This window comes from Flavivirga spongiicola (genome assembly GCF_030540825.1).
Taxonomy (GTDB): domain Bacteria; phylum Bacteroidota; class Bacteroidia; order Flavobacteriales; family Flavobacteriaceae; genus Flavivirga; species Flavivirga spongiicola.
In genome coordinates this window covers 438,700-496,370 of the sequence record NZ_JAUOEO010000001.1, presented here as the reverse complement: position 1 = coordinate 496,370, position 57,671 = coordinate 438,700, and the positions used below count along the sequence as shown (strand labels likewise).

The window sequence follows — 57,671 nt, the reverse complement described above, 5'->3', positions numbered from 1 at the left end:
GAAAATGTTTTTGAAAATGAGATTCGTTATCCAGAGATAGCACTTAATGAATCGACTGTAAATAAAGATGTAAATATTGTGCTTTTATCTAGCGAGCCTTATCCGTTTAAAGAAAAGCATAAAAAGGGTATACAGGCGTTTTATCCCAACGCAGATATTGTACTAGCAGATGGAGAAATGTTTTCCTGGTATGGCTCCAGGCTAACTAAAGCTTTTAAATATTTTAAAAACTTGCGCCTAAATCTTGAGAATAATCAATCCTAGTAGTATCTTCTACAAAGTTTGCAATTTTATTTTCTAATTCTTTTAAGCTAATTAGCTTATTTAAGTTTGGCTTTATTTTTCCAACTCTACAAAAATGTGTACTCATAACTTGTTTTTATATAAAGTACGGAAAATAGTATGTTTTGGATGTAATATGAAAGTTAAAGAATTGCTAAATCTTATGTAGAAGTTGATGAGAAGGTTCTCTGTATAAGTATGTTAACTTGTTAAGTTCGTCAAGTAGTTTGATAGCCCGATATTCAGAAATATCGCTTAGAGCAGAATCTGTTTGACGAAAATTATAAGCCTGCTCAATAAGTTCTTTATACCGCTGATTGAGTTTTCTTTTATGAATTTGTATGTTGTCCATTTTTTCCATGTATCCCCCACGAAATAGAAAGTAACTAAATATACATTATTTATTCAGAAATTAAAAGAAATATCAAAACTATTTTGTTAAAACAGGTTCATTTTTAGATAGTTGTAAACTTTTGTTAATTTAGATATCTGTTATCAAAAGAATCAATAATTTTAAGAAACTAACCAAAACTGTTCATTATGAAGTTATTTTTAAGCGCTTTTCTTGTCTTATTTTTTTCATTTTCGAATTATGCGCAAGATGCTAATTGTAAATGTTGTAATGAAAAGCATAATGAATTTGACTTTTGGATAGGTACTTGGACCGTTACTAATACAGATGGAAAGGTTGCAGGGAAAAATGTGATTGATAAAATTCAAGATAATTGTATTTTAAGAGAAAATTGGACAAGTGCCAGAGGGAAATTCACTGGAACAAGTAATAATTTTTATAATGGTGTTACAAAGCAATGGGAGCAAATTTGGATCGATAACCAAGGAGGAAGCTTACACTTAAAGGGGAAAAGAGTCGGTAACCAGATGATTTTAAAAACAGATGTTGCTACTAATAAAGAAGGAAACCCTTTTTACCATCGTGTGACCTGGACTTTAAATGATGATGGTTCCGTAAGGCAATATTGGGAAACCATTACCAATGATAAAGATATTACTGTAGCCTTTGATGGATTATATAAAAAAACCGAATGATTAAACATTCGGTTTTTTTAAAACTTAATATTTTATCTACCTAATCTTGCAAAGCAAAAACTTTTTTCAATAAATCTGTTGTTCTTGAAGATAGCTTAGTTCGAATTTCTGTTTCTTCTATAGCAATCATCTTAAATACACCTTTTAAAGCTTCACCAGTAACATAGTCGGTTAAATCTGGATTTACATTATTAGTAAAAGGAAGGTTGTTGTATTTATTAATTAAGTTACTCCAAATTTTATCTGCTCCGACTTTACTAAAGGAGTTATTTATAACAGGGCTAAATTTACTATATAAAGCTGTTTGAGTTTTGCTGTTTAAATAGCGAGTTGCAGCATCATTATTACCAAGTAGAATATTTTTAGCATCTGCGAAAGTAATACCTTTAACAGCATCAACAAAAATCGGTGTTGCTTCTTTTACAGCATCTTCAGCAGCTCTGTTAAGTACTTTTAAACCTTCGTCTGCTAGTTTGCTTAAACCAACATCTCTAAGAGCTTTATCAACTTTATGTAATTCTTGTGGTAATAGTATTTTTACTAATTCATTTTTAAAAAAACCATCGGTTTGTGTCAGTTTTGTGACTTGTTTGTCTATTCCAAAGTCTAATGCTTGTCTCAAGCCGGAAGCAATTTCTGCATTACCAATAATACCACCACCTTGTGGTAATTGATTAACAACTTGTTGTAATTCTGCACATGCAGTAAGGTTAAAAATTAAGACAAAAGCTAAAAATTTACGAATCATAGTTTTGGGTTTTATATGTTTAACAAATATATGTTTTAGATATTAAAATCATTTCAAATTTATGTCTAATATGTTTTTTTGGATTTAATCGAAAAAAAATCATCGAAGCTTTGTCTCAAGGTTTCCGTTGAAATTGTCATCTAAAAAAAGACACCCTGAGAGTAAGGTGTCTTTCGTATAAACCAATAAACCAAATATTCCCACTAATGTTTCGTTTAAATTTTACAATCGTGGGCTTTTTTATCTTAAACTGTATTTATTAGACACAAGAGAAAAAGTAAAGTCACAACTTTATTAAAAAAAGAAGAAGATCTGATTATTTTAATATACCTAAGAAAAAATGACCGTTTTATTATTGTAAACCATTACTTTTCTGTCGGCGTGTAATTTAACTGCATTTGCCAACACAATTTTTTCTAAATCTCTCCCTTTAGCTATCAAGTCCTGAATAGAATGTGTGTGTGATACATGCGCTACGTCTTGTTCAATTATTGGTCCGGCGTCAAGCTCTTCGGTTACATAATGACTTGTAGCTCCAATAATTTTAACACCGCGTTTATATGCCGAATGATATGGTTTTGCGCCTACAAATGCAGGAAGGAAAGAGTGATGAATATTAATTATTTTGTTTGGGTATCTACTAATTAGTTTTCCAGAAACAATTTGCATATACCTTGCTAAAACTATAAAGTCTATATCATGTTTTTCTAATAATTCCAGTTGTTTGTCTTCAGCTTCATTTTTAGTGTCTTTAGTAACAGGGATATGATGAAACGGAATTTTGAAGTTGTCAGCAATAGATTTTAAATCTAAGTGGTTACTTACTATAAATGGAATACTCAAGTTAAGCTCCCCAGAATTATAGCGTCCTAATAAATCATATAAACAATGGTCGTATTTAGAAATAAACAAGGCCATTTTTGGCTTGATTTCAGAAGAATAAATACGCCATTTCATTTCAAACCCATTAACTAATGTATTCTTAAATGATTCTTTAAAATCGCTTGTAGAAAAGGAATCATCATTGAATTCACTTTCTAATCGCATGAAAAAAATGTCCTGTTCTCTATCTACATGTTGGTCTATATAGACAATATTACCACCTTCTTCAGCAATAAAGCGTGTTACAGATGCAATAATATTGGAACGATCTTTACAGTGGATTAAAAGCGTAATTTTATTCATATGATCCAAAATCAATTTATTTTCAAAACTAATCTAAAAAATAGATAAGAAGTAGTTGATATTATAATTTTAGATAATCTTACGCGAATAGCTTATTTTTTTGAATATTTCGTAAATTGCGACACTTAAAACTAAGATTCTTTACGAATGAAACAACAAGCACCATACAAGCCCAAACATAAAGTACGTATAGTAACTGCAGCATCATTATTTGATGGTCATGATGCATCCATAAATATTATGCGTCGAATCATCCAAGCCACGGGGGTTGAGGTGATCCACCTAGGGCATGATAGAAGTGTGGAAGAAGTCGTAAATACTGCTATTCAGGAAGATGTAAATGCTATTTGTTTAACCTCTTACCAAGGTGGGCACAATGAGTATTTTAAGTATATGTATGATTTATTAAAGGAAAAAAAAGCTAGTCATATTAAGATTTTTGGTGGCGGAGGCGGTGTTATCTTGCCTTCTGAGATTAAAGATTTGATGGATCATGGCATTACGCGCATTTATTCTCCTGATGATGGGCGTGAAATGGGATTGCAAGGCATGATTAATGATTTGGTTAAACAATCAGATTTTGCAATAGGAGATACATTAAATGGAGAAGTCGATAATTTAGAAAAAAAACACTCAAAATCGATTGCTCGTATTATTTCATCTGCTGAAAATTTCCCGGAAATAGCTAAAGATACATTAGATAAAATTCACTCTAAAAATAAGAATTCTAAAACACCCGTTTTAGGGATTACAGGTACTGGAGGTGCTGGGAAATCTAGCTTAGTTGACGAATTGGTGAGACGCTTTTTAATTGACTTTCCAAAAAAAACGGTCGGTATTGTTTCGGTTGATCCTTCAAAAAGAAAAACCGGAGGCGCTTTGTTAGGAGATAGAATTCGTATGAATGCTATTAACTCTCCTCGTGTTTATATGCGTAGCTTGGCAACACGTCAGTCAAATTTGGCATTGTCCAAATATGTAAATGAAGCCGTTGAAGTTTTAAAAGCTGCTGAATATGATTTAATTATTTTAGAAACGTCTGGTATTGGGCAATCTGATACTGAAATTATAGAACATTCTGATGTGTCGTTGTACGTTATGACTCCTGAATTTGGAGCGGCAACGCAGTTAGAAAAGATTGACATGCTTGATTTTGCGGATTTAGTAGCCATCAATAAATTTGATAAACGCGGCGCTTTAGATGCTTTACGGGATGTTAAAAAACAGTACATGCGTAATAATAACCTTTGGGAAGTTCCACAAGATGAATTGCCAGTTTTTGGAACCATTGCATCTCAATTCAATGACCCGGGAATGAATACGCTTTACAAGGCCATTATTGATATGTTGGTCGAAAAGGCAGAAGCTGATTTAAAATCGACTTTTACTATTTCTGATGAAATGAGTGAGAAGATTTTTGTTATTCCGCCATCTAGAACACGTTATTTATCTGAAATAGCTGAAACGAATCGTGCTTATGACCAAAAGGCAAGTAACCAAGTTGAAGTTGCACAAAAGCTTTATGGTATATATAAGACAATTTGTTCAGTTATGAATGTCACTTCGAGTACTTCGACTGCGCTCAATATAGACTCCATCGAAAGGTCTTTCATTGGAAAATTAGGTTTAAATCAAGAAGAGATTCTTCGCGTTGCTCAGAATAACAATGACAGAAGCTTTTTAGAACTATTATTGAAAGAATTCGATAGAGTAAAACTAAATCTAGACCCTTATAATTGGGAAGTTATTTTAGGCTGGGACGAAAAAGTGAATACATATAAAAACCCGATCTATTCATTTAAAGTTAGAGATAAAGAAATTAAGATTGAAACACATACAGCGTCTCTATCACATACTCAAATTCCAAAAGTAGCATTACCTAAATATCAGGCATGGGGAGATATTTTGCATTGGTGTTTACAAGAAAATGTTCCAGGGGAGTTTCCTTTTACATCAGGATTGTATCCATTTAAAAGAACCGGAGAAGACCCAGCACGTATGTTTGCTGGAGAGGGTGGGCCAGAACGAACTAACCGCCGTTTTCATTATGTGAGTATGGGATTGCCGGCAAAACGTTTGTCAACCGCATTTGATAGTGTGACACTTTATGGAAACGATCCAGATCATCGTCCTGATATTTACGGGAAAATAGGAAATGCCGGTGTCTCTGTTTGTTGTTTAGATGATGCTAAAAAACTGTATTCTGGTTTTAATTTGGCTGATGTTATGACCTCTGTGAGTATGACCATTAACGGTCCGGCACCTATGTTATTAGGCTTTTTTATGAACGCAGCTATAGATCAGCAATGTGAAATTTATATTAAAGAAAATGGTTTAAAAAAAGAAATTGAAGCTAAAATTGCTGCCATCTATAAAGGTAAGGAACGACCAAAATATTATGGTGAACTACCAGAAGGTAATAATGGTTTAGGATTGATGTTGCTCGGAGTTACTGGAGATCAAGTATTACCACCAGATATTTATAATGATATAAAAACAAAAACCATTGCACAAGTTCGGGGAACGGTACAAGCTGATATTTTAAAGGAAGACCAAGCTCAAAATACTTGTATTTTCTCAACCGAATTCGCGTTACGATTAATGGGTGATGTTCAAGAATATTTTATTGAAAATAATGTTCGTAATTTTTATTCGGTATCTATTTCTGGTTATCATATTGCTGAGGCAGGAGCTAACCCCATAACACAGCTGGCTCTAACACTTTCTAATGGTTTTACTTATGTAGAATATTATTTAAGTCGGGGTATGGATATCAATAAATTTGGCCCGAACCTATCGTTCTTTTTTTCAAATGGTATCGATCCGGAATATGCAGTCATTGGTCGTGTCGCTCGAAAAATTTGGGCAAAAGCCATGAAGCATAAATACGGTGCGAATGCGAGAGCGCAAATGCTTAAATATCATATTCAAACTTCAGGGCGTAGTTTGCATGCACAGGAAATAGACTTTAATGACATTCGTACTACCTTACAAGCGTTATATGCTATTTATGATAATTGTAACTCGCTACACACGAATGCTTATGATGAAGCAATTACAACGCCAACGGAAGAATCGGTGCGTCGTGCTATGGCCATTCAACTCATTATAAATAAAGAATTAGGCTTAGCTAAGAATGAAAACCCAATTCAGGGGTCTTTTATTATTGAAGAACTGACCGATTTAGTAGAAGAAGCTGTATTGCTTGAGTTTGATAGGATTACTGAGAGAGGTGGTGTTTTAGGAGCCATGGAAACGATGTATCAGCGTAGTAAAATTCAAGAAGAAAGTTTGTACTATGAAACCTTAAAACATAATGGTGATTTTCCTATTATAGGAGTGAATACATTTTTAAGCTCTAAAGGTTCTCCTACAATTCTTCCTAAAGAGGTGATTCGTGCTACAGAAGAAGAGAAGCAATTTCAAATAAAAACTTTAGAAAATCTTCATAAAGCAAACGATACAAAAGCATTATTAAAAGAACTACAAACTAAAGCTATTCAAAATGAAAATATTTTTGAAGTATTAATGGAAGTTTGTAAAATATGTTCTTTAGGAGAAATAACGAGTGCGTTATTTGAAGTAGGCGGGCAGTATAGACGAAATATGTAAGCAGAGAACCACTTTTTGCCTAAGCAAAAAGTGTGTGAGTCGCTTATCCTGAGCGAAGACGAGGGATCTTGTTAAATAGAACAGAGAACCACTTTTTTGCCTAAGCAAAAAGCGTGTGAACTGCTTATCCCGAGCCTTTCAGCTTGAGTTTATACTGAGCGTAGTCGAAGTACTCAAGACAGACTTCGTCGAAGGGTCTTTTAATTTTAAATGATGAATACAATTAAGTTTTCGAGGTATTTCCAATTTGATCTATCAGTGACATAGAAGTATCTGTCTCCATTAAAGTTAATTCTAACTTTGATATTTTTTGTACAAGATGAATAGCCAGTCCAACAGCAAATAAATCAATTAATTCTGAAAAAATATAAGCATTATTTGCGTCTATAAATGCATCTATGGTATCAGCTCTATTCATTTGTTTTGTGGCAAAATTTGCTACAAATCCATTAATTAAGTAAATAACCCACCATAATACGATAAACCCAGTATTTTGATCAACAGTAATATTTGTGTTGTAATCTTTTATTAATTGTTGTGTTTTTAGATATATTTCTTTCATAGTCTTTACGGGTTTTACCCAATTCACAAAAGGAATAAAATAGCCCCAAACAGCACTATTTTCGGTATAATCCATGTTAACACCTAATCTGATTAAATTACCATATGCTTTTCTAAACCATTTTATAAATAAAACAATAGCTGTTATAAAAGTTAAAAACTGTATTATTCCCAATATCATAACAGCATAATCGATAAGCTCTAGATCCTCATCACTATATTTATTAATTTCATAACCTTTAAGAATCTCACTTTGATAAAGGTTTAAAACTATTGAAGTAATATCTATAAAAGCAATAATTCCAAATATTATTATTGTGTATTTACTTCTTAGTGAGTTATCATTTATTAATGTCATAATTAAGTTTTTCCAAATATAGAACTTTGAGAGAAAAAAGCGCCTTAATTCCATTTTGAGTATCATTAATTTATAATAGCAGTGATACGCAACCATTTATTGTTTAGAGCATCTTAAGGATGTATCCTTAACAATCTATGTAATGAAAAACAGTCTCTTAATCCTTATGTCGTTATTTTTAATAAACTGCACTTCAGATGACAGCAAACCAAAAGAGGAAAATTCAAAACTACTGGGTAAATGGAAAATAATAGAACAACTTATGGATCCTGGAGATGGCAGTGGTACATTTACTTCAATAGACAGTAATAGAATTATTGAGTTTTTTAGTAATGGTACAATAACAGTAAATGGAATTCTATGTTATGCGAGTATAGAAGAAGGAACATCAAACTCAGGTACTTACTCAGCTACTACAGGAAATGATATTGATGGGGAAATTATACCGAGTGATTGCTCTTCTGGTGGTACAAAGGTTTTTTATAAAATTGAAGGTTCTAATCTAATACTATGGTATCAATGTATAGAACCTTGTGGGCAAAAATTTGAAAAACTAACTAATTAAATTAAAGAGTTAACAACCAAGTACGTTGTAGTTTTTTAAACTTTTTTAATTCACTACGTAAAATTGGTAAGAAATCTTTACCGTTGCTATTTGAACGTTCTAAGCGATATGAGTTTTTATAAAGCATATTGGTAAGACGTTTAAGTGAAGCAATGTGCTTATACTTTCTTTCTGAACAACGCTCTAATTCTGCATTTAAAATTTCAGGAGCTAATGATATGGATTGCTGGACAATATCGCCTGAGAAATAAATGTTAGAATCTTCAGTACCATCATTTTTTAAAACAGATAAATCGTGATTTAAATACATGGAAATATTTTGAGAAAGCGTAAAAATCTCAACAGCTTTTTTATAAATCGGTAATTCCGATAGATTTAATGGGGTATTAGATGACATATTCTTTTTCTCTTAGCGTTTTTACCAAAATTACTCACAAGAAACCATATTCAACTTTAGGTTTTAAAGTAAAAATGTATATTTGCTTTAAATTTTAATTATTTATAGTTAAATTTCATTAAATGGATATTGATAGTCTTAATTGGAAGATTTTAAGGTGTTTACAAGAGAGCGCGCGTCTTTCTAATGCTGAAATTGGGAGACGTGTTGGCGTGAGTTCTCCAGCAGTTTCAGAGCGTATTAAAAAGATGGAAGACTTGGGTATTATAGAAGGATATAAAACGATTGTTTCTCCGTTAGAAGTTGGTTATCAACTTAAAGCCATCATAACATTACGTGCCTTTATGGGAAAGTTAAAACCTTTTTTAGAAAAAGTAAAGACCTATGATGAGGTGGTTAATTGTTATCGTATTACTGGTGACGAAAACATTGTTATGGAGGTGGTTTTAAAAAATCAAAAACATATGGAATCATTTATAGACCAACTTATCATATACGGTGAGAGTAAAACACAAATAGTGCTATCTCAAGTCGTAAAAAATGGATCCATAGTAAAACGGGGTTAGTATTTATATAAAAAATTAATGTTAAAAATATAGAACGATGTAGTATGTAATCTTAGTTTGCTTAATTTTAGTATATAATTAAAACCTTATGCCTAAGTTTTTTGTTCTTATTTTTATCTTCAGTTTTGGCTCTTTAATTGGACAAAATAATGATTTTGAAACTCAAAAAATTATTGATTCTATAAAGGTTAAAAATACAGGAGACACTTTTGCCTTATATCTACCAACCGAGTTTAATAAACTAGAATCATCTGCAATTGTTTTTATTTTTGAACCAGCTGCAAGAGGAAAGGTAGGAATTCAACCTTTTATTGAAGCAGCAGAAAAACATAATTATATATTAATCTGTTCTAATAATTGTCGAAATGGTCCTTTTGATGAAAATTTAAAAAGAATAGATGATTTGTTTGTAACGGTATTTGGCATTTTTAATATTAACCAAGATCAAATATACACCGCGGGTTTTTCTGGAGGCTCTAGATTAGCCACAGCAGTAGCTGTACTTACAAAGCAAATTCAAGGTATTATTGGTTGTGGTGCTGGATTTCCATCTAACAGGTCTCGTGTTCCGACCATAGATACTTTTTCGTATGCTGGGTTGGTTGGTGACGAAGATATGAATTACCAAGAAATGTTTACTGTAAAAGACTGGTACTCTAAATTTAATATTGATAATGAACTCTTTACATACAGCGGAAATCATAGTTGGCCTCCTTCTAATCAAATTCTAAAGGCTTTTGATTGGTTAGAGCTTCAAGCGTATAAAAAAGGTATTAAATCTACTGATAATCTTTTTGTTAAGGAAGCTTTTGATAGTAACTATATCTCTGCCAAATTGTTAGAAAATAATAATCAAATTGAACTGGCGGTATGGGAATATGAAAGGATAATAAGAAACTATTCAAGACATTTTAAATTGGATAGTTTAGTTTTAAAAACAAAGACCTTAAAAAAAAGTAAGAAATATAAAAGTGACACTAAAAAACGCGAAGCTATTAAGCGTTTAGAAATTAAGATTAGGAATACTTTTAAAAGTAAATTTGATTTTGAGTTTGGAAATACCAAAAGCAACTATAGATGGTGGAAAAAAGAGTTTGATAATTTCAGAAATAAATATCTTTTATCTGAAGATGATGATCTAAAAAAAATGGGTGAGCGTATTAACTATGCTATATTTGCATTAGCTTATGAAACCGGACAGAATCAATTACGAATAAACAATATTGAAAAAGCCCTGTATTGTCATAAACTAAACACTGTTTTATTTCCTGATAGATCTTTTGTTTTTTTGAGATTGGCCTTAGATTATGCCTTGTTAGATAATGAAGAAGAAGTGCTTGTTAATTTAAAAAAAGCTATTGATAAGGGTTTTAATAATAAGGACTATATATTAAATGCACCGGAATTGTCAAAATACATCGGAAAAGAAGCATTTAAAAAAGTGTTAGATTCCATTTAATGAGATATAACTAATGGGGAGCTTTACTTAAACCCCAGTCAATCACTAGACCTCCAGCTATAGATTGTGCTATTTTTTTCCATAAAGTAATTCACATTAGTATAAAGCAGCTTCAAAACTTTTGGCACCACCAGCCGAGGCGATATATTTCCCATCATAAACAAATAGCACTTCTTTTCTAATAAAATTACGGCGTACCTACAAACTATTAATGAATGGTTCATAATAGCTTTAAAAAACTTGCCTAAAATATACAAACCTCACTAATTTTCCTTTCTATCGATTAGTTAGCATTTCAATGAAAGACTTTCCTTTTTGCTGTAAAGAAAATGGGCGAACTTGCAAGAAAAAAGCAGACAAATTAGTAGTGAGATTTAAGAGGTTGGTTGCAGGGTACTTATTCCAAAACTATAAAACGATGTATTATTCATATATGGGGATAAATACAGAATATGCCTCATTATGGTCTAAAACAGCAAGACTGATAACTTTTGGCTTTTTGTTTTCAATATAAATAAATGGTCTTTCAATAGAGTAGGGATTTAAAGATGATCCGTTACTCATTTTTAACGATTGAAGCATTAAAATATAGTCATCTGCTTTAGACCAATTTATTCCGTCTATAGAATTAATAAGTCCAATAAAAGTGTGAGCATGAAATACACCGTAAAAACGTTTACGTGTTTCGTCATACCAAATGGACATGTCTTCTGCTCCTATATAGTCTATAACAGGTTTGTTATGAATGGTGAAAGGACCGGTAGGCGAGTCTGAAATGGCAATGGCCTGGTTTCTAATAAACTTCTTTTCGTTGGGTTTATCTCCTTTAACAATTAAATAGAATTTATCGTCTTTTCCTTTGGATATGGCTGGGTTTATAGCAAGTGTACTAATGGGGCCGGAAGGTTCTATTAAAGGGTTTTTCATTCGTTTCCAAGAACCACAAATGGAATTAGATACAGCCACACCAGTTCGTTGATTTGGACGTAAGGCTTTATACCATAACGGATGGTTAGGCCCTTTGGTTGCTATATTAAGTAATTCTTTGTCAGAGATATTTTTATCTTCTAAATTTGTAGATGTGTAGTAAAGATAATATTTGCCATTAAAGAATTTAATTTTGGGACTATGTGCAGCAATAGCATCCCAGGTATTTTTTCGCTTACCTTTTAAAACTGTGGAAACATACGTCCAGGGACCAGAAGCATTATCAGATGTTGCATGAGCAATTTCTGAATGAGTCAACCACCCTGAAAAGGTGTATTTTTTTTCCCATCTAGAATAAAATAGATGATATTTCCCGTCAGGACTTTTCAATATGGACCCGCCCCAATTATAATAACCTTCTGTTTTAAATATATTGTTAGGAGATAAAGGTGCGAGATTATTAGATATAGTTAAATCATCGGTTGATACTTGGGAAAGCCCTATAGTAAAATTAAAGAATAATAAACTATAAATTATAAATTTAATTGGTTTCATTGATAGTTACTCGCTTTATTTTTGTTGATTTTTAACTTAGCTGAATCTTTTATTTGTAATAATTCATTTTTAATTGTTTCTATAAAGGGAGAATTGAATAAGCTTTAATTTTTGGGCATACTAACCGTTAAGAAAATTAACCTGGGATAGTATTGTATTACTACCCCAAGTCAATAAAATTAAACTAACTCAAATGTGAAGATTATTGCCATAGAGGGTTTTGAATTAACCCTTCTGTATTATCTATATCGTATTGTGGTATTGGCCATTCTAACAGTTTTGGAGAATATGTTCGAGGGTGGGTAACTAAACCATCGTATCTTTCTACATCTCTTTCCATTTCTACGTCGGCAATTCCCCATCTTCTAATATCAAACATATATAAACCTTCGCCAACAAATTCAATTTTTCTTTCTTGCCTAACAGCAGCTCTCAGTTCTTCTTGAGTTGTTGCCGTTGTTGGCTGTAGCCCTCCACGAGCTCTAATGCTATTAATTGAATTAATAGCAGAGTTCGGTCCTGAATTTGCAATATCATTGGTTTCAATTTTTGCTTCTGCATTCATTAATAAAATGTCTGCATATCTAATTAAGGTATAATTAATAGGGGAATCGAATACACCTGCTATACTCGCATCATCAGTTTCCCAAACGTATTTTGTTATTAATAAGTTTGTTTTTGCCCTTGCATAAATGGGATAGCCAGGGCCCCATATTTGTCCATTATACAACAGTTTTCCTGGGTAGGTTATTGTAGCTCCAAACCTATAATCGCGACCTTGAAATCTTGCATCATCAAAAGCGTATGGTGCAGTATCTACAGGTGTTCCGTCAATATTTTCATATTGATCTACAAGAAATTTAGTAGCCCAAAACCATTCGTATCCTACACGCGCTGTTCTCATACTCCCATAAGTTTCGTAAGCTTGTCCTTCATTTAGGTTGGGACCTTCAAACTGAATATCAAAAACAGCCTCTTCACTTCCCTCATTCTCAAATTTCCATAAATCTTTATACGCATTTGGAGCAAATACACCTGGCGATGTTTCTCCGAATAGCCCATAAATTCCCATATCTATAATTTGATTTGTAGCTGCTAATACTCCTGGATAATCATTTTCTCTAAGTAATACACGTGCTTTTAATCCTAAGGCAGCACCTTTTGAAATACGACCTTTTTCTACGTTAACCGGTAAGTTAGGAATAGCTTCGTCTAAGTCTTTTAATACTTGTTCAATAACTTCTGCTTTGCTATTTTTTACAACTTCTCTCAGTTCAGATACTGGTGTTTTTGAAGTTAATTGTAGTGGGATATCACCAAAGAACACTGCTAATTGACTATAAGCAAAAGCTCTAATAAATTTAGCTTGAGCAATAAAATTGTCAATCTCATTTTGATCGAAATCTTCCGTTGGTTTTGCATTATCTAAGAAAAAATTAGCTTTAAAAATTAATTCATAATTCCCTTGCCAAAATCTTTGAAACCCTCTAGTAGAAGGATCTAATCCAACACCAGATTCTATATTGCCGTTAAATCTTTGATCGGCATCATATCTGTTTGATGCCAATGGAGAATATCCCATTTGCCACATCCAGGAAAGGCCCGTGAAATTATGTTGTAACCCGTCATAAACGGCAGTTAATGCCAAATTTGGAATAAAGTTTTCAGTAGACAGTTTATTATTCGGGACTTGTTCTAATAAATCATCAGAGCAAGAGATAAATAAAAATGCCATTAATACAATATTTAAAAATATTTTTTTCATTATATCTGTATTTTTTTTAAAAGGTTAATTGAACTCCTAATGTTACTGTTTTAGTTAAAGGATAAACCCGTCCAACACTCTCAGGATCAAAGTGAGGTACATTTTCGAATGTGAATAAATTTTGGCCATTGACGTATAAACGTGCTTTTGACAGCGTTAATTTATTAGCAATATTTTCTGGAATTGTATAGCCAAACTGTAAGGTTCTAACTCTAAGGAAACTAAAGTCATGCATCCAATAATCACTTGCTCTAAAGTTTCCTGAACCTTCATCCAATCTCGGAACATTTGTATTAGAATCTGGATTTCTAGTTTCATGATAAGCATGTATCCATTCTTTTCCTGTAATACCACGACCTGGATAAATAAAAGGTCTGGCTGGAGACGTTCTAACAAAATCTTTACTACCTAAAGCACCTACAAGTAATACGTTTAAGTCAAATCCATTATATTCTACATTTGTGTTTAAACCAAAGTTTATTTTTGGTGCAGAAGGATCTTTAATTACACGGTCATCAGAGTCAATAACTCCATCGGCTTCATCAAAAACACCATCCCCATTAGTATCTACTGTTAACTGATCTTTATATATAAGATCTCCTATTTGAGGCGTTTGAGGTTGTGTGGCATGGTTGTTAATCTGTTCTTGTGTTCTAAATATGCCTTCATGCTCATAAGTATATATAGAATTAATAGGGTGCCCTACTTTATTTATATAGTTACCAGAAACTTCCTGAAACTGACCATCATTAAATGAAACAATTTTGTTTTCAGAATGTGATAAGGTGAGTCCTGCCGAATATTTAATTTTATGCTCACTATTTCTATAGTTAAGAGATAGTTCATAACCTTTACCATCTACTATTGCTAGATTCTCAAAAGGCGATTGAGGTATTCCTCCAAAATAAGGTGCCTGTACTCTTCTTAAAATCCCATCGGTTCTATTTTTATAGATATCAAATTCTCCAGTGATTTTATTATTGAATAACCCGAAATCTATTCCTATGCCATAAGTCGTAGTGGTTTCCCAAATTAATTCAGGGTTTGCCAGTTCGTTAAGGTAAATACCAGGCTCAATAGAATTGTTAAAAGAATAGTTATTTCCAAACTCTAAAGTGGAAATTGCAGAGTAGTTTCCTAAACTAGTATTATTTCCTACCTGTCCTACAGAGCCTCTAAGCTTTAGTGATGTAATAAAATCTACATGACTTAAAAAATCTGTTTTATGTATATTCCAGCCAAGGGATAAAGAAGGGAAGAATCCCCAACGTAAATCTTTTACAAATTTTGAAGATCCATCGTATCTAAAGCTTGCTTCTAAAAGGTATTTGCCATCAAAATCATAGTTTAGCCTTCCAAAATAAGAACGCAAATTATTAAAGGTTTTGTTACCTCCTATTTGAAAAGACGTTTGATCTTGTGGGCCATCTAATACAAAAATACTTTCGTCTACTAGACCTTTTCCAGAAGCTGAAGATGTATTCCATAAATTTTCTTCTTGAGAGTATCCAGCCAGCAAAGAAATATTATGCTTTTCCTTAATAGTGGTATCATACTCTAAAATAGCATTTAATGTAATAACTCTATTTCTTGAATTTGATTCTTCTAATTCATTATTAGTTCTAGCAATCTCCTCTGAATCATCCTCAAAGTGATGCAGCGTTAATTTTTTAACTAAATCTATAGCGTTGCTTTGAGCATTATATACCGTAGCTGAAGCTGTTAATTTTAAATTAGGCAAGAACTTGTAAGTTCCAAATATTTTTCCCGTAAACTTATTGGTTTCCCTCTCATGGTATCTAGAATTTACTTGTGCCAAAGGATTATGTCCTCCAGAACCAGTCCACCCGTCGTAGCCATATAAGCCATTATTAATGGGAACTGTATAAGGTACGGTTGAATGAATGTTAGGAATTAGATTTTGTATGCTACCTCCTGGGCTTTTTCTTAGTGAGTTGTTTCCAAACAAATCCATACCTCCGTCTAATTTGTCCGAAAGCTTAAAATTAGTATTTAAACGAAACCCTATTCTCTTGTATCCAGTATTAGCCACTAATCCATCTTGATCTAAGACATTAACAGATGCCGCAACTCGTGCAGCTTCGCTACCTCCGCTTACACTAAAGTTATGAAACTGTAATGCCGCTTGTCCTCCCATAATAGTTTCAAACCAATCTACATTTGGGTATTTTAAAGGATTGGCTCCTCCATCGTTTCGGAATTCTGCAATAAGGGCATCTGAAGGGAATGCAGGATCATTGGTCCATTCTCTAAGCAATTCCATGTAAGTTGCCGAATCGGAAATAACATCTGGTAGTTCTGTAGCCTCGTCAAATCCAACATAACCATCATATTTAAAAGTCATTTTTCCCGACTTCCCTCTTTTAGTAGTTATTAAAATAACACCGGCTGCTGCCCTGGCACCGTACATGGCTGTGGAAGAAGCATCTTTTAAAATAGAGATGGATGCGACATCGCCCGGAGCAACATCATTTAAAGACCCTCCAACCGAACCATCTATAACGATTAGCGGCGTATTATTTGTTGTGCCTAATGTATTAAGACCTCTAATTCTAATGCTAGATCCACTGGATCCTGGTTGAGAGCTGGATTGAATTGAAGTAACTCCTGCCGACATACCTTGCAATGCCTGTCCTAAGTTAGTGATTGGTTTGGCATCTACTTTATCTAAGTTAACACTAGAAACAGCAGCTGTAAGATTTTCTCTTTTCTGTGTACCATAACCAACTATAACAACTTCATCTAAAATACTTGTATCTTCCTGTAAAACAATATCTATTGTATTATTATTAGAAACAAGAACTTCTTGGGTTAAATAACCTATAAAAGAAAAAATAAGAGTGTCACTAGTGTTTGTTTTAATACTATATTTCCCATCAAAATTTGAAGAAACGCCATTGTTTGTTCCTTTTACTACAACTGAAGCTCCTGGTAAGGGTTGTCCTGTAGCATCAGTAATAATTCCATTGACTGATATTTCCTGTGCATGCACTGAAAATGTTAATACCAATGAAAGTATAAGTAATCCTTTATTCATTAATTTTTTCATACAGTAAAGTTTTAATTAGAATTCATTATTTAGTTATTAAGTTGCCTTTTTACTTGATTTCCTTGTAATCCTATAAATGTTCTTCTATAAAGTAGAATACCATGATTAATGGTTTTTTAAACAAATATTTATTTGATTCTAATAGCTCATTGATAGTGCGGTTATTGGAATACATTAAAATTCCTTATATTTAAAAGAAAGAGGTTTCAATTGAATTTTTTCAGCACAATTATTTTTTGAACTCGAAGACGAATTTGGTTAATAATTCCGAGAGACAGGAAGAGGATTCGAACAAATGGGTGTGTGAAATTGACAATTTGATTTATTTGTTCATTTTAACCACCATAAAGTCGAAAACGTACACTTTTTATAAAGCTTCTAGTGGTTATTTTATTAATTTATTAAATAGTTTTCCAAATCCCCGAATTTTATTACTGATTAATAATTCCTATTGATTTTAAGTTTTAAGTATGAATTTCATTAAACTGTTTTTTTTGATAATTTTCTTGGGAGTATTTAGTCTTAATCTAAGTGGACAATCAAAATCTAACTTTGAAAAGTTATCTGTAACTGTAAATGGAAAATATTATCGTATTGGCCAAGTTTTAGAAGATGACTTTAATAATTTCTGGTTGGTAAGTGACAATAAGCTTATTAAATACAATGGCTACTCTTATACTTTAATCGATTATAAATTAACACTTGATGATGCATTTAAAAATGAGTCCATAAGAAAAATAATTAAAGACTATCAAGGGAAAATCTGGATACAATTAAAAAACGGGTTATTAGCAAGACAAAATAAGCAAGGATTATTTGAGGCTGTTAATAGCGGTTCTGAGCCATTAATCTCCTTTAAGGTCAAAGCCATTGTTTCATTTGCTAAAGAATTAATGATTGCAGATTATAATGGATGGATCTATAGCTATACTATTGAAAATGAATCCTTAAAAAAGGTGATTAATACGTTTAATCCGGATATTGAAGATATCTTAAAAGACAGTTTAAACACCATATATTTTAAAACAAATAAAAATGAGCTTTTTGTTTTTTCATTGCAAGATAAGGTATTACATGAATTAAAGACTAAGTTTAATTCTTCATCAGAAAAAATGGTTATTACCATTGATAAAGATGATAACTTATGGATAGGAGTATGGGGCTTAGGCGTTTTTAGTTATAAGTTCAAAAATGGCATATTTAGGAAGAACACCAGTTATAAGGAGCTTACAGATACCTTTGAGAGTAAAGCTTTTATTTCAATTTTTTGTGATAGCTACAATAACTTATACTTTGGAACAGATGGCGGAGGTTTGTATAAACTAGATCTAAATCACGTAAAATTAGATCATTTTAAATACAATCCGATAGATAAATATTCTTTGAGCACAAATACCATATTGTCTTTAAATGAAGATTCAAGTAATAACTTGTGGGTTTTAACACATTATGGGAATATTAATGTTTTACCATATACAGATAACACGATCGAATACTATACCGGAACAGAATCAGATTTATCAATTAGAGCCATTTCAGTTTATAAAAGTAGTTTAAACGAACTGTGGATAGGTACCAGTGGTGAAGGCATAACTAAAATTGATTTATTAAGTGAAAAAGCTACAAATTATTCAATTGATAAAAATCGCAATAAAGGTATTTATGTACTTACTATAGGGGAAGATTCTAATAATGATATTTGGGTGGGAACTTACCAAAATGGACTATGGGTATATCATTCTGAAAACAAACATTTCTCCAAACTTAATACGAAAAAGGATAAAAGTCAGGGAATTTCTGAGGTGAGATATCTTTTTAAAGATTCTAGAAACAGAATGTGGATTTCAACAAATACTTCAATAGATATTTACAGTCATAATAAAAAAATCTTGGCTAGTTTTCCTGTTAATTCCCACGGTTTAAAAGGCGCAATTTCTCAAAGTATTCTAGAAGATAAATATGGAACCATTTGGGTGGCATTTAATGAAGGAGGACTATTTAAATTTAATGAAAATATATCTGATCTGAGATTATCTAATTTTAGTAAATCCTCTTTTTTAGGAGATACTGTTAATGAAAATTTTTCTATTGAATCTATGGCGACTTTTGAAGAAGACCTATGGATTGTTACAAATGGGAAACTTTATGATTACAATATTAAATCTGAGGAAATAAAGGGGTTTATTGATTATAAACCGTTTGATGGAATCAACTTAAAATGTGTTAAGATTGAAGATGAAAATAATATTTGGTTAAGTTCAGATCAAGGTGTTTGGCACTTTAATAACAAAAGCCTTCTTTCTAAGAATTATAAGTTAATTGATGGGTTTCATAGTAATGTTTTTATGAGTAGAAGCTCATTTATAGATAATCTTGGGAAAATTTATTTTGGTGGCAAAAATGGTCTTGATGCATTTTATCCGAGAGATTTAGAAAAAAGAGAGGTAAAAGCGAAGTTGAATATAAGTGCTATAGAGATATTAAATAAATCTGCAAGTACGGTTATTCCAAAACAAATTTCGAATGGTATTGAAAATGTAAAGCAACTTAAATTATCTTATAATCAATCATCAATTTCTTTTAGGTTTGCTGCTATTGGCAGTGTATTAAATCCCAATTACTTTTATTCCTATAAATTGGAAGGGTTTGATGAAGAGTGGATACATTCAGATAACGAACTAAAAGCAGTTTATACGAATATTCCTCCTGGAGATTATAGATTTAGACTAAGAGCAGGCACAAAACAAGGAACTTGGAATTTAAAACCAAAAGAAATAGCGATACAAGTTATAAATCCTTGGTGGTTAAGTTTTTGGGCTTACGTATTTTATGTTTTAATAGGCCTTTTAACAGTTTATGCTTTTAGTAAATGGGTATCTTTAAAAGATAAGTTATACAAGGAAGAAATTAGAAATAATAATGAAAAAAAACTGCATAGAATACAAATGGACTTTTTTACAAAAATGTCTCATGAAATTCAAACACCACTTACATTAATTCTAGGTCCGATCGAGAGGTTAATTAGTTCTGGGTTTAATAATGATTCACTAATAATTAATCAAAGGTTTAAAACTATTTACAATAATGCTAAAAGATTATCACATATTGCTTCTAAATTAACAATTGCCAGAAACAGAGAACTTGGGAAATTAAAGTTGCGGGTTGCTAAAAATGACTTTGTGGAGCTTTTGAAAGAGATCGTTTTTTCTTTTGAAGATCATGCAAACTCAAAAAATATAGACTTTAGAGTAAATATGCCTTCAGAAGGTTTAGATTTATGGTACGATAGAGATAAAATAGAACATGTGTTATATAATGTTCTTTCTAATGCATTTAAGTTCACCCCTAAATTTGGCGAAATTTGTTTTGATGTTAGGTTATATAATGAAAGGGTTGAAATTAAAATTTCAAATTCAGGGGCTCCTCTTTCTGAAGAAGATCTTAGCAAAATTTTCGAGATGTTCTATCAATCTAAAGCCGGAAGTAAAATTAAAGGGAGTGGTATTGGGTTGGCACTAACTAAGGAACTCGTTGAGTTACACTATGGATCAATTACAGCGTTTTCAAATTCAAATACGACTTTGTTTAAAATTTGTTTACCCCTAAAAGATGTATATTCAGAAGAGGAAAAATTAGTTATTCAAGATTCTAAATTAAGTTCTTTTGATAATATTATAAAAGATTCTGCTAATTTGAATGATACTTATCTATCAGAAACAAACAAGCGGCATACAATTTTAATTGTTGAAGATAATTATGAACTTCAAATGTTTTTATTTGATGTATTTAAAGCTAATTACGAAATTATTTTGGCAGAAGATGGGCTTGAAGGATTAAAATTAGCTATAAAACATACCCCAAATTTAATTATTAGTGATATTATAATGCCAAAGATAAACGGCTTAGAGATGTGTAAAAAAATACTAAATAATAAGGTTTTGTCTCATGTCCCCATTATTTTAATGACTTCAGATAATGATCTAAACACAAAAGTAGAAGGGTTAAAAGCTGGTGCTATAGAACACATTAATAAGCCATTTAGTGTTAATGAACTGGTATTAAAAGTTGAGAATATAATTTTTACAGGTGAACAAATTAGAGATAAATATAAAAGAGAATTTATTAGTGTTCCTAAAGTGGAAATTGCGAAATCTACAGACGAAATACTATTGCATAAGATTGTTCTTGAGATAGAAAGTGAAATTCAAAATCCTGAATTTAATTTGTCTTGTCTGGCAAACAAATTAAAAATGAGTCAGACAACTTTATACAGAAAATGTGTTGCCTTAACCGGTAGAACATTGGTGGAATTTGTAAGGTTGATTAGGCTAAAAAAAGCAGCCATAATTATTTGCAAACATGATTATTCTATTTCGGAAGTCGCTTATAAAGTTGGATTTAACGATTCTAAATATTTTTCTAAATGTTTTAAAAAAGAATTTAATGTATCTCCAAAATTATTTAGAAAACTGTCTAAAGATACCGATATGGTCGAATTCTTGAATGATTATAACCTTAATGAAAGCATAAGTAATAAGGGATAATATGTCTTAGTTTAGCATGAGTTCAACGTAAATAATTTCTAAGTTATCAATCAGTTTTTTTCAACTTTCATTCCAACAGAAAAATAGCACTGGTGTTCCGTCAATTACCCACACGCTTGCAGGAGATTGAGCTATATTTCTAACGGCATGCATGTCTATAATTTGCATTAACTTATGAAACTGGACAGAATCAATTACGAATAAACAATATTGAAAAAGCTTTTTATTGTTATAAACTAAATGCCGTTTTATTTCCTGATAGATCTTTTGTTTTTTAAGATTGGCCTTAGATTATACCTTGTTAAATAACGAAGAAGAAGTGCTTATTAATTTAAAAAAAGCTATGGATAAGGGTTTAGATAATAAGGGCTATACTTAAATGCACCGGAACTGTCAAAATACATCAAAAAAAGAAGCATTTAAAAAAGTGTTAGACACTATTTAATGGGGTATAACAGTATGGGGCACTTTGTTTAAATCCCAGTCAATCACTAAACCTCCAGCTATAGATTGTGCTATTTTTTTTCCATAGAGTAATTCACATAAATATAAAGCGGCTTCAAAACTTTTGGCACCACCAGCTGAGGTGATATATTTCCCATCATGAACAAATAGCACTTCTTTTCTAATATCTAATTTGGGAAACATATGTCTCATTTCGTCAATATCGCTTGGGAATGTTGTAGAAACAGCGTTGTTAAGTAACCCTGCTTTAGCTAAAACAAAAGCACCATCACAATGAGACGTCATAAATTGCGCATTTTTATCAACTTGTTTAACAAAATCAATCATGATTTTATCTTTCAAATCAGAATCTAAATGATGTTCTGCACTTGGAACAACAAGAATATCAATGCTTGGTAATGAGTCTTTTGTATAGTTAAAATCAGGAAGTATTCTAATACCTTCAAAGCTAGTAATGGCTTCATCTGTATTGGCGACGGAAAACACATTCATGGCTTTAATACTATCTCTAAAAATGGTGTGCTGAAAAATATCGAAAGGAGCCGTGAATTCGGTGTTATAAACACCATCCATAATTAGGAAAGCGACATTGTAACGATTCGGTTCCAATTTAGGAAATACTTTGTCATTCTGAATAACGTGAAGTACCTCATTAGTTGTCTTTTTTTCTGAAGAATTACAACCAACAATCAAAATTGAAATAAAAAGTAATATAATCTGTTTCATCTTGAATCTGTATAAGTTATTGATAATCAATTTATACGCCATGGCGGATTTTTTCTGTTTTTTCCAGCATGAAATAAAATGATGTTATTACCATCTGGATCCCGTAAACGTGCCTCACGCCATAAATACGATTTATCTTCAGGTAATTGTGTAAAACTAATACCTTTTTCTCTGACATTAGAAACTAAATTATCGAGATTATCATCTTCAAAATAAAGAGTAATACCGTCACCTTGTGGTAAAGCATCTACTTTATGAATTGAAAAGGTACTGTCTCCATCAGGGCATTCAAATCGTACATATCTTGGGATCGCATCAACAATAAGATGCAATCCCAAGGTTTTATAAAATGCCATTGCTTTTTCGACATCTAATGATGGAATAGTGACTTGGTTTAAATCCATAAAATTTCTCTTTCTTCGTTTTTCGCTTTTTCTTTACGTCTCTTTTTTGCGTTCAAATACTGTCTTAGTATAAATAGTAATAATACACATAGTGCAGCAAGTAATGTAATAATATACCAGGTGTTATCAAAACCAAGTGCATCAACCATTCGCATACCTGCATTATGACCAAAAATATGGGCTATTGAAAACGCAATACTATAGAGAGCCATATATTCACCTTGGTTTCCTTTTTTAGCTCTATCCATAGCAAATGCGTTTGAAAATGGGAAGGCTATCATTTCTCCAAATGTCATTAACAACATGCCAATTATTAAAACACCAGTCCAATTTGTAAAGTTTAAGATAATAAAACTTAAACCAGTTAAAATGCCTCCGAAAAGCATTAATCCAGATTTAGTGAAATTGGTGTTTTCTAACCATTTTATTAATGGCATTTCAAAAGCAAAAATTAAAAACCCATTCATTCCTAAAAGAATTCCAATCTCCAACTCTGTTAATTGATGCGCATCTTTATAGTATAAAGGCATCGTTGAGAAGTATTGTAAGAATACAATCCCAAATAATATCATGGCAGCAAGAAATATTAAAAATGCTTTATCTCCATAAGCAGATTTTGGATTTTCTGTTTTTACATCATCCAGTGTTTTTGCCTTTTTGGGGTTTAAAACATTTATTAAAACTAAAGTAGCCATCATACATGTAATACCATCTACCCAAAATAAGCCACCATAACTAAGTGATGTGATAATAATACCACCAATAGCAGGACCAGCAGAAAATCCAAGGTTTATTGCCAGACGAATTAAAGTAACAGACCGTGTTTTATTTTTCGGCTTACTATAAGCACTTAGTGCTACAAACATAGCAGGACGAAACATATCTGCTACGAGCATCACTGAAAATATACCTAAACAAAATGTTACAAATGTGCTTAGAAATTGCAATGCTATAAATAGAATACCAGTAGTAAGTAAACTAAAAACCATGACTTTATAATACCCAATTTTATCGGTTAATTTTCCACCTAACCAAGAACCAATGACCGAACCTAACCCAAAAGCACTCATAATCCATCCAACATCACTTAAAGTAAAATTAAGGCTCTTTGTTAGATATAATGATAAGAACGGAATCACCATGGTACCCGCTCTATTAATAAGAGTTATTAATGCCAACCACCATACTTCTTGTGATAGGCCTTTAAAAGTGTTTAAGTAATTGTTGAATAAAGTTTTCATTAGTTCTAATTGTTCAAGTTTCTGTTTTTACATATTTTGGTTTTGTTTTTGTCTGGATTAGTTCAACTTATTAAGTTTCCAAGTTTCACTAAAAATAAAAAGTCCGACTTAGAAGTCGGACTTTTTAATATTGTAATATTTTATATTCATATCACCACAATATATCATAAGCCCTACTCCTTGTCTTTAAACAAGAGGTCCATTGCTTTCTATAAATTGTGACGTTACTACGCATTTTTATTTATTTTGAAGTCACAAAGCTATATAAAATATTCTTAAGTTGTATTTTTGAAATGAGAATTTTTTTCAATATTTAAGAAAAGATAATATTCTAAACCCAATTAGATTTAAAGTGTAACGTGTATATGGTTGATAGTCAGATTAATGAAATTAATGATTTAAAATCCCCAAAAGGAACATTCTTATTAGGGCATTTGCCTCAATTTAACACCTATAATAAACATCAGGTTTTAGAACGCTGGGTTGAAGAGTGCGGCGAGCTATTTAAAATACATTTTGTTGGGAAAGAATTTGTGGTTTCTGCAAATCCAGATTTTAATAATAAAATGTTGAGATTAAGACCAGAAGGTTTTAAACGTTTTTCTAAGATTGATGAAATTTTAAAAGAAATGGGAGTCGATGGTGTTTTTAATGCAGAAGGAACTGCGTGGAAAAGACATAGAAAACCAACAGCTGAAGCTCTAAATGTAAAAAACGTAAAAGCGTATTATCCAATTATTTTGGATAAGACTAAGACTATTCTTGAAAAATTCAAAAACTATTCCCAGCAAAAGGCCATAGTAAATGTGCAAAAAGAATTTATGGCGTTTACAATCGATATTACTACGGAGATTGCTTTCGGACATAAGCTGGATACCATAAATGATAAGTCCAACAGTTTTCAAAATCATTTAGAAGTCATTTTCCCAATGATTAATGCGCGTGTTACAGCACCAATACCTATTTGGAGGTATTTCAAAAGAAAAAAAGATAAAACACTTGACGATTCATTAAAATCTATAGAAAAAGTCATCTATGAGTTTATTGATGAGGCTAAAAAGAGATTAGCAGAGAATCCGAAATTAAAAGAAGCACCCTCAAATTTTTTAGAAGCTTTATTAATAGAAAATGAGGATGTAAATTTTACGGATGAAGAGATTTATGGCAATGTGTTTACCATGTTACTGGCAGGAGAAGATACAACGTCGAACTCGTTATCTTGGGGGCTATTTTATTTAGCACAACACCCAGAAGTTGTACATAAGGTTAGAGAGGAAGCTAAGGAAGTATACACTGAAGATGCACCAAATATTTATGAACATATAGAGGACTTAAAATATGCAAGCGCAGTGGCTCAGGAAGCGATGCGATTAAAGCCAACAACACCTCAATTGTATTTGGAATCTAATAAAGACGTCATTATAGATAAGGTATCTATACCAAAAGGAACTAGTATTATTTTACAGAATAAGGTAGCGCAAACGCATAGCGATTATTTTTCTAATCCTAATGATTTTGTTCCTGAAAGATGGATGGCTAGTGAGTGTCCGATGCATAAAAATCATGCTCCCAATGTTATGAGGGCCTTTGGAGCAGGCCCAAGATATTGCCCAGGCATGCATTTAGCAAAAACAGAAATGGTTGCTTTAATTTCCACCTTATGTAAGCATTTTGATTTTAAATTAGAAGTAAAACCAGAAACCATTAGAGAACGATTTGAGTTTACCATGTATCCTGAAAACTTAAAAATAACTTTTATACCAGTAGTACCAGACTAAAAAAAGAACATGCATAATAGTATAACCTCTTTTAAAAAGATAAAAACAATGGCTTCAAGAAACATTCTAATGGTGTTATTTTTAGCATCTATATTTAGTTGCGCTCAGGAAAAGAGAGCTCTTTTAGGAGACACCGAGTTTCAAAGAAAAATAAACGCAGAATACAAAGATGCCACAACATCACCATTAAAAGATAAAGACAGAAAGCAATTTGAAGGTTTGGACTTCTTCAACTTTGATTCAACTTATGTAGTAAAAGCGCAGTTTAAAAGAACGCCAAATGAAAAGTCTTTTAAAATGAAAACAACAACTACCAGACTTCCTGAATATGTAAAATATGGAGAATTATCGTTTGACTTAAAAGGAAAAAGCTTCTCCTTAAATATTTATCAAAATCTGGGCTTGATAGAAAAAGAAGGTTATGAAGATTATTTATTTCTTCCTTTTTTAGATGAAACTAACGGATTAGAAAGTTATGGAGGCGGACGTTATATTGATGCTAGAATTCCAGAAGGAAATACTTTTATAATTGATTTTAATAAAGCATATAACCCGTATTGTGCTTATAATGATAAGTATTCTTGTCCTATAGTGCCTAGAAAAAACTATTTAAAAACAAGGATTGAGGCAGGGGTTAAGGTTTTTGATAAGCATTGAATAAATCTTGAATCGTTTAACGACTTGATATGAAATCGTTTTAATGTTTTGTATCTAATGTTAAACGAAGTTAGCGTATTTTTCTGACAAAGTCAAAACCTCATTTCACCAAATACATTCCAAAAAACACAGCTAAAAAACCAATAATAAAACTAGCAATAGTATAGATAGCAAAACTTGTAAAATCCCCCGATTTTAAAAATACATGGTTTTCGTAAGCAAAGGTTGAAAAGGTGGTGAAGCCACCACAAAAACCAGTGGCTAAAAGTAAGGTTTGGTTTTGCGTTAAAGAATCATTTTTTGCTGCTAAGCCAAGAATGATACCAATAAGTAAACTTCCTAAAATATTGGCTGCAAAAGTGCCATAAGGAATACCAGTTTCTGCACTATTTAGATATTTACCAATAACAAATCGTAGTACACTACCAAAGCCACCACCTAAAAAAACCAGTAAAAGATGTTTCATCAGTGTTATTTAATTTGTTTTTTAATGGTCTGATGAAGCATCCGTTTTATGCTTATAGAAGTAAGAACAGTTAGGTACGAATGGTTCATATATTATTTTACAGCAATATATATTTCGGTAACCCAATCCGCAGGATTTGGATAACTCATAGGATCTGTTAAATAAGTTTCTAGCATCGGACCATTTTTTTTTGTAAACTCTAAACCATTTTCCGGTATGTATTTCATGGTTGTTTCCCAAGCTTCTTTTAAATTTTCATAATTACCTTTAAGTGTTGTTTTAACAGCTTTAAAAGGTTTCAACTGTCCGGTAAGAATCTCACTATCATTACTGATCACCTTTGTTGTAGTTGGCACACAAGATGAGAACATAACAGCATTATTTTCTACATCCCATTTATGATAATATACAAAAGGCGCTCCAGCCATATTAATATTATTAGTCATAGCATAACTTCCAACTTTAGGGAGCATTTCGGTCATTTTAGCTTTTAACTCGGTTATTTTACAAGATGTTGTATTATACAGGTAGTAGCCACCACTATGCTGAGTGATACCATCTATTTTTACACTATATTTCTTCATACCAGAAATTACGATACTATCTAATTTTTCAAGACTTCGTTCATAATGAGGTGCGATTTGTTTTTCCATACCTCCCATAAAAGTAGCGAATGCTTTAAAACCAAAAGGTAAGTCTTTACCAGAAATCGTCCAGGTAGCATCCGTTGAGCCATCCTCATTTGATTTAAAACGCCAAGAGACATCAGATTTTGGAAACTCTGCAAACTGCATTTCTTGAGTGATTGATTTATTTTCTTCTACTTTTAGATTAGTCATCGTTCCAATGCCATCTTTATCTTCCCAGGAATATGAACCATTGACACCTTTGGTTTGTTCGGGAAGTGTAATTTTCATATCAGGATCTGCTTCAACCCAAGATGACCAGGCTTCCCAATTTTTAAAATCGATAACATTATTATAAATAACAGCAGCAGGTGCTTTTATTGTTCTAGTTCTGGTAACTTCAAATGAGTTTGGTTGTACAGCAATATAGATGGCAGTTCCTATAATTACAATAAGTAATAAGAACAAAATATACTTAAAAGCTTTCATTTTTATTTTTTTGAAGAATTATACAAATCAAATATAATCATTTTAGGCTTCGTTTAATAAATTATTATATTTGTTACGTCGAAAATAAATTTTTATTAATTAAATGATTGCTTTTTTAATTAATCAATAATTTTCAGGCTATTAACTACCGTTTATTTGAACAATAATTAAAATATTTTTATAAAATGAAACTAAAATCAATCCTAAATCTGGTACTAGTTACCACTTTATTTTTATCATGTGGTCAGGATAAATCTAAAGAAAACACAGAAAATCTAAGCGTAAAAGAAAGCACTGCTTTTGATTATAATGTAGAGCAGTTTGCTGACATTAAAATACTCAGATATCAAATCCCGGGATGGGGAAATTTAACTTTAAAAGAACAAACATTAGTATATTATCTGACCCAAGCTGGTTTAGCGGGGAGAGATATTATGTGGGATCAAAATTATAGACATAATCTTAAAATAAGAAAAGCCCTTGAGCATGTATATTCAAATTATAGTGGTGATAAAAGGTCTGCAGATTGGAAGGCTTTTGAAACCTATTTAAAACGGGTTTGGTTTAGTAACGGGATTCATCATCATTATTCGAATAGTAAGCTGAAACCTGAGTTTTCTTCAGATTATTTGAAACAATTATTAGCAGATACAAATACGACATTAGAAGGAGATTCTTTTGATGTTATTTTTAATGATACAGATGCTAAAAAAGTAAATCAAGCAAAAGGTGTTGATAATGTTGGGCTTTCTGCCGTTAATTTTTATGGGCCAGATGTTACTAATAGTGATGTGCAGAGTTTTTATGCTGCAAAGCAATCTCCAAATCCTGAAAAACCATTGTCATTCGGATTGAATTCGCAATTGGTAAAGGAAAATGGTGTATTAAAAGAACGTGTATATAAATCGGGAGGTTTATATGGTTCGGCAATTGATGAAATTGTTAAATGGTTGGAATTAGCGAAAGGAGTTGCTGAAAACGAGGCTCAAGGTCATGCTTTAGGTTTGTTGATCGATTATTATAAAACGGGTGATTTACAAACTTGGGATGATTATAATGTTGCCTGGACTTCAGCTACAGCAGGTAATATTGATTATATAAACAGTTTTATTGAAGTATATAACGATCCATTAGGATATCGAGGATCTTACGAAAGCATTGTGCAGATTAATGACTTTGATATGTCTCAAAAAATGAAGGTATTATCAGATAACGCACAATGGTTTGAAGATCATGCTCCTTTAATGGAGGCCCATAAAAAGGATAGTGTCGTCGGTGTTACATATAAAGTAGTTACGGTAGCAGGAGAAGGAGGAGATGCCTCACCAAGTACACCAATTGGAGTGAATTTACCTAATGCTAATTGGATTAGAAAAGAAGTAGGAAGCAAATCTGTTTCTTTAGGAAATATTATAAATGCTTATAATAATGCGGGTGGTTCTGAGCGATTAAAAGAATTCGTTCATGATGAAGAAGAACTAAAATTAGAGGAAAAATATGGGCAATTAGCAGATAAATTGCATACAGCATTGCACGAAGTTATAGGACATGCATCAGGACAATTAAATCCGGGAGTAGGAGAAACTAAGGAAACCTTAAAAAATTATGCTTCAACTTTAGAAGAAGGACGTGCAGATTTAGTTGGATTGTATTATTTGTATGATGCTAAATTACAAGAACTAGGTTTGGTTGATGATTGGAAAAGTATAGGAAAAACAGCTTATGATGGCTATATTAGAAATGGACTTGTTATGCAGTTAATTCGTTTAAATTTAGGTGATGATGTTGAAGAGGCACATATGCGAAATAGGCAATGGGTAAGTGCCTGGGTATTTGAAAAAGGGAAAGCAGCCAATGTTATCGAAAAAGTGGTACGTGATAGAAAAACATATTTCAATATTAATGATTATGACAAATTGCATGAACTTTTTGGACAATTATTACGTGAAACACAACGTATAAAATCTGAAGGAGATTATGAAGCAGTTGAAGCCTTAGTAGAAAATTATGGTGTCAAAGTGGATCAAGCTATACATGCAGAAGTTTTAGAGCGTAATAAACAATTTTTATCGGCACCTTATAATGGTTTTGTAAATCCAGTATTAGTAGCAGATAAAAATGAAACGGGGGAAATAATTGGGGTGAAGGTGACTCAGCCAGAATCCTTTGCTGGTCAGATGTTAGATTATAGTAAAAACTATAATTTCTTACCAGAAGTAAACTAGATTACTTAGAATATAAACAAACAAAAGAACAAACCCTTAATTAAGGGTCTGTTCTTTTGTTAACACTAAAAGTCAAAAGAATTAAATTAACAACAATAAGGATGCTAATTATAATTAGTATTTTCATTTTTTGAGTTTGTTTGTTAAACACTAGATGCAAAAAAATTAAAAAGGTTGCGTGAAAATCTTACAACTATTTATATAACAGCTTAAATGTACTTTTTCCTACCTAGTTGTTACAATGAACACAATTATTATGCCATATAGGGTGGTTCAACTGATAAAATATATAAATTAATAAGATATTTCCTATAATTAAGTCAAGATTTTATTGTCGATGGTGATGTGTTGTTTTTATTGGTTTTTTAGGGGTTGATACTTAGGTGTTTACCTCGATTTTTTTTGAATTTAACGCCTCATGGACTAGTCGCGAGGTGACTTGTTAAGAACCAGATATCCTTAAATTATTTAAAATGGCATATTGAATGAGTTTCCCTTTTCCGACAAGACCTAATTTTTTTCTAATATTTTTTCGGTGTGTTTCAATGGTTGAGCTCTTTAGGTTTAGAAGTGTAGCAATATGTTTTGTGTTTTTTCCATAGCCTATATGTTGTAGAATTTGTACTTCTCGTTTAGTTAAGAGCACTGTTTTTTTTTGAATATTATGATCTTGAGTTGTATAAAGGAATATCAAAGAGTTTATGAGCTCCTTATGTTTGGTGATGGATTTTGTAGCTTCTAAAAGGGTATGTATGTCCTTCTTTGAAAGTAGGCGACTCTTTTTCTTTATATCATTTATGGTTTTTAAAATTTCTTGAATGGCAGTCATTTGAGGTTTTGAATAAAATAAGAAGTATTATTATAAGGTGCTTAATTTTTGTCATTTTCGTTTTGGTCACTATTCTTGGAAATGGGAAATCCAATATTTATCCCAATGCCTAACCAAGGTTGTCTATTGTATTTCCAATCAATATCTTTATCGTCATTACCCAAAAAATCAAACCCATATTGGAAACTTAAATTAATAGTTTCCTTTAACTCTAAAAGAATTCCACCGGATAAACTAAAAGCACTAGCAGACCTATTAGAATCTTCACCTTCTATGAGATTACTGTTTTTTGGATTTAATTTAATTGTAGACAGACCAATGCCAAGAGTAGGTGAGATTAGCCAATCATTATCTACTTTTCTGTTCAATCTAAATCTAAAGCTTACACTCATACCCAAATTTACATTCTGTTCAAAATCAAAATCATCAAATCTTAGCTTGAATGGAACAGTAAAAAGACCAGCTTTAACACCTTTAAACCTATGATAGTAATAATATCTAGAAGTTGCCTTTAAGAAAGTAGATTTAGCTAAAGTATGTACTTGTATTTTTTCTGTTTCATCATTGTTGTCTAAAGATTTAAATGTATTGTCGTAATAATAAATGTCATTTAATGTTTTAAGTTTGCTTTGGGCATTATAAATAGTTTGTGAGACTTTTTCTTTTTTAAACTTAATATAAACAAATTTTATAGAGTTGTCTGATGTGTCTATAATTTTTACTTTATGTCCTTCTCTATATTGTATCCCTTTATTGTATACAGGGATGTCAAATCTGTAGGTGGTTTTAATTTCTTGTGAAAAAATTGTTGTTGAATAGTATAATAAAAAGACTATGATTAAACCGCTTTTCTTATTCATAATTATTAAGTTTTAGTTTATTCAAACCTAATAATCCTTATGACTTAAAAACATCCCCAATACTGGGTAAATCTAAAACTTATATTTCTTTTCTAGAGCATATCGAAGTAATTCACCTTTCCCCTGAAGTCCTAATATACGTACCATATTTTTACGGTGGGTGTCAACAGTGTGAATACCAATAAAAAGCAAATCCGCAATTTCTCTAGAGGTTTTTCCTTGAGCAATCAATTCTAGAATTTCTATTTGCCGTTTTGTTAATACACCTTTTGTTTTAATATCTGATTTTGAATTTAAAACATTCGTATTAATATTGGCATCTAAATAAGTTTCTCCTTTTGAAACACTTAAAATAGCATGATATACTTCTTTTAAGGATGAATTTTTTAGAATATAACCAGAAGCCCCAGCTTGCATCATTTGCTGAATGGCTTCTATTTGCTCAAACATAGTAAAGGCGAGCACATTGATATGTGGATGCTTTTTTTTGATTTGTTTGGTCGCTTCAATACCATCCATTTTTGGCATTCTAATATCGGTTAATACCACACTTGGTTGCTTACGATCAACGATTTCTAGTAAAGTAATACCGTCGTTTGCAGTACCAACTATGGTTATACCGTCTTCATATTCTAAGAGTAATTGTATACCATCAATTAATGATTGATGATCTTCTGCTATAGCGAGTCGTATCATAAGGGAATGTCTATTATTATCGTGGTGCTTTTACTAGGCTCAGATTCTATAGTCATAGTGCCATTTAAGTGTTCAATACGTTTATCGATGCTACTAATTCCCATACCTTTATTTTTAGTGGTTACTTGGCTTGGATTAAACCCTTTGCCATTATCTTCAACCATAATATTTAAGCTTTCATCATGGTTGGTTAAATGTATGGTAGCTTCCGTAGCCTCGGCATGTTTAATAATATTGGTTGCTAATTCCTGAACAATTCTAAAAATAGTCAATTCTAAACTGTTTTCTAAACGGTCTTCTAGGCCGTAGTCTATGACGTCAATAGAAATTTTGTTCGAAGTGGAAATTTTTTCAGCCATGTTTTGAATGGCTTTAAGCAAGCCTTGTTTGGCAATTACACCAGAATTTTTAGCATGGGCAATAGAGCGTATTTTTTGGTATGCTTCATCAAGTAATATATTAGTTTTATTAAATAGTTCAGGAGTTTGTTTCTCTTTAAGTACATTAAAATGAAGTTTAACAGTTGCCATTAATCCACCTAGATCGTCATGAAGGTCATTGGCTATACGCTGACGCTCTTTTTCTTGCCCTTCTATCATGGCATCAATACTCATGAGTTCTTGTTCTTTTAAAACGGTTGCTAATTTTTGGGTTTCTAAGACTTTTTCTTGCTCGGCTAGTTTTTGTTTGCGTTTGGTGTTTTTTTGAATGAGATAAGCGGTGATGCCTCCAAAGAGTATAAAGATTAAAGCGCCTATTAGTAAATTTTGATTTTGTTTTCGTTTGGATTCTATTTCCAGGTTGTCGGCGCGTAGTTTTTCGTTGTCGTATTGTTCTTGTATATTGGCTATTGCTATTCGTTGTTTTTCTTTTTTCAAGCTATCATTAAATTTATTATAATTCTTAAGGTGGGAAAACGCTAATTCAAAGTTTTTCTTTTTTTTATATAGTTTTGAAAGATTACTTTCAATAACAGATTTATAGAATATCTTGTTTTCTTCAATATTTATATTACTAGCCCTGATGTAATATGATTCGGCATTGTTTAAGTCATTTTTTGATAAGTATGAATTAGCAATATTTATATAGGTATTGAAATAGCTTTTGTCACTTTGATGGCTGGGACTAGCATTTATAAATTCAATTTTTTTCTTATAATAGTAGATTGCCGAATCTGAATTCTTTTTTATAGTTTGAAATAAAACTCCCATACTATTATATGCAGGTAAAATTAATGTGCTATCTTTTTTATCAAACTTATTTTTTAAAAGATTGTGGTAATTACTCAATGCTTTTTTTACGTTATCTCGAAATAGATAATAATTTCCATTTAAAAATTGATGAACTTTTTTAAAATGCGAACTATTATATTCGTTTGCTTTTTTTTCTAATAAATTAAGATATGCTTGATTGTATGGATAATCATTAGTGTAATCATATGATTGCGATAATGCCGATAGGCTGTATAGTACTGTCAGACTATCATTTATGATTGTAGCTTTTTTATAAGCAAGGTTACTATATTTTAAAAATAGAGAATCATTATCTGATAACTTATTCATGAATCCTTGAAAATATAGGATTTTAGCAGATTTATTTTCAGGAATGTTTTTGCTTTCAACTGTTCTCTTTAGGTATTTAGATATTGAATCTAAATATTTTAATTTACTAAAATAGATAAGTTTATAATAATCTTCACCAAACGAATGGTCTTTAAAAGAGTTGATTTTTAATAATACTTTACTCTTTGGGGTGGTGTGGTGAAAATAATAATAAGTAGAATCAGAATCGCCCTGTGAATAACAGAGCGATATAGAAAAGAAAAATAAAGTTATAATTTTCAAAAAGTTGCGATACAAGAGGTTATAACTTCGATACATTGTTATGTTAGTTTATCTTGTAAAATAGATAATAATTCTGGTTCTTGAAAATAAACAATAAATTATAACGATTCTTAAAATAGCATTATTATGGGTGTCCAACAACAATATTGCCTTTTTTTACTTCTGGTTCAATGCCACCATTTCCTTTTTGATTAGGAGTATAACAGTCTTCAAGCACTGGGTTTGGATCTTTAAAGTAGTCTATAAAATCTAAATTTCTTATCTCTTTTGATTTTAGAGACATTCCTTTTAGATTTTTATAAGTGGCCGTAAAGGTATCTTGTATCATGTTATCATTCTTAAATATGTGAATTTCCAGTCTGTTATGAACTACACAGAAATTAACATCTTCTATTTGATATGAGCGTTCTCCTTTAGTTATTTTGAACTTAATTTCTAATACTTTACCATTATCCCATTTAGTAAACTCTCCATGAAGCGAAAATAGTTTACTATCAAATAATAAGTAAGAATCTACTTTGTCTGTTAAAATTTGAATCATAATATTTGTTTTAAAGTTATAAAAATTTGTCAAGTTTGATTGGGGGCATTGATCTGGCATTGCAGAAAATTTTAGGCTTATCAAAAATGTATTGTAGATTATTATGGAAAGACGCTGTTTTTTGATTTCCAGCAAATGTAAGACCTAATGGATGCCCATCATCGGTCATTAATAGAGAGCCGGAATCACCAGGCAACGACATACAATTTGTTAATATTTGATTTTTGAAGATCCTATAACCACTGGAATTATTGGTTATACGTTTATCCTTAATCATTACAGAACATATAGTAGAACGTATAACACCTTTAGATAGTCCAGAAGTTCTTCCACATTTAATTACGTTCATGCCTATTTTGGGTTTAATGATGCTTTTTATGCTAAGATTGTTACTTGCTCTAATTCCAGAATTTATTTTTGAATTACAATTAGCTACAGCAATTGCAGCATCTATATAATCATCAATACAGTACCAGTATAGTGTACCAATAGGATTATATTCTATATATGGTTTGAGGGTATTTACATCATGATTGCTTGGATGCATTATAGTTTCGAATCTATCAGAATTAAAATCGGCAAGAACATGAAAATTGGATATGAAAAATATTGAATTTTGGTTTTTTAATTTAAATGAAGCGCCTAAAGTACCACTTAAGTACATAAATTTATTATTAGCTATACTACAACCTCCGTTTGGTTGTTCTAATTTTGAAAGAAAAGGGTTGTAATTATTTTTACACGTTCTGTTCTGCAAAGTAATATTATCATCATAATCAATATCAAAATCTTCTTTTTTAATTGGAAATTGGTTGACAATCTCATTGAATTTTTTATTTCGAAAAAGACTGGGAGCACCTATGTTAATTGTTTTGCTTCCATGTCTAACTTCAAAATAATAATCATCATTATCTGGATTTGATACATCTTTTTTTACGATGGCTACATATGTAGCATTATCGATATTATCAAAAACAAATTTTTCAAAACTTGGGAAAAAATCTATTGCATCTGAATATTTCATAATTTTAAACCAAAGGGTTAAACAAATAAACTAATACAAACACGGCAATAGCACCAGAAGCACTAATGGTAGGTTCCTTTTCTAAGAGGGACATTGGATTAGGTTCACTGGCACCTTGTGCGTTCAAACGTGTGATAGGATTTCCATCGGGTCTACTATTTAAGGAAATCATTCCAGGTATAGAAATACTAATGGAAGCTGCAGCAAGAGCTGTTAATACCCGATAAAACCAAAAGTGGGGGTCTTTTTCGAAGTTAAGATCCATTTTATGGGTAATCATCATAATCGCAGCGAAAGCAATAATGCCAAATAGAAACATGGTGACGGGTGAGATTAATTTTTTCATGAGGGTTGGATTAAGTTGATTAATATTGCAAATATGTAGTATGGTTTTATATAAAAACATACCCAATAGTGGGTATATCAATGCGTTAAAATAATAAAATATGTTTACTAATATGAAATTTCATACAATAAGATGAGGTTTTGGAAATAAGGAATTATTTAAAAAGTATTTTAATCTATAAATGATATAGAGTAAATGAACCGGAGCTGGCAGTAAAATAATATCTATCAAATAATTTTATTTGAATCTTATAACTATAAAGAAGACCAACCTATATAAAACAAAAAACCAGAGCATTTATACGCTCTGGTTTGATTTTATTAAAAACGATCAACCTATTGAGGAAGACTCATTAGTTGCGTTTTTGCTAACTAATTTACTTTCTTATAAAAGTATACGTATCAGTATAAGTTTGACTACCTTCTGTATAAGTCTCAGTAATTATTAATTTTCCATTGATGATTTCTACTTTATCACCTTCAAATAATAATTCTCCATTAGGATAATCTTCACTTTCTTGAGGGTTAATAAAATCTTCATATTTAAATGATACTAATGTTAAAGTTTTATTAGTTTCGTTGTAAGCCCATTTCCCTGTTTCTTTATCATCATACTTTTTGATTTCATCATGATAAATTGCACTACAACTATTTCTTGAGGCTTCATAGTCTAATCCTTTATATTCTTCGTAATCCTTTACATAAAAATCACCATTGCTTTCAATATTAAGTATAATCTCTTCTTTAATAACCTGATTATAATCAATTTCAATGGACTGCTGATTTTCGCAAGTAAGAGGAAATTTTTCATCATCATCAGATGATTCTTCTAAAATCCATTCACCAACAATAGCTGTATTACCACCCCATGCTTCTACTTCTACACAAACGGTAACAATTTGACTAATGTTGTTTTCCTGGTCATAAATACATAAGTCAGCACAGAATTTTCCAGGAGGGAAAGAACTTCCAAAATCTATATCAATTTCGTACTCACCTTCAGTTAGGGTTCTGTTAGATCTTAATGGACCCTTTTTATCTTTAGTATTTACAGATTTGTCAGCTGTTTTGAAGCTAGAAACCGGAATGTCAAAATAATCAGAGGCATTATTATTATCAGAATCTTTAAATAATAAATAAGCACCAGCAATATTAGCTTCTGATGTAGAAAATTTTAGATTAAAACCAGAACTTTGAAAAGCTTCTGCTTTATCAGAACTTATTGCTAGGTTTATATTGCTATTAGGTGCTGGAGGTGTTCCAGCATTTTTTGTTGCACCTTCAATAGAAATATCAGAGTTTAAATTAGCAATTGGCACAGGAAGCTCTTCTAATTGATTTTGCTCATCTCCAATGTTATTGTTGTCATCCGAAGAACACGAATATATTAATATTGAAAAGGCAATTAATGTAAATAATGTTTTAAAAATTTTCATAAGTTTTATTATAAATTGATTAATAATAGATTTGATTGTACATAACTAGAAATATTAGTTAAATTGAACAAACATCATGAAGTAGATTACGTTAAAAAAAACTAAACAATCGATAAAAAGCTTAAAAATCGGATGAAGTGTTTATTTGAAAAAGAATTTTATAGCCACGATAAATAAAATAAAAGCAATAAAAGCAATCAGTACCCATATACTGCCAGAGTAAAAGCGTTTATGAAGTTTTAAATCTTTTCGGTAGGTATATCCTACTATAATAGCGAAGACAATAAAAAATAAAACTCCGAAAATGATTTGACCTTTACTAAACATATGGTTATTTTTATGCAAATTTAATGAATTAATAAGGATGAGATTTCCGTTTTCACGGAAATGAAAATTAAAATTTCAATGAAAAACAAAATAGAAGCAGTAAAAGTATTCCATACGGCATTTAAAATAGGGCATAGGGAATCACCCAAAGCAGATTTAGGAAGCGATAAGAATACGTTGCGTTTCAATTTAATGAAAGAAGAAAACGAAGAGTATTTAGAAGCTGCAAATAATAATGATTTAGTTGAAGTAGCCGATGCCCTAGGAGATATGCTTTATATTTTATGTGGTACGATTATAGAGCATGGTATGCAGTATAAAATTGAAGAGGTATTTGATGAAATCCAACGCAGTAATATGAGTAAATTGGGAGAAAATGGCCAACCTATTTATAGAGAGGATGGTAAAGTCCTTAAAGGGCCTAATTACTTTAAACCTAATATTGAATCTATATTAGATAAATAAAAATAGTCTAAAAAATGTCATTCAGAGCGCAGCGAAGAATCTTTTAAAAGGATAATGTGCTTATTTAAAAAAACATAAGATTCTTCGCTGCGCTCTGAATGACAAAATATAATACTTTTTAGACCTTTTTTATAAATATAAATTTATTCAACTTTATATCTCCAACCAAAAGGATCTTCGGCTTTATTGGTCTGTATATCGGTAATGCGTTTCTTTAATGAACTTGCATAAGTGTTTTCCAATTCTGGTAGATCAAAATCAGAGTCTTTATAACCAAAACCTGCAATTGGCGAAATAACAGCAGCAGTACCTGCTCCAAACATTTCCTTTAAAGAACCGTCTTGTGCAGCAGCAACGACTTCATGAACAGATAGTTTTCTAACTTCTACAGGAATACCTTCAGCTTCAGCTAATTCAATAATGCTTTTACGGGTGATACCATCTAGAATTCTATCGCTAGTTGGTCCGGTAATAAGTGTATCATTTATACGAACAAAGATATTCATGGCACCAGCTTCTTCAATATACTCATGGGTATTATCATCTGTCCAAATAACTTGTTGATACCCTTTTTCAATAGCCAATTGTGTTGGGTAAAATTGCCCAGCGTAGTTTCCACCTGCTTTTGCAAAACCAACACCACCATTAGCAGAACGTGAGTATTTTTCTTCAATTAAGACCTTTACTTTTCCAGAAAAATAAGAACCAGAAGGCGCACAGGCTATGATAAATTTATATTCATCAGCAGGAGATGCATGAAAACCATTTCCAGAAGCAAAAACAAAAGGTCTTATGTATAAAGAGCTTCCTTCTTTTTTAGGAATCCAATCATTATCAACCTGTAATAAGGTTTTAAGGCCATCCATAAAATAACTTTCTGGTAGCTCTGGAATCGCTAAACGTTTTGATGAAATATTTAAACGTTTAAAATTATCGATTGGGCGAAATAACCAGGTATCTTCATTCGCATCTTTGTAGGCTTTCATACCTTCAAAGACAGATTGACCATAATGAAAAATCTTAGAAGATGGATCTAAACTAATAGCTTGATAAGGAACGACCTTAGGAGCTTGCCATTCACCATCTTTAAAAGTACATTCCAGCATGTGATCAGAAAATACATGCCCGAATTTTAAATTGTCAAAATCTACATCATTTATTTTAGTAGTTTTGGCTTTTATAATCTCAATATTGTTGATTATAGAATTCATAAGTCTAGTTATTTAATAGTACAAATTTAAGTAAAAACGTTTTTAAAAAAACGGTATATTTACATAAATCGTTTAAAATTGAAATATTCATAACATGAAGTCAATTACCTTAGCAATTATCTGTGTTTTAATGTTAAATTCTTGCAAAAAGAAAAGTGAAGAACAACCCGAAATTGTACCCGAAATAGAAGCTATTGAATATGCCTCTTTTGGAAAAAAGATTATTGTAGATGATGCTATTGCTGCTACTTCTATGGCATCACACTATAAAACTATGAATACTGGAGATTCCATTAATTCTAAAATGATAGCTAAAGTTAATAGTGTCTGTCAGGCAAAAGGGTGTTGGATGACTTTAAACTTAGAAGATGGCAATGAAGTGATGGTAAAGTTTAAAGATTATGGTTTTTTTGTACCTAAAGATATCGCTGGCAAAGAGGTTGTTATAAATGGAAAAGCTTATATAAAAGAAGTCACTATTGATGAATTGAGGCATTATGCAGAAGATGCGGGGAAATCTGCTAAAGACATTGCAGCTATTACCGAGCCTAAAAGAACCTACTCGTTTGAAGCTGATGGTGTTTTACTAAAACAATAATTTGAAACATCCTAACTTTCTTATTTTTTATTTTAACCACAAGCATTGTAGATGTTACATTTCGTTTATAGCTGGACAGGTGTGACAAATAAAAAACAATAGATATGAACACATGAAACGAGAAGTAGTCATAACAGCCGATGGTTCATCAACTATTCATTTACCCGATTGGGATGAGCAATACCACTCTAAGCACGGTGCCATACAAGAAGCCTATCATGTGTTTATAAAACATGGCTTACATCACTTTAGTCATTCTGAACTTGTTTCAGGGTCTCATAAAGATATATCCATTCTGGAAATTGGTTTTGGTACTGGGTTGAATGCTTTTATATCCTTATTAGAAGCAGAAAAATTAAATATTACTATTAATTATTTTGGCGTCGAAGGTTATCCTGTTTTAATGGACGAAATTAATCAGTTAAATTATCCAACAGAATTAAACGTTGAAAATAAAGCGCCTCTTTTTAAAAAACTTCATAAAGCTTCTTGGGAGGAAAAACATATCATTTCCGAAAATTTTTCTATAGAAAAGCAAAATCGTTTTTTTTCAGAAATTAAAGAAAAAGATATGTATAATATTATATATTTTGATGCCTTTGGGGCTAGAGTACAACCAGAATTATGGACAGAGTCTATATTTTTGAAAATGTACAATGCATTAAAAGCAGGAGGTGTTTTGGTAACCTATTCAGCAAAAGGAAGTGTGCGTCGTGCTATGGAAGCTGTAGATTTCACAGTTGAACGTTTACAGGGCCCCCCTGGTAAACGTGAAATGCTCAGAGCCACAAAAAGGCTTTGAGTATTATGATTCATTAAATGTTAAGAGCTAGTAAAAAGGTTTAATACTCATTATTACTGCGTTACTTGGAACCCAAAATATCTTCAGACTGTTAAACCTAATATAAATCATTAGCAAACTGATATGCCTTTTCGTAACTTTAATAAAAAAAGAAAATGCGAGTTTTAATAACAGGTGCGACAGGTTTAATAGGGCAGGAGATTGTAAAACTTTGTCAGGAAAGGGATATTGCAGTTAATTATTTGACGACCAATAATTCTAAAATATCCAAAACAGAAAATTACCGAGGATTTTATTGGAATCCTAAAACCCAAGATATAGATACAGGTTGTTTTAAAAATATTGATGCCATTATACATTTGGCAGGTGCAACCGTATCTAAACGTTGGACAATACCTTATAAAAAAGAAATTTTATCAAGTAGAAAGGTAACAACTCAGTTACTAATTAATGCATTAAAAGGAGAGACCCATACTATAAAACAAGTTATTTCTGCAAGTGCTATTGGAATTTATTCAGGCTCCTTAACTAATTATTATGAAGAAGACTCTAAAAATATAGGTCATTCTTTCTTAAGTGAAGTCGTACAGGTATGGGAGCAAGAAGTTGATGCATTTACTAAATTAAACATTGCTGTTTCCAAAATAAGAATAGGTTTGGTTTTGGCTGAAAAAGGCGGTGCACTTCAAGAAATGGTTAAACCTATTAGGTTTGGATTGGGGGCTGCTTTCGGTAGTGGTAAGCAATGGCAGTCTTGGATTCATGTTCAAGATTTGGCTAATATGTTTTTATATGCTGTAGAAAATAACCTAAATGGTATTTACAATGGTGTAGCTCCAAACCCAGTTACAAATAATGAGCTCATAAAAACCATAGCTAGTGTGATGAGCAAACCATTATTTTTACCAAATATTCCTAAATTTTTTTTAAAGTCGGTATTAGGTGAGATGCATACGTTATTATTTGAAAGCCAACGGGTAAGTTCTAAAAAAATAGAAAATAAAGGTTTTCTTTTTAAATATCATCATTTGCGCTCTGCTTTAGAAGATTTGCTTGATTAAAGTTTTTTTGAATCACTGTATTTAGTGTGCTTACGTATTTTTGTCATTCTTAGCATTCCGACAGTTGTTGGAGTCGAAGAATCTCTCTATTTAAATTGAAGTGGTTTAAACTTTTTATAATTGGCTGCAAAATGTCCTTTCATCCCCACATTTTGTCTTTTTATTACTCCGTAGCGATGCTATGCATCTCAAAAAAGCCTTTATTTGGGAATAAAATTACTATTTTTCGCTTCAATCAAAAAAGTTTAAACCACTTCGTTAAATAAAAACTAAAGAGCACATAATTATTACGTTTATATTCTTACCAATAAAATAAAAAACATTTTTAGATTCTTCAGCCGTTCCTCCCTGTCTGCCGACAAGCAGGCTTCTGAATGATATTAATAATTGTAATGTCTTTCATTTAAACACATTCAAAAAAAATAAAAATATTTAATGACATTATGACATTTTTATAATATTGGCAGTACTTTTGCCAACTAATTTTAGTATTTGTATAAAATTTAAATGCAGTAATGAGTAAGAAAGAAAAAACAAACGATATAGAAAGCGATCAAATAGACGGCGTACAGAATGAAACTATTGAAGTTGAAGAACAGGTTGTTGAAGAAAAGACAGTAGAAGAGAAGCTTCAAGCAGAATTAAAACAAGAAAAAGATAAGTTTCTACGTTTATTTGCCGAATTTGAAAATTATAAACGACGTACTGCTAAAGAGCGTATTGAGTTATTTTCGACAGCAAGTGAAGATGTGATGAAAACGTTATTGCCGATTCTTGATGATTTTGAGCGTGCATTAACTCATATAGAGGAAGATAAAGAAGCAGAAGAGTTACGCAATGGGGTTTTATTAATTTATCAAAAATTAATAAAAACTCTAGAGCAAAAAGGATTGACAGTTGTTAAGGTGGAAAAAGGAGATGTTTTTAATGCTGATGATCATGAAGCTATTACCCAAATACCAGCACCTAGTGACGACTTAAAAGGAAAAATTATTGATGTTATTGAAAAAGGATATAAGCTTGGTGAGAAAGTAATTCGTTTTCCAAAAGTTGTTATAGGGCAATAAAATATAGACATGGCAAAAAGAGATTATTACGAGATATTAGGAGTTAATAAAGGAGCTACTGAAGCTGAAATAAAGAAAGCTTACCGAAAAAAAGCAATTGAATTTCACCCAGATAAGAATCCAGATGATAAAGGAGCTGAAGCTAAATTTAAAGAAGCAGCCGAAGCTTATGAGGTATTGAGTGATGCAGATAAAAAAGCACGTTACGATCAATTTGGTCATCAAGCCTTTGAAAATGGTGGTGGCTTTGGCGGTGGCGGCATGAATATGGATGACATTTTTAGCCAGTTCGGTGATATTTTTGGTGGTGGTTTTGGCGGTGGCGGATTCTCAGGTTTTGGTGGTGGCGGTGGCCAACGTCGTGTAAAAGGGAGTAATCTCCGTATTCGTGTAAAATTAACTTTAGAGGAAATTGCCAATGGTGTAGAGAAAAAAGTAAAAGTAAAACGAAAGGTTCAGGCACCAGGAACCACCTATAAAACATGTTCTACATGTAATGGTAGTGGACAAGTAACACGTATAGCAAATACGATCTTAGGTAGAATGCAAACATCTGCACCATGTAATGTGTGTGGCGGAGCGGGGCAAACCATAGATAAGAAGCCAAGTGATGCAGATTCTCAAGGGTTAAAAGTTGCCGAAGAGACTGTTTCTATAAAAATACCTGCAGGCGTTGTAGATGGTATGCAGCTTAAAGTGTCGGGTAAGGGGAATGAAGCTCCAGGAAATGGCATTTCAGGAGATCTTATAGTTGTTATTGAAGAAGAGGCACATGATAAATTACAGCGTGAAGGAGATAATTTACACTACGATTTATATGTGAGTTATCCAGATGCTGTTTTAGGTACTTCTAAAGAAATTGACACTGTAACTGGTAAAGTGCGTATTAAAGTAGAGCCTGGTGTACAATCTGGTAAAATTTTACGTTTACGCGGAAAAGGGATACCAAGTATTAACGGTTATGGTAAAGGTGACTTATTAGTGCATGTAAATGTATGGACACCAAAAACTTTAAATAAGAACCAAAAAGAATTTTTTGAATCCATGAGAAATGATGAACATTTCGAGCCAAAACCGGAAAGTTCTGATAAATCATTTTTTGAGAAAGTAAAAGATATGTTCTCATAAAAGGAGGACATTTTTAGTAATAAAGGACTAGGTTTATACACACAAAATTTTTAAACTATAAAAGAAAGTTCTCTTATGGTTTTGTTATTATACCAATTGAATTTCAAAATAATGCATAAATAATTTGAATTATTTTTTTGCTTAGATAAGTCAAAAAATATAAGAATAGCCAAGCTATGGTTCTGTTTTTTGGAGAAATATAAGTGAAAAAGAAGCGAATTATATGCGTCATTTTGAGGTTTAATAGGTATTAGTATATAAAAAATAACTATATTTGAATTATCACTAATTTATTTTAGTGGTAATTTTTCTTTTTCATAGCAATTTTTTTCCCATCCTTAATTTATTAAGGGTGGGTTTTGTTTTTTATAAAGTTAACCCTTTTATTTAGAGTGTTTTACTGTATTATTCAATGAATTCATCTTAGTTTTTTATTCAACCGAAAAATGAAATTTGTTCTCAGGTGAAAGCTTTTTTGAACTGCATAGAAGTGCTATAGAGTAATACAAAGCTAAAATATAATGGCAAAATAGCCTGACTCGTTGTAGAATGAGATGATTTTGCAAAGAATCATAAAAAGTTAAAATAAGTTCAATATGTTAGTTTATAACATTTAATATATTTACATATATCAAGTCAATTAAAAAATAAGAATGAACAACTTACTAGAAGTTAAAGAGGTTTCTAAAAACTTCGGAGACTTTAGAGCACTTAATAAAGTGTCAATTACGGTTCCTAAAGGCAGTATTTTTGGTTTGTTAGGGCCCAATGGAGCAGGCAAAACAACACTCATACGCGTTATAAATCAAATAACGATGCCAGATCATGGAAAGGTGCATCTAGATGGTGAATTACTTAAACCTACTCATATTAAAGATATTGGTTATTTACCAGAAGAACGTGGTCTTTATAAATCTATGAAAGTAGGGGAGCAAGCTTTATATTTAGCTCAGTTAAAAGGTTTGAGCAAGGCAGAAGCCAGAACACGTCTAAAATATTGGTTTGAACGCTTAGAGATAGGAGACTGGTGGAATAAGAAAATTCAGGAACTATCTAAAGGAATGGCTCAAAAAATACAGTTTGTCGTTACAGTATTACATCAGCCAAAACTTCTAATTTTTGATGAACCTTTTTCAGGTTTCGACCCTATAAATGCCAATTTAATTAAAGACGAAATTTTACGTTTGCGAGAAGAAGGTGCTACGGTTATTTTTTCTACTCATAGAATGGAATCTGTTGAAGAACTTTGTGATGATATTGCACTGATACATAAATCGAATAAAATCCTTGATGGTAAACTAATTGATGTAAAACGACACTATAAAATAAATACTTACGAGGTTGGTATTCGAACAAATCATAAAGAAATTTTAGAACAAGAGTTAACAAATAAGTTTGATATTTCAACAGCCAATTTTAAAACTTTAGAAGACGAATTAAAACTAAATATAAAACTTTCTGAAACTGATAAGCCAAACGATTTATTAAGTTATTTAACTTCTAAAGGAGAGATCTCTCATTTTGTTGAATTAATACCAAGTGTAAACGATATTTTTATTCAAACTGTAAAGAATAATTAATTTTATGAACCATTTACCGCTTATAATAAAACGCGAATATCTAACAAAGGTTAAGAATAAGTCATTTATAGTGATGACTATTTTAAGTCCTATTATAATGATAGTACTCATTGCAGTTGTTGCTTATTTAGCACAGTTAAATAATGATAAAGTACGTACTATTTCTGTTTTGGATGAATCAGGATTCGTAAAAAATGTTTTTAAGAACTCAGAAAAAACAACCTATCATATTCTAGAGAATATGTCCTTAGAAGAAGCTAAAATAATATCAAAGGAAACTGCTTCTTATGGATTGTTGCATATAGATAAATTTGATACTATGGAAACAGTTGCCAACCATATTAAGTTCTATTCAGAAGAATCACCATCACTTACTTTAATTTCTAATTTGGAGAGCCAATTAGAAAAGACATTTACAAATATTAAACTGCAAGAGCAAGGTATAGATCTTAATTTAATAAATGCTTCAAAAATAAGAATTGACATAGCTCAAGAAAGCTTTGAAGGTGAAAAAACATCAAAAATAGATAGTTTTGCTAAACTTGGTTTTGGAATTGCTGCTGGGTATTTGTTGTTTATGTTTATCATTATTTATGGTAATATGATTATGCGTAGTGTCATTGAGGAAAAAACAAGTAGAATAATAGAAATTATTATTTCTTCTGTAAAGCCAGTACAGTTAATGCTTGGTAAAATTATAGGTACTTCGCTGGCAGGCATCACACAGTTTATTATTTGGATGATTTTTGGAGGTCTTTTAATGACTATTGTTTCATTAGTGATAGGTGTTAATTTATTTGATTCAACAACGCCACAACAAGAATTAATGCAATTAGCTTCGGACGGTTCTGGTGTAGATTTTTATTTTGAATCTTTTAAAACAGCTTTGCAAAATTTACCATTAATGAATCTTATTATGGCGTTTATACTATTCTTTATTGGAGGTTATTTGTTGTATAGTTCACTATATGCAGCTATTGGAGCAGCGGTAGATAATGAAACAGATACGCAGCAGTTTTTACTGCCGATAATAATGCCTTTAATTTTAGCTGTTTATATTGGTATCTTTACAGTTATTGAAGATCCACACGGAACGGTGTCTACAGTATTTTCTTTTATACCTTTAACATCACCAGTGGTTATGCTTATGCGTATTCCTTTTGGAGTACCTCTGTGGCAACAATTGGTATCATTATTGCTACTAATTGGTTCGTTTATGTTTACAGTTTGGTTTGCGGCCAAAATATACAGAGTTGGTATTTTAATGTATGGTAAAAAACCGAGTTATAAGGAATTAATCAAATGGATTAAGTATTAAAATGAATCAAAATTTAGAAAAAATAGAAGAGACTATAACAAAAAGTTCGATTTGGGAAAGTTTTATGGACTTCATTGATTTTATACTTTATGAAAATGAGGCAGAAACTATTAAAATAACTGTGGGCTTTTTTCTTTTAGTTTGCGTCTTTTTTATATTAACTAATATCATTCTTTCTCTAGTTAAACGATTAGTTACGCGTAAATTACCAAAAGAAGATAAAGCTAAGTTTGCTACAGTGTTCTCATTTACACGGTGGTTTATTTATCTTATTGTATTGTTAATAGCTTTTAGTACAGCAGGTGTTAATATAAATGCTGTTTTAGCTGCTTCAGCAGGTTTGTTAATAGGTGTTGGTCTTGCTTTACAGACATTATTCCAAGATATTATTTCTGGTATTTTTATTTTAATAGATCAATCTGTTCATGTTGGTGATATTATTGAATTGGAAGGTAAAGTTGGACGCGTTGAAGAAATTAAACTCCGAACAACAAGAGCTGTGACTATTGATAATAAAGTGTTGGTAATTCCTAATCATTTATATTTAACTAATAGTTTGTATAACTGGACGCAAAATGGAACAAAAACACGAGAAAGTGTAGAGGTTGGTGTTGCCTATGGTAGCGATGTGGCCCTTGTAAAAAGTTTGCTTTTGCAAGTAGCTTCAGAAAATAAAGATGTTTTAAAGTACCCGGAACCATTAGTCCTTTTTACAGATTTTGCAGACAGTTCACTCAATTTTAAATTGATTGTGACTATTAATGATAGCTTCCAAGCTGTAATTCCAAAAAGTGATTTAAGATTTGCGATTGATAAAATATTTAGAGAACATAATATAAGTATTCCATTCCCTCAAAGAGACATACATGTTATTTCCCAGAATAAAGGGAGCTAGAGAATAAGGAAAAAGATTTAAAAAAAATATAATTTGAGTATGGATGACTTATATTTCCATCTGTATTCTTTAATCTAAAATAAAATGCCGAAAATATTAGTAATAGAAGACGAAGCAGCGATTAGACGTGTGCTAGTTAAAATTCTTTCAGAAGAGAATGATACCTACCAAGTAGAAGAAGCTGAAGATGGTTTAATAGGTATTGATAAAATTAAAAATGATGATTTTGATCTAGTGCTTTGTGATATAAAAATGCCAAAAATGGATGGTGTTGAAGTATTAGAAGCAGTAAAAAAGATAAAACCCGAAACACCCATTGTCATGATTTCTGGGCACGGTGATTTAGACACAGCAGTAAATACGATGCGTTTAGGAGCTTTTGATTACATATCAAAACCACCAGATTTAAATAGGCTACTGAACACAGTTCGTAATGCTTTAGATAAAAAAGAATTAGTAGTTGAAAACAAATTGCTTAAAAAGAAAGTAAGCAAAAACTTTGAAATGATTGGAGAAAGTGAAGCCATTTCTCATATAAAAGGTATTATTGAAAAAGTAGCACAAACAGATGCTCGTGTACTTATTACAGGTCCTAATGGAACAGGAAAAGAGCTAGTAGCACATTGGTTGCACCAAAAAAGCGACAGAGCTAAGGGCTCTATGATAGAAGTTAATTGTGCAGCGATACCTAGTGAACTTATTGAAAGTGAGTTATTCGGCCATGTTAAAGGCGCTTTTACAAGTGCAGTTAAAGACAGAGCTGGTAAATTTGAAGCAGCGAATGGTGGTACTATTTTTTTAGATGAAATTGGAGATATGAGCTTACCAGCTCAAGCAAAAGTACTTAGAGCTTTACAAGAAAGTCGTATTCAGCGAGTAGGTAGTGATAAGGACATTAAGGTAAATGTTCGTGTCGTTGCAGCAACAAATAAAGATTTGAAAAAGGAAATTGCTGAAGGAAGATTTCGGGAAGATTTATATCACAGACTAGCCGTTATATTAATTCAAGTACCTGCTTTAAATGATAGACGAGACGATATTCCTTTATTAGTAAATCATTTTACAGATAAGATTTCCAGCGAACAAGGAACTGCGAAAAAAACGTTTTCAAATAAAGCTATTAAATTACTTCAAGATTACGATTGGACAGGGAATATTAGAGAGTTACGAAATGTAGTAGAACGCTTAATCATTCTTGGTGGTAGCGAGGTAAGTGAGGAAGATGTTAAGTTATTTGCTTCTAAGTAAATAGAATTATTTATAAAAAAGGAGCCTAAAAGATGTCATTCAGAATGCAATGAAGAATCTCTTAGACACATAAGATTCTTCGCTATGCTCTAAATGACAAAACATGTTACTTTTTAAACTCCTTTTTTATACTTTAATATGCTATGGCTTATTTGTCACAACCATTCAGTAGTGATAAGTATTCAGAAGCCATAGATCTAATACGTTCGATGTAATGAGTTTTTACATCCCCGATACTTTTTTCTGTCATATCTTCAAGCGATTTATTGTCTCTAAAAGGCTTATAATTAATACATCCACAAGCGTTTAATGTTTCGTTGTAAGTGTTAACATTTGACGAAATAGCATTTTCATAAGAAAGAATTATTTTTTTCTTTTTAATCATTAATTCTTTTACTTTTTGCTCAGCTAATTTCATTTTGATTTGCTGTTCTTTAAGCTTTAAAGCTTCTTGTTGCTGTTTTAGTTTTAACTGTTCGTTTTGTAATTCAGAAAGGCCATCGTCTTGATCTTGATATTCAGAAACTTCTGCAACATTGTTAGAAGGATTGGAAGCTGAACATTTGTCAATTTCTATAACGCTATTTTTACTATAATCTCTAGCGCGTTTTACATAAAAACGACCATTTTCAAAAGTTTCAGCAGCATCAACTTTCGCTAATAAATCAATACATTTGTCAGTAAGTTCTTTAACAACTTCACAATCACACTCAGTCAATGGTTCTTTTGCAAGTTTAAAAGACTCTAAAGACCTGTTAGCATAATATTTTAAATGATTTATATTGTTAGAATCATATGAATCTTTAACGTGGGAGTAAGCATTAACCAGATAAGAATTAGCATCATCATAATTACTTTGCCCATTAACAACTAATGACGTGATTAGAAAGAATAATAAGTAATAATTTTTCATAACATTTGGTTTTCATAACATAAATAGGGTTTGCAATGTATTAAAAACATTACGCATATCCATGCATTTTGTCGAAATAATACGCTTTTAATGTGATTAATTACCGTTCAACGAATGTTTCTGTAGGATTAAGATTTCAATTTAATGATTTGTATGACTAGAGATTATATAGCATTGCTTATAGTTTTTATGAACTTATCGATTCTAAGTTTTACTTCATTATTTATAGTATCGCTTTCAATGTAGGTATGAATGTCTCCTAAATAAAGCATACTCAGATAGTTTGCAGATTCTACGAATGGCATAGAAAAACCTTTTTTTAAATCATCATGATTACTACAACTAATCATAGCCATATTTTTACCACGTAATTTTCTGCCGGTATCTTTATGTATTCTAATTAAATCGGAAATTCTATCAAAAAATACTTTTAAAATGCCACTCATACTATACCAATAAACTGGTGTAGCAAAAATGATAGTGTCGTAGGTTTCAACAATATGTGTTATTAAGCCTATAAAGTCATCACCTTCATTTTTGTAGTCATAGTCATAATGCCCAATATTTTTTGTATACAAATCAACAACGTCAATATTGTTATTTGTAGCTATATAATTTACTATTTTGCTAGTATCTCCATGACTCCTGGAGCTTCCTTGTATTATTACACTTCTTTTCACACGTTTAAATTTTAGTAATTATTTGATTATATATTAATTATAAAATTGAGAACGTGTGTAGCCACTCCGTTCTCACATTAAAAATTTTAAACATTCCCTTTTGTGAAAAAATGCTTAAAATTTGTTAATGTTCGTTTCATAATTATTAAAAAATATAATCAAAGGAACAATTTAAAAGGTGCTCATTAAATTGTTTTCAATAGAAACAATTAATAGTTAATATGATATAATCGATTGCATTTTTATATATTTAATACCATTTTATATTTGAATTTGTCGTAGAAGAAAATGATGATTTTTTTTCTTTATATAAATAATAAAAATAAAGCATAGCTTCCGTTACGGTTTCTTTTTCTTTTGAAATAGAAAGGAAAAAAGGGCGTTTTATTACGGTAAATTTAAATATAAAATGGTATAATCACATAAACTTCATAAAATGGACAATTACAAAGTAACCACAAACATATCATTAAAAAATTCTAAAACTAAAGTTGTAATCGATAATGCAGAAAAAGAATTAAAAATTGTTAGAAAAAAATTAGGCAAACTTCAAGATACTATTTATGCACATGGTAAATATGCTGTTTTAGTCTGTTTACAAGGGATGGATACTTCTGGGAAAGACAGTTTAATACGTGAAGTTTTTAAAGATTTTAATGCCCGTGGCGTTGTGGTTCATAGTTTTAAAGTGCCGACAGAATTAGAACTTAAGCATGATTATATTTGGAGACATTATATCGCGCTTCCTGCTCGTGGTAAATTTGGTGTTTTTAATAGAACGCATTATGAAAATGTATTAGTAACAAGAGTGCATCCAGAGTATATTTTAGGTGAAAATATTCCAACAGTAAATGCTGTTGATGCTATTGATGATACGTTTTGGGATAAGCGCTTTGAGCAGATTAATAATTTTGAAGAGCATATAGCTGAAAATGGAACTGTCATTTTTAAATTTTTCTTAAACCTTTCAAAAGAAGAACAAAAAAACAGATTGCTCCGCCGTTTAGAAAAACAAGAAAAAAATTGGAAATTTTCTCCAGGTGATTTAAAAGAGCGTAAACTTTGGGACACCTATCAAGTATGTTATGAAGATGCTATAAACAGAACCTCTAAACCACATGCACCATGGTATATTATCCCTGCTGATGATAAACCAACAGCACGTTATACAGTGGCTAAAATAATGTACGATGTTTTAAGTGCATATAGTGATATAGAAGAACCTGAACTTGATGATGCTATTAAGGCCAATCTTGAAATGTATAAAAAAGAATTAAATAACGAATAAATACATTGTGACAGGCTATAGTTTTTTATGATTTTTTTTAGATTTTAAGCTTTTAATTAATAGTATCTTTAAATTTTAAAAATTGTTACATGAATAAATTTAAATTGTTAGTATGTCTTTTGGGTTTCATATCTTCAATGAGTGTATACTCCCAAAGTGATGCTCAAACTCTGAAGAAAATCTATAGCACATCCTTAACTAATGGTAAAAGTTACGATTGGTTAAACCATTTATCGAACCAAATAGGTGGGCGTTTATCTGGATCTTTAAATGCTGAAAAAGCAGTTAATTATACAAAAGAAGAACTTGATAAATTAGGTTTAGATAAAGTTTGGTTACAACCGGTAATGGTTCCTAAATGGGTGCGTGGTTTTAAGGAATATGCATACATTGAATCTGAGAAAGGAAAAACAACAACAGTTAATATTTGTGCTTTAGGAGGCTCCATTGCGACTCCAGCACTTGGTCTTAAGGCACATATTGTTGAAGTCAAAAATTTTGAAGAATTGGAAGCGCTTGGTAAAGAGCATATAGAAGGTAAAATAGTGTTCTTTAACAGACCAATGCAAGCTGATTTAATTAGTACATTTGAGGCTTATGGTGGATGCGTAAACCAGCGTTATAGTGGAGCCGTTGAAGCATCAAAGTACGGAGCTGTTGGCGTTATTGTTCGATCTATGAATTTAAGATTAGACGATTTTCCACATACGGGAAGTATGACTTATGACGATTTGCCTGTAGCAGATCGTATTCCATCTGCTGCTATTAGCACTAATGACGCTCAGTTATTAAGCACCATGTTAAAGCTTGATAAATCAATAAAATTCTATTTTAAACAAAATTGTAAACAATTTAAAGATGTCTTATCTCATAATGTTATTGGGCAAATAACTGGGAGTGAGTTTCCAAATGAATATATGATTGTTGGTGGGCATTTAGATTCTTGGGATTTAGGTGATGGTTCTCATGATGATGGTGCTGGCGTTGTACAATCTATGGATGTGTTGCGTTTATTAAAAGAATCTGGAATAAAACCAAAAAGAAGTATTAGAGTTGTATTATTTATGAATGAAGAGAACGGGTTGCGAGGTGGAAACAAATATGCAGAAGTCGCTAAACAAAAAGGAGAAAACCATGTATTTGCTTTAGAGAGTGATGCTGGAGGGTTTACACCACGAGGGTTTTCTTTTGATTGCAATGATGCAAGCTTTAACCAAGTATTAAGCTGGCAACCGTTGTTTAAACCTTATTTAATTCATTATTTTGAGAAAGGAGGCAGTGGTGCAGATGTAGGCCCTCTTAAAACTGAGACCAATGTATTGGCAGGGTTAAGACCTGATTCGCAACGTTACTTTGATCATCATCATGCCAGTAATGATACATTTGATGCTGTTAATAAACGTGAATTAGAATTAGGAGCTGCTACCATGACGGCATTAGTTTACTTGTTTGATAAATATGGCGTTAATCCCATTACAAATGAGAAAAAAATAAAAAAATAATCACAAGGAAATTATGTGGAATGAGAAACTAAAGATTTATGATCAACTCGTTGACAAATGCCCCAGATTTGAACGAAAAGGGAAAACGATGCCATATACTTCTGCTAATGGATATATGTTTTCTCTCTTTAATAAAGATTGTGAAATAGGAATCAGATTTTCAAAAGAAGTACAAGAGAAGTATATAAAGGAATTCGATTCGTCGATCTATAAATCATACGGAGCAGTTATGAAAGGCTACGTATTAATACCAGAAAGTATGTTAAAAGATTTAGATAATGTATCTCATTATTTAAATGAAAGCTACGATTACGTCATGTCATTAGAACCAAAATAAAATAAGAATGAATAAACTTACTATAATTTTTGCTTTACTATTATCAACATTTGTAGTAGCACAATCTGAAAAAGAGAAACTACCTTATTATCAAATACCTGATCATCCGGAAAGCTATACCGCAGGAACTGTTGCCGCCAGAATGGTAGATGGATTGGGTTTCCGTTATTATTGGGCTACTGAAGGTTTACGTGATGAAGACCTTATTTATAAGCCTAGTGAGACAGGGCGTACTAGTGCAGAAACTGTTGATCATATATTAGGGCTTTCAAATTTTATTCTTAATTCAGTATCTAAACAAGGGGAAAGAAGTAAAGAAACCGAGCGCTCTTTTGAAGATAAAAGAAAGCAAACGTTATTAAATTTAAAAAAGACCTCTGATATTTTAAGAACCATGGATGATGTATCTCAATTTGATAATGATAGGTTTCCTTTTTGGAATATTATTAATGGCCCCATAGCTGATGCTTTATGGCATTGTGGTCAAGTGGTTATGCTGCGTCGTGCTTCGGGTAACCCTTTTAATTCTAAGGTGAGTGTTTTTAGCGGAAAACTGAGAGAGTAAAAAAGCCTGAAAAGTACTATTTCATGTCATTGCGAAGGAGGCACGACTGTGGCAATCTGTTTATTATGTCCTCAAAACTTAAATTAAGATAAAAGAACAAACAGATTCTCACGTCGCACTTTGGTGCTCCTCAGAATGACAAAAAAAATGAACTTTTCAGACCTCATTTCTATATCTATTAATTTTTAGTTTTTATCGGATAGTCTGGTCGCTTCATAGTTTTTGGTGGATTTTCTTTCAGCCCTTTTAAAGCCACTTCAATGGCTTTTTCTAGCTGCGGATCTTCTCCTTTTATAACTTGTTCAGGCCATTGTTCAACCTCAATATCTGGAGCTACACCTTCATTTTCAACCCTAAAACCATCTTTTGTATAAAAGGCTACATTTGGTGCAGTTACGATACCACCATCAATAAATTCAGGATAGCCCAAAACGCCTACTAGGCCTCCCCAGGTACGTTTTCCAATAATAGTTCCTAATTTAAATTTTCTAAACATCCACGGTAAGTAATCGCCACCAGAACCAGCAGTTTCATCTGTTATCATAACTTTAGGCCCTTGTATAGAAGCACTTGGAGATTTTAAGTCTTTACCATAACGGAAGTTCCAATAAGCTTGTTCAGGTTTCTTTAAAATATCTATATAATAATCAGCTAATTGTCCACCACCATTGAAGCGCTCATCAATAATAACCGCTTTTTTAGTTGCTTGAGGAAAGAAGTAACGTTTAAAGTATTCATGACCTGCACCAGCGGTGTTTGGCACGTACACATAAGCGACTTGTCCGTTAGTAGCTTTATCAACTTTTTTAATATTATTTTCAATCCATGCTCTATTTCTCAATGCCCGTTCATTACCTACAGGAGTTACTTTTACACGACGTGCATTGGTTCCATTTGAACTTGAGCTGACTTTAAGTGTTACAATTTTATTGGTTGTATTTTCAAAAAAGCTATAAAGGTTATCTTTAGAAGTTACATTTTTACCATTCACAGAGAGTATATAATCACCTGTGTTTATATTTACTCCCGGTTCTGTTAGAGGAGAACGTAAATTTGGATTCCAATTTAAACCACCATATATTTTTTTAATACGGTACAAATTATTTTTTACTTCATAATCAGCACCTAACAAGCCTCCATTAATCCTTTTCGGATTGTTCATACGATCACCTCTACTAGAAAAACGGTGATGGCCTACAGCCAATTCACTAAACATCCAACCCATCATTCTATATAAATCACTTCTACAAGCAATATGCGGTAGAAAAATTTCATATTTAGTTTTCATGGCATTCCAGTTTACGCCATGCATTCCTGGATCATAGAAGTAGTCTCTATTGACTCTCCAAGCCTCATAAAAGATATTTTTCCATTCAGAAATGGGGTCAATCTTTACTTGTACATTTGATGTATTTATTAATCCGTCTTTGGGTTTTTTACCTGTATCGGTGATTCCTATTTTACCATCAATTGTATATAGCATTTTATCACCTTTAGCTGCAATTTCAAAATAATCGGCGGCCATAATGCTTTCATCTTTTCTTTCTTTTAAATCATATTTATGCAATGTTGTTTTACGTCCGTGTGGTGTTCTTGATAAATAATATAATACACCTTCTTTTGCAATACCTAAATCTTGATATATACCTGAAGCTATAGGAATATCCACAATTCTGTTTTGTATACCGTCCCAATCAATTTTTAAAGGCGTTTCCTTTTCTTTTTTATCTTTATCATCATCTTTAGGAGAATCGTCTTTAACTTCTTCTTCATCATTCTCCTTTGCAAAAGGAGAAAGTGTTTCTTTTTGAAGTGTTACTAAATAAATAGAATGACTTAATTCCATATCTTGATTAGATTGATCGAACCAATTAACTACAGGACCGGCATCGGTAGAAGCAATCATATAAAGATATTTTCCGCTGGGATCAAAAACGGGACTTGTTATGTTTGATAAACCATCCGAAAGCATAAAAGACTTATTTTCTGAAAGCGAGTAAAGGTGAACTTGCTCAAAATTGGTTTCGGTAATTGTGGTATAAGCAATCCAATTAGAATCCGCAGACCAATCTCCAAATAACTCCCTAAACACACCTGGTATATATAACACATCTGAGGCTATTTTGTTTGTTTTACTGGTGGTTATATCAAGCACGTATAAGGTTCTTCCATTGTCAACAAAAGCTATTTTATTATTATCCGGTGACCAATGTATATGAGCATAAAAACCATGACCTGATAATGCGATCTTTTTAGTATTTCCGTCACTAACATTTTGAATATGTAATGCATATTCTCCAGAAACATCAGAAAAATAGGCAATATGTTTTCCATTAGGAGACCAAGAAGGGTACTTTTCATGAACACCTGGTGTATTGGTAATATTTCTAGGA

Annotated in this window: 49 protein-coding genes and 1 pseudogene (2 of these 50 only partly in view); 24 read left to right on the top strand and 26 right to left on the bottom strand. The window is 31.7% G+C overall.

All coding sequences use genetic code 11. From position 1 onward, the window contains the following. Positions 1-264, top strand: partial view of an ABC transporter substrate-binding protein gene (locus Q4Q47_RS01790; RefSeq protein WP_303304942.1) — the final stretch only. 555 nt of this gene lie to the left of the window's left edge; only the last 264 of its 819 coding nucleotides appear in the window; the start codon falls outside the window, past its left edge; it ends in the stop codon at positions 262-264. 172 nt (positions 265-436) lie between these two features. Here Q4Q47_RS01790 and Q4Q47_RS23775 read toward each other — a convergent pair whose 3' ends face one another. Next, the gene (locus Q4Q47_RS23775) at positions 437-634 is read right to left on the bottom strand and encodes a Lacal_2735 family protein (RefSeq protein WP_303304941.1); all 198 of its coding nucleotides are present in this window, start codon (positions 632-634) and stop codon (positions 437-439) included. A 188-nt stretch (positions 635-822) separates the two neighbouring features. On the opposite strand from Q4Q47_RS23775, the gene Q4Q47_RS01780 reads away from it, so the two are divergent. Next, positions 823-1,329 (top strand): hypothetical protein, encoded by a 507-nt coding sequence (locus Q4Q47_RS01780; protein ID WP_303304940.1) that lies wholly within the window; start codon positions 823-825, stop codon positions 1,327-1,329. Between the two features lie 40 nt (positions 1,330-1,369). Here the strand turns inward: Q4Q47_RS01780 and Q4Q47_RS01775 are convergent, their stop codons facing one another. Then, a complete protein-coding gene (locus Q4Q47_RS01775) occupies positions 1,370-2,077 on the bottom strand; it encodes a DUF4197 domain-containing protein (protein WP_303304939.1) in 708 nt (235 codons plus the stop codon). 330 nt (positions 2,078-2,407) lie between these two features. Further along, complete coding sequence (purU, locus tag Q4Q47_RS01770; RefSeq protein WP_303304938.1) at positions 2,408-3,262, bottom strand: formyltetrahydrofolate deformylase; 855 nt, start codon at positions 3,260-3,262, stop codon at positions 2,408-2,410. Positions 3,263-3,409: 147 nt separating this feature from the next. Between purU and Q4Q47_RS01765 the strand changes: the two genes are divergently transcribed. Beyond that, a complete protein-coding gene (locus Q4Q47_RS01765) occupies positions 3,410-6,874 on the top strand; it encodes a methylmalonyl-CoA mutase family protein (protein ID WP_303304937.1) in 3,465 nt (1,154 codons plus the stop codon). 223 nt (positions 6,875-7,097) lie between these two features. Here Q4Q47_RS01765 and Q4Q47_RS01760 read toward each other — a convergent pair whose 3' ends face one another. After that, positions 7,098-7,793 (bottom strand): DUF4328 domain-containing protein, encoded by a 696-nt coding sequence (locus Q4Q47_RS01760; protein WP_303304936.1) that lies wholly within the window; start codon positions 7,791-7,793, stop codon positions 7,098-7,100. A 142-nt stretch (positions 7,794-7,935) separates the two neighbouring features. On the opposite strand from Q4Q47_RS01760, the gene Q4Q47_RS01755 reads away from it, so the two are divergent. Beyond that, entirely contained in the window at positions 7,936-8,358 is a 423-nt protein-coding gene (locus Q4Q47_RS01755) for a hypothetical protein (RefSeq protein ID WP_303304935.1), read from the top strand. Between the two features lies 1 nt (position 8,359). On the opposite strand, the gene Q4Q47_RS01750 is transcribed toward Q4Q47_RS01755, so the two are convergent. Further along, positions 8,360-8,755 carry a hypothetical protein gene (locus Q4Q47_RS01750; protein ID WP_303304934.1) on the bottom strand — a complete coding sequence of 132 codons (396 nt, stop codon included), beginning with the start codon at positions 8,753-8,755 and terminating at the stop codon, positions 8,360-8,362. A gap of 122 nt (positions 8,756-8,877) precedes the next feature. On the opposite strand from Q4Q47_RS01750, the gene Q4Q47_RS01745 reads away from it, so the two are divergent. Next, positions 8,878-9,321 carry an Lrp/AsnC family transcriptional regulator gene (locus Q4Q47_RS01745; protein WP_303304933.1) on the top strand — a complete coding sequence of 148 codons (444 nt, stop codon included), beginning with the start codon at positions 8,878-8,880 and terminating at the stop codon, positions 9,319-9,321. An 88-nt stretch (positions 9,322-9,409) separates the two neighbouring features. After that, a complete protein-coding gene (locus Q4Q47_RS01740; RefSeq protein WP_303304932.1) occupies positions 9,410-10,780 on the top strand; it encodes a TPR end-of-group domain-containing protein in 1,371 nt (456 codons plus the stop codon). A gap of 10 nt (positions 10,781-10,790) precedes the next feature. Here Q4Q47_RS01740 and Q4Q47_RS23770 read toward each other — a convergent pair. From Q4Q47_RS23770 to Q4Q47_RS01720, 4 genes and pseudogenes are all read right to left on the bottom strand, one after another. After that, a pseudogene (locus Q4Q47_RS23770) lies at positions 10,791-10,963 on the bottom strand (DJ-1/PfpI family protein); the annotation flags it as partial. A 240-nt stretch (positions 10,964-11,203) separates the two neighbouring features. Beyond that, on the bottom strand, positions 11,204-12,262 hold the full coding sequence (locus Q4Q47_RS01730; protein ID WP_303304931.1) for a glycoside hydrolase family protein: 1,059 nt from the start codon (positions 12,260-12,262) through the stop codon (positions 11,204-11,206). 202 nt (positions 12,263-12,464) lie between these two features. Further along, entirely contained in the window at positions 12,465-14,027 is a 1,563-nt protein-coding gene (locus Q4Q47_RS01725) for a RagB/SusD family nutrient uptake outer membrane protein (RefSeq protein ID WP_303304930.1), read from the bottom strand. 16 nt (positions 14,028-14,043) lie between these two features. Beyond that, positions 14,044-17,097, bottom strand: a complete 3,054-nt coding sequence (locus Q4Q47_RS01720) for a SusC/RagA family TonB-linked outer membrane protein (RefSeq protein WP_303304929.1) — start codon at positions 17,095-17,097, stop codon at positions 14,044-14,046. Positions 17,098-17,591: 494 nt separating this feature from the next. On the opposite strand from Q4Q47_RS01720, the gene Q4Q47_RS01715 reads away from it, so the two are divergent. Further along, positions 17,592-21,641: a hybrid sensor histidine kinase/response regulator transcription factor gene (locus Q4Q47_RS01715; RefSeq protein ID WP_303304928.1), complete on the top strand. Its 4,050-nt coding sequence runs from the start codon at positions 17,592-17,594 to the stop codon at positions 21,639-21,641. A 441-nt stretch (positions 21,642-22,082) separates the two neighbouring features. Here Q4Q47_RS01715 and Q4Q47_RS01710 read toward each other — a convergent pair whose 3' ends face one another. The 3 genes from Q4Q47_RS01710 to Q4Q47_RS01700 are packed head-to-tail and all read right to left on the bottom strand — an operon-like array spanning position 22,083 to position 24,477. Further along, a complete protein-coding gene (locus tag Q4Q47_RS01710) occupies positions 22,083-22,832 on the bottom strand; it encodes a DJ-1/PfpI family protein (protein WP_303304927.1) in 750 nt (249 codons plus the stop codon). A 26-nt stretch (positions 22,833-22,858) separates the two neighbouring features. Further along, the gene (locus tag Q4Q47_RS01705; protein WP_303304926.1) at positions 22,859-23,236 is read right to left on the bottom strand and encodes a VOC family protein; all 378 of its coding nucleotides are present in this window, start codon (positions 23,234-23,236) and stop codon (positions 22,859-22,861) included. Beyond that, positions 23,227-24,477 (bottom strand): MDR family MFS transporter, encoded by a 1,251-nt coding sequence (locus Q4Q47_RS01700; RefSeq protein WP_303304925.1) that lies wholly within the window; start codon positions 24,475-24,477, stop codon positions 23,227-23,229. The genes Q4Q47_RS01705 and Q4Q47_RS01700 overlap by 10 nt, the downstream gene beginning before the upstream one ends. Before the next feature lie 365 nt (positions 24,478-24,842). Between Q4Q47_RS01700 and Q4Q47_RS01695 the strand changes: the two genes are divergently transcribed. Together Q4Q47_RS01695 and Q4Q47_RS01690 are read left to right on the top strand one after the other, a co-directional pair. Further along, positions 24,843-26,255, top strand: coding sequence for a cytochrome P450 (locus Q4Q47_RS01695; RefSeq protein WP_303304924.1), 1,413 nt, complete (start codon positions 24,843-24,845; stop codon positions 26,253-26,255). Between the two features lie 69 nt (positions 26,256-26,324). After that, the gene (locus Q4Q47_RS01690) at positions 26,325-26,912 is read left to right on the top strand and encodes a DUF1684 domain-containing protein (protein WP_408612149.1); all 588 of its coding nucleotides are present in this window, start codon (positions 26,325-26,327) and stop codon (positions 26,910-26,912) included. Between the two features lie 100 nt (positions 26,913-27,012). Here Q4Q47_RS01690 and crcB read toward each other — a convergent pair whose 3' ends face one another. Further along, the gene (crcB, locus tag Q4Q47_RS01685; protein ID WP_303304922.1) at positions 27,013-27,378 is read right to left on the bottom strand and encodes a fluoride efflux transporter CrcB; all 366 of its coding nucleotides are present in this window, start codon (positions 27,376-27,378) and stop codon (positions 27,013-27,015) included. Positions 27,379-27,470: 92 nt separating this feature from the next. After that, positions 27,471-28,493, bottom strand: a complete 1,023-nt coding sequence (locus tag Q4Q47_RS01680; protein ID WP_303304921.1) for an SRPBCC family protein — start codon at positions 28,491-28,493, stop codon at positions 27,471-27,473. A gap of 185 nt (positions 28,494-28,678) precedes the next feature. On the opposite strand from Q4Q47_RS01680, the gene Q4Q47_RS01675 reads away from it, so the two are divergent. Continuing rightward, positions 28,679-30,718 carry a dipeptidyl-peptidase 3 family protein gene (locus Q4Q47_RS01675; protein WP_303304920.1) on the top strand — a complete coding sequence of 680 codons (2,040 nt, stop codon included), beginning with the start codon at positions 28,679-28,681 and terminating at the stop codon, positions 30,716-30,718. Positions 30,719-31,160: 442 nt separating this feature from the next. Here the strand turns inward: Q4Q47_RS01675 and Q4Q47_RS01670 are convergent, their stop codons facing one another. The 8 genes from Q4Q47_RS01670 to Q4Q47_RS01635 all read right to left on the bottom strand — a co-directional run bounded on the left by Q4Q47_RS01670 (position 31,161) and on the right by Q4Q47_RS01635 (position 38,293). Further along, positions 31,161-31,547 carry a response regulator transcription factor gene (locus Q4Q47_RS01670; protein WP_303304919.1) on the bottom strand — a complete coding sequence of 129 codons (387 nt, stop codon included), beginning with the start codon at positions 31,545-31,547 and terminating at the stop codon, positions 31,161-31,163. 41 nt (positions 31,548-31,588) lie between these two features. Next, the gene (locus tag Q4Q47_RS01665; protein ID WP_303304918.1) at positions 31,589-32,407 is read right to left on the bottom strand and encodes a hypothetical protein; all 819 of its coding nucleotides are present in this window, start codon (positions 32,405-32,407) and stop codon (positions 31,589-31,591) included. A gap of 72 nt (positions 32,408-32,479) precedes the next feature. Continuing rightward, on the bottom strand, positions 32,480-33,103 hold the full coding sequence (locus tag Q4Q47_RS01660; RefSeq protein ID WP_303304917.1) for a response regulator: 624 nt from the start codon (positions 33,101-33,103) through the stop codon (positions 32,480-32,482). Then, a complete protein-coding gene (locus Q4Q47_RS01655) occupies positions 33,100-34,947 on the bottom strand; it encodes a tetratricopeptide repeat-containing sensor histidine kinase (RefSeq protein WP_303304916.1) in 1,848 nt (615 codons plus the stop codon). Before Q4Q47_RS01655 ends, Q4Q47_RS01660 begins: the two co-directional genes overlap by 4 nt. Before the next feature lie 124 nt (positions 34,948-35,071). Next, on the bottom strand, positions 35,072-35,488 hold the full coding sequence (locus Q4Q47_RS01650; RefSeq protein WP_303304915.1) for a hypothetical protein: 417 nt from the start codon (positions 35,486-35,488) through the stop codon (positions 35,072-35,074). Between the two features lie 16 nt (positions 35,489-35,504). Further along, on the bottom strand, positions 35,505-36,512 hold the full coding sequence (locus tag Q4Q47_RS01645) for a chymotrypsin family serine protease (protein WP_303304914.1): 1,008 nt from the start codon (positions 36,510-36,512) through the stop codon (positions 35,505-35,507). Between the two features lie 4 nt (positions 36,513-36,516). Then, complete coding sequence (locus tag Q4Q47_RS01640; RefSeq protein ID WP_303304913.1) at positions 36,517-36,777, bottom strand: hypothetical protein; 261 nt, start codon at positions 36,775-36,777, stop codon at positions 36,517-36,519. Between the two features lie 457 nt (positions 36,778-37,234). Continuing rightward, a complete protein-coding gene (locus Q4Q47_RS01635) occupies positions 37,235-38,293 on the bottom strand; it encodes a hypothetical protein (protein WP_303304912.1) in 1,059 nt (352 codons plus the stop codon). A 405-nt stretch (positions 38,294-38,698) separates the two neighbouring features. Between Q4Q47_RS01635 and Q4Q47_RS01625 the strand changes: the two genes are divergently transcribed. After that, complete coding sequence (locus Q4Q47_RS01625) at positions 38,699-39,085, top strand: nucleoside triphosphate pyrophosphohydrolase family protein (protein ID WP_303304910.1); 387 nt, start codon at positions 38,699-38,701, stop codon at positions 39,083-39,085. A 143-nt stretch (positions 39,086-39,228) separates the two neighbouring features. On the opposite strand, the gene Q4Q47_RS01620 is transcribed toward Q4Q47_RS01625, so the two are convergent. Beyond that, complete coding sequence (locus Q4Q47_RS01620) at positions 39,229-40,296, bottom strand: branched-chain amino acid aminotransferase (protein ID WP_303304909.1); 1,068 nt, start codon at positions 40,294-40,296, stop codon at positions 39,229-39,231. A gap of 94 nt (positions 40,297-40,390) precedes the next feature. Between Q4Q47_RS01620 and Q4Q47_RS01615 the strand changes: the two genes are divergently transcribed. The 9 genes from Q4Q47_RS01615 to Q4Q47_RS01575 all read left to right on the top strand — a co-directional run bounded on the left by Q4Q47_RS01615 (position 40,391) and on the right by Q4Q47_RS01575 (position 49,993). Beyond that, positions 40,391-40,894 carry a DUF4920 domain-containing protein gene (locus Q4Q47_RS01615; protein WP_303304908.1) on the top strand — a complete coding sequence of 168 codons (504 nt, stop codon included), beginning with the start codon at positions 40,391-40,393 and terminating at the stop codon, positions 40,892-40,894. A 112-nt stretch (positions 40,895-41,006) separates the two neighbouring features. Continuing rightward, entirely contained in the window at positions 41,007-41,696 is a 690-nt protein-coding gene (mnmD, locus tag Q4Q47_RS01610) for a tRNA (5-methylaminomethyl-2-thiouridine)(34)-methyltransferase MnmD (RefSeq protein ID WP_303304907.1), read from the top strand. Between the two features lie 155 nt (positions 41,697-41,851). Beyond that, positions 41,852-42,757: a TIGR01777 family oxidoreductase gene (locus tag Q4Q47_RS01605; RefSeq protein ID WP_303304906.1), complete on the top strand. Its 906-nt coding sequence runs from the start codon at positions 41,852-41,854 to the stop codon at positions 42,755-42,757. A 515-nt stretch (positions 42,758-43,272) separates the two neighbouring features. Then, the gene (locus Q4Q47_RS01600) at positions 43,273-43,824 is read left to right on the top strand and encodes a nucleotide exchange factor GrpE (RefSeq protein WP_303304905.1); all 552 of its coding nucleotides are present in this window, start codon (positions 43,273-43,275) and stop codon (positions 43,822-43,824) included. A 9-nt stretch (positions 43,825-43,833) separates the two neighbouring features. Continuing rightward, positions 43,834-44,952 carry a molecular chaperone DnaJ gene (gene dnaJ, locus Q4Q47_RS01595; RefSeq protein WP_303304904.1) on the top strand — a complete coding sequence of 373 codons (1,119 nt, stop codon included), beginning with the start codon at positions 43,834-43,836 and terminating at the stop codon, positions 44,950-44,952. 653 nt (positions 44,953-45,605) lie between these two features. After that, entirely contained in the window at positions 45,606-46,532 is a 927-nt protein-coding gene (locus Q4Q47_RS01590; protein WP_303304903.1) for an ABC transporter ATP-binding protein, read from the top strand. Between the two features lie 4 nt (positions 46,533-46,536). Further along, entirely contained in the window at positions 46,537-47,850 is a 1,314-nt protein-coding gene (locus tag Q4Q47_RS01585) for an ABC transporter permease (RefSeq protein WP_303304902.1), read from the top strand. A gap of 1 nt (position 47,851) precedes the next feature. Continuing rightward, entirely contained in the window at positions 47,852-48,745 is an 894-nt protein-coding gene (locus Q4Q47_RS01580) for a mechanosensitive ion channel family protein (protein WP_303304901.1), read from the top strand. 84 nt (positions 48,746-48,829) lie between these two features. Then, positions 48,830-49,993 (top strand): sigma-54-dependent transcriptional regulator, encoded by a 1,164-nt coding sequence (locus Q4Q47_RS01575; protein ID WP_303304900.1) that lies wholly within the window; start codon positions 48,830-48,832, stop codon positions 49,991-49,993. A 148-nt stretch (positions 49,994-50,141) separates the two neighbouring features. Here the strand turns inward: Q4Q47_RS01575 and Q4Q47_RS01570 are convergent, their stop codons facing one another. Both Q4Q47_RS01570 and Q4Q47_RS01565 read right to left on the bottom strand, forming a co-directional pair. Continuing rightward, the gene (locus Q4Q47_RS01570; protein ID WP_303304899.1) at positions 50,142-50,906 is read right to left on the bottom strand and encodes a hypothetical protein; all 765 of its coding nucleotides are present in this window, start codon (positions 50,904-50,906) and stop codon (positions 50,142-50,144) included. A gap of 164 nt (positions 50,907-51,070) precedes the next feature. Further along, complete coding sequence (locus Q4Q47_RS01565) at positions 51,071-51,586, bottom strand: flavodoxin family protein (protein ID WP_303304898.1); 516 nt, start codon at positions 51,584-51,586, stop codon at positions 51,071-51,073. A 436-nt stretch (positions 51,587-52,022) separates the two neighbouring features. On the opposite strand from Q4Q47_RS01565, the gene Q4Q47_RS01560 reads away from it, so the two are divergent. The 4 genes from Q4Q47_RS01560 to Q4Q47_RS01545 all read left to right on the top strand — a co-directional run bounded on the left by Q4Q47_RS01560 (position 52,023) and on the right by Q4Q47_RS01545 (position 55,278). Then, on the top strand, positions 52,023-52,874 hold the full coding sequence (locus tag Q4Q47_RS01560; protein ID WP_303304897.1) for a PPK2 family polyphosphate kinase: 852 nt from the start codon (positions 52,023-52,025) through the stop codon (positions 52,872-52,874). 137 nt (positions 52,875-53,011) lie between these two features. After that, on the top strand, positions 53,012-54,376 hold the full coding sequence (locus Q4Q47_RS01555) for a M20/M25/M40 family metallo-hydrolase (RefSeq protein ID WP_408612148.1): 1,365 nt from the start codon (positions 53,012-53,014) through the stop codon (positions 54,374-54,376). Between the two features lie 88 nt (positions 54,377-54,464). Further along, the gene (locus Q4Q47_RS01550) at positions 54,465-54,713 is read left to right on the top strand and encodes a hypothetical protein (protein WP_303304895.1); all 249 of its coding nucleotides are present in this window, start codon (positions 54,465-54,467) and stop codon (positions 54,711-54,713) included. Positions 54,714-54,720: 7 nt separating this feature from the next. Further along, entirely contained in the window at positions 54,721-55,278 is a 558-nt protein-coding gene (locus Q4Q47_RS01545; protein WP_303304894.1) for a hypothetical protein, read from the top strand. Positions 55,279-55,456: 178 nt separating this feature from the next. Here Q4Q47_RS01545 and Q4Q47_RS01540 read toward each other — a convergent pair whose 3' ends face one another. Next, on the bottom strand, positions 55,457-57,671 hold the 3' portion of the coding sequence (locus Q4Q47_RS01540) for a S41 family peptidase (RefSeq protein WP_303304893.1). It continues 1,028 nt past the right edge of the window; only the last 2,215 of its 3,243 coding nucleotides appear in the window; the start codon falls outside the window, past its right edge; its stop codon occupies positions 55,457-55,459.

Excerpts from the sequence above, each read along its gene's own strand:
- Q4Q47_RS23775 (WP_303304941.1), bottom strand. The coding sequence starts at position 634 with ATGGACAACATACAAATTCATAAAAGAAAACTCAATCAGCGGTATAAA.
- Q4Q47_RS01780 (WP_303304940.1), top strand. The coding sequence starts at position 823 with ATGAAGTTATTTTTAAGCGCTTTTCTTGTCTTATTTTTTTCATTTTCG.
- Q4Q47_RS01775 (WP_303304939.1), bottom strand. The coding sequence starts at position 2,077 with ATGATTCGTAAATTTTTAGCTTTTGTCTTAATTTTTAACCTTACTGCA.
- purU (WP_303304938.1), bottom strand. The coding sequence starts at position 3,262 with ATGAATAAAATTACGCTTTTAATCCACTGTAAAGATCGTTCCAATATT.
- Q4Q47_RS01765 (WP_303304937.1), top strand. The coding sequence starts at position 3,410 with ATGAAACAACAAGCACCATACAAGCCCAAACATAAAGTACGTATAGTA.
- Q4Q47_RS01760 (WP_303304936.1), bottom strand. The coding sequence starts at position 7,793 with ATGACATTAATAAATGATAACTCACTAAGAAGTAAATACACAATAATA.
- Q4Q47_RS01755 (WP_303304935.1), top strand. The coding sequence starts at position 7,936 with ATGAAAAACAGTCTCTTAATCCTTATGTCGTTATTTTTAATAAACTGC.
- Q4Q47_RS01750 (WP_303304934.1), bottom strand. The coding sequence starts at position 8,755 with ATGTCATCTAATACCCCATTAAATCTATCGGAATTACCGATTTATAAA.
- Q4Q47_RS01745 (WP_303304933.1), top strand. The coding sequence starts at position 8,878 with ATGGATATTGATAGTCTTAATTGGAAGATTTTAAGGTGTTTACAAGAG.
- Q4Q47_RS01740 (WP_303304932.1), top strand. The coding sequence starts at position 9,410 with ATGCCTAAGTTTTTTGTTCTTATTTTTATCTTCAGTTTTGGCTCTTTA.
- Q4Q47_RS01730 (WP_303304931.1), bottom strand. The coding sequence starts at position 12,262 with ATGAAACCAATTAAATTTATAATTTATAGTTTATTATTCTTTAATTTT.
- Q4Q47_RS01725 (WP_303304930.1), bottom strand. The coding sequence starts at position 14,027 with ATGAAAAAAATATTTTTAAATATTGTATTAATGGCATTTTTATTTATC.
- Q4Q47_RS01720 (WP_303304929.1), bottom strand. The coding sequence starts at position 17,097 with ATGAAAAAATTAATGAATAAAGGATTACTTATACTTTCATTGGTATTA.
- Q4Q47_RS01710 (WP_303304927.1), bottom strand. The coding sequence starts at position 22,832 with ATGAAACAGATTATATTACTTTTTATTTCAATTTTGATTGTTGGTTGT.
- Q4Q47_RS01705 (WP_303304926.1), bottom strand. The coding sequence starts at position 23,236 with ATGGATTTAAACCAAGTCACTATTCCATCATTAGATGTCGAAAAAGCA.
- Q4Q47_RS01700 (WP_303304925.1), bottom strand. The coding sequence starts at position 24,477 with ATGAAAACTTTATTCAACAATTACTTAAACACTTTTAAAGGCCTATCA.
- Q4Q47_RS01695 (WP_303304924.1), top strand. The coding sequence starts at position 24,843 with ATGGTTGATAGTCAGATTAATGAAATTAATGATTTAAAATCCCCAAAA.
- Q4Q47_RS01690 (WP_408612149.1), top strand. The coding sequence starts at position 26,325 with ATGGTGTTATTTTTAGCATCTATATTTAGTTGCGCTCAGGAAAAGAGA.
- crcB (WP_303304922.1), bottom strand. The coding sequence starts at position 27,378 with ATGAAACATCTTTTACTGGTTTTTTTAGGTGGTGGCTTTGGTAGTGTA.
- Q4Q47_RS01680 (WP_303304921.1), bottom strand. The coding sequence starts at position 28,493 with ATGAAAGCTTTTAAGTATATTTTGTTCTTATTACTTATTGTAATTATA.
- Q4Q47_RS01675 (WP_303304920.1), top strand. The coding sequence starts at position 28,679 with ATGAAACTAAAATCAATCCTAAATCTGGTACTAGTTACCACTTTATTT.
- Q4Q47_RS01670 (WP_303304919.1), bottom strand. The coding sequence starts at position 31,547 with ATGACTGCCATTCAAGAAATTTTAAAAACCATAAATGATATAAAGAAA.
- Q4Q47_RS01665 (WP_303304918.1), bottom strand. The coding sequence starts at position 32,407 with ATGAATAAGAAAAGCGGTTTAATCATAGTCTTTTTATTATACTATTCA.
- Q4Q47_RS01660 (WP_303304917.1), bottom strand. The coding sequence starts at position 33,103 with ATGATACGACTCGCTATAGCAGAAGATCATCAATCATTAATTGATGGT.
- Q4Q47_RS01650 (WP_303304915.1), bottom strand. The coding sequence starts at position 35,488 with ATGATTCAAATTTTAACAGACAAAGTAGATTCTTACTTATTATTTGAT.
- Q4Q47_RS01645 (WP_303304914.1), bottom strand. The coding sequence starts at position 36,512 with ATGAAATATTCAGATGCAATAGATTTTTTCCCAAGTTTTGAAAAATTT.
- Q4Q47_RS01640 (WP_303304913.1), bottom strand. The coding sequence starts at position 36,777 with ATGGATCTTAACTTCGAAAAAGACCCCCACTTTTGGTTTTATCGGGTA.
- Q4Q47_RS01635 (WP_303304912.1), bottom strand. The coding sequence starts at position 38,293 with ATGAAAATTTTTAAAACATTATTTACATTAATTGCCTTTTCAATATTA.
- Q4Q47_RS01625 (WP_303304910.1), top strand. The coding sequence starts at position 38,699 with ATGAAAAACAAAATAGAAGCAGTAAAAGTATTCCATACGGCATTTAAA.
- Q4Q47_RS01620 (WP_303304909.1), bottom strand. The coding sequence starts at position 40,296 with ATGAATTCTATAATCAACAATATTGAGATTATAAAAGCCAAAACTACT.
- Q4Q47_RS01615 (WP_303304908.1), top strand. The coding sequence starts at position 40,391 with ATGAAGTCAATTACCTTAGCAATTATCTGTGTTTTAATGTTAAATTCT.
- mnmD (WP_303304907.1), top strand. The coding sequence starts at position 41,007 with ATGAAACGAGAAGTAGTCATAACAGCCGATGGTTCATCAACTATTCAT.
- Q4Q47_RS01605 (WP_303304906.1), top strand. The coding sequence starts at position 41,852 with ATGCGAGTTTTAATAACAGGTGCGACAGGTTTAATAGGGCAGGAGATT.
- Q4Q47_RS01600 (WP_303304905.1), top strand. The coding sequence starts at position 43,273 with ATGAGTAAGAAAGAAAAAACAAACGATATAGAAAGCGATCAAATAGAC.
- dnaJ (WP_303304904.1), top strand. The coding sequence starts at position 43,834 with ATGGCAAAAAGAGATTATTACGAGATATTAGGAGTTAATAAAGGAGCT.
- Q4Q47_RS01590 (WP_303304903.1), top strand. The coding sequence starts at position 45,606 with ATGAACAACTTACTAGAAGTTAAAGAGGTTTCTAAAAACTTCGGAGAC.
- Q4Q47_RS01585 (WP_303304902.1), top strand. The coding sequence starts at position 46,537 with ATGAACCATTTACCGCTTATAATAAAACGCGAATATCTAACAAAGGTT.
- Q4Q47_RS01580 (WP_303304901.1), top strand. The coding sequence starts at position 47,852 with ATGAATCAAAATTTAGAAAAAATAGAAGAGACTATAACAAAAAGTTCG.
- Q4Q47_RS01575 (WP_303304900.1), top strand. The coding sequence starts at position 48,830 with ATGCCGAAAATATTAGTAATAGAAGACGAAGCAGCGATTAGACGTGTG.
- Q4Q47_RS01570 (WP_303304899.1), bottom strand. The coding sequence starts at position 50,906 with ATGAAAAATTATTACTTATTATTCTTTCTAATCACGTCATTAGTTGTT.
- Q4Q47_RS01560 (WP_303304897.1), top strand. The coding sequence starts at position 52,023 with ATGGACAATTACAAAGTAACCACAAACATATCATTAAAAAATTCTAAA.
- Q4Q47_RS01555 (WP_408612148.1), top strand. The coding sequence starts at position 53,012 with ATGAGTGTATACTCCCAAAGTGATGCTCAAACTCTGAAGAAAATCTAT.
- Q4Q47_RS01550 (WP_303304895.1), top strand. The coding sequence starts at position 54,465 with ATGCCATATACTTCTGCTAATGGATATATGTTTTCTCTCTTTAATAAA.
- Q4Q47_RS01545 (WP_303304894.1), top strand. The coding sequence starts at position 54,721 with ATGAATAAACTTACTATAATTTTTGCTTTACTATTATCAACATTTGTA.